This window comes from Agrobacterium sp. InxBP2 (assembly GCF_026191755.1).
GTDB lineage: Bacteria > Pseudomonadota > Alphaproteobacteria > Rhizobiales > Rhizobiaceae > Agrobacterium > Agrobacterium pusense.
Genome location: NZ_JAINDY010000029.1, coordinates 456520 through 513890, shown reverse-complemented (window position 1 = coordinate 513890; position 57371 = coordinate 456520). Strand labels below are relative to the sequence as shown.

Below are 57371 nucleotides of genomic sequence, written 5' to 3'. Positions count from 1 at the left end.
GGCAGCGAAGAGCAGCGCAGGGCGCTTTTCGCCCGTCTCGATCTTGGCGAGACATTCGGACTGGCAACGTCTGCCGCGAATCTGGACCAAGCGGTTACGGTGACGGAAGACGACTACGCCCTGCGGCTTCCCGACGACGTTGTTGGGTCGGTGAGGGGCGACGCGGACTGGATCGTCGTGCCAGCGGTCAATACGTCCGGGCAGCCCTTGCTTATCGTCTTGCGCAATCGCCCCAATACGTCGTGGGAGGGTCTGTTGCGTGCCGATCAGGTTGTGTTCCTGGCTCAGGGCGCCGGAAATCTGGCCACTTCCGTTTCAACTCTTTTGAGGGCCGCAGTGGCGTTGGGACAAAAGCAGGGTGAGCTTTCGTCCCTGCTGATCGACAGGCTGGCGTATAAGGGTGCGGCACGACCCGTCATAGGGGAAGTATTTCTCGCCATCGAACTCCTGAGGGCGCAGATAGCAAGCCTTGCGGCCAATATCGATGCGGCACAGGTTGGTGCAGAAAACGTCACCTTTCGCTCGGTTCGCAACAATGCCATCACGCTTGAAATCCTGATGGCGCGCCTCGGTCTTGTCGAAGGCGTCAGCGAAGACGGATTGATCGCTTCGCTGGAGGACGATCTGCGCAGGCAATGAGTAGATCGCGAATGACCGACCGTTCGAAATCTATTGACCGGCCGGAATGGCTTGGGCGTCCTGCCCGTCCTTCTCCACGAATTGCGCAAGCGTCATATTGTCCAGAATCGTTGCGATGGCGTCACGCACGTCCGTCATCGAAAGTCTGACCTGACAGGTCTCCGGATCATCGCAGTCGTCACAGGCTTCAAAGGCTGTGCGACTTGCGCAGCGGATGGGCGCCAGAGGACCGTCCAGCGTGCGGATAACCTGGCCGATCATGATTTCCGACGGCATTTTCGACAGTGAATAACCGCCATTGGGCCCCTTCTTGGAGCGCAGGATTCCGCTATTGCGCAGTTCCAGAAGAATGGTGTCGAGAAATTTTTTCGGGATGTTGTTACGGCTCGCAATCTCTGTCACGAAGGCGGTTTCGCCCTGGGGCAACCGCGCCAGATCGACAAGTGCCTTTAGTCCGTATTTGCCTTTTTTGGTCAACATCACATGATCCGAAAGAGAGACGGCACATTTTACAGCGCCTCGCCATATTATTCCTGAGTTACTAAGTAGTTTTTACCGAATTTCGGCGCAAGCCCGTTTCGCCTTCGTTTGGTGCTGAAAGCGGCCAATTGCCACGTTATTTTGAGGTGACCTCCGCGTTGCGGATGCCTCCCGCCTGCGCCGGCTTTCCGAGACACCACTGAAAACAATATTTTCTCTCATCGCGCCGCAACGTGGAACGATCATCCTTTATTAGTATATAAAATCCGTAGACAAAGTATGCATCAAAGACACGCGAGGTGATGATGTATACGCTCAGTTTGCTGGACAAGAGCCCTGTTCCAACGGGTGAGGACGCGGCGAGTGCATTCCGCGACACTATCAATCTCGCCAGACGTGCCGAAGAGCTGGGCTACCGCCGTTTCTGGGTGGCCGAGCATCACAATTCGCCGGAACTAGCCGGGTCCGCGCCGGAAGCGCTGGTTGCGTGGATATTGGCGAAGACCTCCCACATCCGCGTCGGCTCAGGCGGTGTCATGCTGCAGCACTACAGCCCTTACAAGGTTGCCGAGGTTTTCAACGTTCTGTCGTCGCTCGCGCCTGGCCGGGTCGATCTCGGCATCGGTAAGACACCGGGCGGGCTGCCGCTCGCGACGTCAGCCTTGCAGCAGGCCTATGATCCTGCCCGCAAACCGGATTTTGAAGCGGCCTTCGGCGAGCTTACCACATTCCTGTCCGGCGCCGCGCCGCACGAACACGCGCAGGCCGGATTGCGGGCAACTCCCGTACCGCCGGTCGCTGCGGAACGATTCCTGCTCGGCGCCAGCCCGGAAAGCGCAAGGCTTGCCGCTTCACGCGGATGGAATTTCGTTTTTGCCGGCCATCTCAATGGCGACGTGGAGGTTCTCCGCCGCAGCCTTTCGGCTTTCCGTGAAGAAAGCGGCGGAGTTGCCCCGGTCCTTGCCCTGTCAGCGTTTGCTGCCAGCGACCCCGCTCATGCCGCGCGGCAGGTCGAAGGTCAGCGCATTTACCGGGTGTTCCTCAGCGATGGCAGGGCCTTCAATCTGGGCCGGCGTGAACAGGCGGAGGAATTTGCCCGCCAGTCCGGCGATGCCGATTACCGCATCGAGGAGCGCAAGCCCAATGTCCTGCATGGCGGGCCGGAGGATATTCACAAGGCGCTTCGCGCGCTTTCCGAAGAGCACGGCATCGAGGAATTCATCATCGAGCCGCCGCATGTCGGGGCCGATCAGCGGCTTGCCTCGATCGAACTCTTGGCCACGCACCGCCTTTCCCGGGCGGCGTGATTTAGTCCTCAGGAGGAAATGACATGACGAGAAAGAAAATCCGTTTCGGCATCATGCTTCAGGGCCCCGGCGGGCATATGAACGCCTGGCGGCATCCCAAAAGCCCAGTTGACGCTAGCGTCAATTTCGAGTTTTTCAGGAAGAATGCGTTGAAGGCGGAGGCGGCCGGTATCGCCTTCGCTTTTGTGGCGGACGGGCTTTACATCAACGAAAAGTCGATCCCTCATTTCCTCAACCGGTTCGAGCCGCTGACGATCCTTTCAGCGCTGGCCGCGGTGACCTCGAAGATCGGTCTCGCCGGAACCGTTTCGACCTCCTATAGCGACCCCTTCACCATCGCCCGCCAGTTTGCTTCGCTCGATCTCCTGAGCGGTGGCCGCGCCGGATGGAATGCGGTGACGACACCTCTCGAAGGCACGGCGAAGAACTACAGCCGCAATCATCCTGAACATGCGCTGCGTTATGAGATTGCCGACGAATATCTCGAAGTCATCAAGGGTCTGTGGGACAGCTGGGACGATGATGCCTTTGTGCGCAACCGTGAGACGGGACAATTTTTCGACCGCACCAAACTTCACACCCTCGGCCATAAGGGCCGCTTTTTCCAGGTGGAAGGCCCCTTGAACATCCAGCGTTCGCCGCAGGGGCAGCCGGTAGTGTTTCAGGCCGGCTCATCCGATGCCGGCATCGGTCTTGCGGGCAAACACGCTGATGCGGTCTTCACCAATTCCGCTTCACTTGAGGAAAACCAGACCTTCCTGAAGCGAGTCAAGCAGAGTGCCGTCGCGCAGGGCAGGTCCGCTGCCGATGTGAAGATCTTCCCAGGCATCGGTCCGATTGTCGGCGAGACCCAGGAAGAAGCGGAGGCGAAATACGACGTCATCCGCAACCTCATCACAATCGAGGAGGCGCTCGCCTATCTCGGCCGCTTCTTCGATCATCATGATTTCAGCGTCTATCCGCTGGATGAGCCTTTCCCTGACCTGGGCGATATCGGCAAGAACAGTTTCCGTTCAACGACCGACCGCATCAAGCGTCGCGCCAAGGAAAAGAACCAGACGCTGCGCGAGGCTGCACTGGAGGCGGCGACCCCGCGTGAAGGCTTCATCGGCACACCGGACAAGGTGGCTGACGAAATCATCCGCTGGGTGGAGCACGACGCTGCGGACGGCTTCATTCTCGGTTTTCCCGTGATCGCCGAAGGGCTGGATGATTTTATCCGCCTTGTCATTCCTGTGCTGCAGCGGCGGGGTTATTTCGATCCGCATCTGGACGGGGCGACGCTGCGCGACCATCTCGGGCTGCCTTTCCGGGAAAGCGTCTACACCCGCGGCGAAAGCGGTTCGGACAAGGCCATCGCATAAGATCGCGGCCGGAGGGCGACCCGGCCGGCGCAGACTTTCAGGACGCGGCGCTTAAAAGGGTCGTGCAGGAGATAGAACCATGAACATCCACATTGACGGCGCGCGTCCGCAGGACGACGCCGAACGGGGAATCCTTGCCTTCATCGAGGAGAGCATTGCCATCCGGCACGATCTCCACCGGCATCCGGAGCTCTCGCTGAAGGAGAAACGCACGGCCGCTCTCATCGCCCGTTATCTTCTGTCCTTCGGATATGAGGTGACGGAGGGCGTCGGCGGCCATGGCGTTGTGGCGACCCTCAAGCGCGGCCATGGCGAAAAACGCCTCGGTATTCGCGCCGATATCGACGCGCTGCCCATTGCCGAGGAAACCGGCCTTGCCTATGCCAGCGACACGCCGGGTGTCATGCATGCCTGCGGTCACGACGGCCATACGACCATCCTGCTCGCAGCAGCCCGTTATCTTGCCGAGACCTCGAGTTTTTCCGGCACGTTGACACTGATCTTCCAGCCCGCCGAGGAAATCGGCGCCGGCGCGAGGGCGATGATAAAGGACCGGCTGTTCGAACGCTTTCCGGTCGACGCCGTCTTTGGCCTGCATAACTGGCCAGGTGTCGAGGCGGGCCAGTTCGGTTTCGTCGAAGGTCCTGCAATGGCCTCCGTCGACAAGGCGAAGGTGCGGATTGTCGGCAGGGGCGGACACGGGGCAGCGCCGCACGAAACGGTCGATCCGGTTCTCGCCTCGGCAAGCTTCGTCACCGCGCTGCAAAGCATCGTTTCACGCAATGTCGATCCGCGCGAGATGGCGGTGCTGACGGTTGGCTCCATTCATGGCGGGACGGCTTCGAATGTCATTCCCGAGAGCGTCGAACTGCAGATCACTGCACGCGCCTTCTCGCCCCTCGTGCGCGACAGGCTGGAGGAGCGGCTTCCGGCGCTGGCAAAGGCGCAGGCGGAAAGCTTTGGCGCAAAGGCCGAGGTTGCTTATTCACGGGGTTTTCCGCCCGTCATCAATCATGCCGTGCAGACGGCTTTCGCCCAAGATGTCGCCAGACGGCACTTCCCGCCAGGACAGATAGCCGAGAGCTTTCAGCCGAGAACGGCGAGCGAGGATTTCGCCTTCATGCTGCAGGAGCGGCCTGGTTCCTATCTCTTCGTCGGCAATGGCGACAGTGCGCCGCTGCACAGCCCTCACTATGATTTCAACGATACGATCATCGCGCCTGCGGCGCGCTTCTGGGTGCGTCTGGCGGAAGACTACCTCTCCTGACGCAAAATTTGGGACAAGGACATGAGCGACAGTTTTTTCTACACATCGGTCAAGGATCCGCTCGCGACGCCGCTTCTTGAGGAGTTGCTGTTCGAATATGACAGCCGCTACGGCACATTTTTCAATGCGGAAGGGGCCAAGGCGGAGCTCAGCAAATATCCGCCTGAGGCCTTCAGCCCGCCATCTGGCAACTTCCTGCTGCTCCTGCGTGACGGCAAGGCGATCGCCGGTGGGGCTTTCATGCGCTACGACGACGAGACGGCAGAATTCAAGCGCGTCTGGACACACTCCGCCCATCGCAGGCAGGGGCTCGCGAAACTTGTGCTGCGTGAACTGGAGCTGCAGGCGATCCGTCAGGGCTACGCCCGCGTTTATCTGACCACCGGCTTCCGTCAGCCAGAAGCGGTCGGTCTTTATCTGACCAACGGCTACCGCGCCCTGTTCGACACCGCGGCCGATCCCGAGACGATCAAGTCCCTGCCTTTTGAAAAATGGCTGTCTGAAGCTTCTGCGCCCATCAGGGATGGCGCATCGCTTTCGGCCGCGCGGCCGCAACTCTCTCCAGTTCATCCGTGAAAGGCCTTTTCCGATGACGATAGCTTCCGATTTTCCGAATGTCTCGGTGAGTGAACACAAGGGCGAGCCGGTCAGGGACGGTTACGCGCATTTCCGCGTCGTTCCTGCCCGCTATCCACTGCGTACGGCGGGCACCGTTCTTGCGGTTCTCATCATCGCGGCCGTCCTGCATTCCGTCTTCGGTAACCCACGCTGGGGCTGGAATGTATTTGCGGAATGGTTTTTCGCCGAACCGGTGCTTGTGGGGCTAGGCCGGACGCTGCTGCTGACGGCGCTTGGGGCTTTTCTGGGTTTCGTGCTCGGCACCGTTCTCGCCCTTGCCCGCGTTTCGGGGTCTCCCCTGCTTGTCGCGATCTCCTGGACCTATATCTGGATATTCCGTTCCATTCCGCTGATTGTGCTGCTGCTGATCCTCAATAATCTCGGTTATCTCTACGAGACCGTCACGATCGGCGTTCCCTATACCGGTATCAACTTCTTCAGCTGGAACACGACGCAGCTCATGACGCCCTTTGCGGCTGCGGTGCTCGGACTGACGCTACATGCTGCGGCTTTCTCATCGGAGATCGTGCGCGGCGGCATCCTATCGGTCGAACAAGGTCAGCTCGAGGCGGCGGCCTCGCTTGGCCTGCCGCGCCGCCGGCAGTTTTCGCGCATCGTGCTACCGCAGGCGATGAGAACCATTCTGCCCAATGGTTTCAACGAGATCATTCTCCTCGCGAAGGGAACGTCGCAGGTCTATATCCTCGCGCTGCCCGAGCTATTCTATACGATCCAGATCATCTATCGCCGCAATCTGGAAGTGATCCCGCTGCTGATGGTTGCCACCGTCTGGTATCTGGTGATCCTGACCGCGCTTTCCATCGTCCAGCATCACATTGAGCGGCACTTTTCGCGTGGCGCGCTGCGCAACCCTCCGCCCTCACTATTTGCAACGCTCTACCGCACAATCCGGCCGCGCCGGCCCTTGCCTGAAGCGGTGGAGGCACCAGCGCCTGCGGACGCTAGAGCCGAACGGCCGGCCGCCGTCAGGACCGGTAGTTTCCAGCTCGGAAATCGCGGTGGGTCGGTCAATATTCACGGTGTTTCGAAGTCTTTCGGCTCGCTGAAAGTCCTTGATGATGTCACCGTTTCCATTCCGGCGGGCAGTGTCACCACCATTCTGGGCCAGTCCGGGTCCGGCAAGTCCACCCTGCTGCGCTCCATCAATCACCTGGAACGCGTGGATGATGGCTTCATTGCCATCGACGGCGAACTGGTCGGATATCGCCAGCAAGGCGACACGCTCTACGAGCTGAAGGAGCGGGAGATCCTCAAGCGACGCGTTGAAGTGGGTATGGTTTTTCAGAGCTTCAACCTCTTCCCCCATCTTACCGCACTGGAAAATATAGCCGAAGCGCCGGTCGTGGTTCGCGGCATCAAGAAGGAGCAGGCCGAGGCGGAGGCGAGGGATCTTCTGGCTCGCGTCGGTCTTGCCGAAAAGTCCGGAGCCTATCCGCGTCAGCTTTCAGGCGGCCAGCAGCAGCGCGTGGCGATTGCGCGGGCGCTTGCCCTGCGGCCAAAGGTGCTGTTGTTCGATGAGCCGACCTCGGCGCTTGATCCCGAACTCGTCAACGAGGTGCTTGACGTCATCAAGGAACTGTCCCGGTCCGGCGTCACCCTCATCATCGTCACGCACGAGATCGGTTTTGCCCGCGAAGTTTCCGACAGGGTAATCTTCATGGAGCAGGGGCGGATTCTCGAAACGGGCACGCCTGACAAGGTGTTCAATAATCCCGAGCATCCGCGCACAGCCGAATTCCTCGCCAAAGTTCTCTAATCAACAAAAAGGAAACACTCACATGGCTTTTTCATCGAAATTATTATCCCTGCTCGCCGGTGGTCTTTTCACGGCCAGTGCCGCGCTCATCCCGGCAGCGCATGCGCAGGAGGTTGACCTGTCGCCGGAGCAGAAGGGTCGCGTTCGCGCAGAAAAGGTGGAGGAGGCGATCAAGCTTCTGCCTGCCGGCCACAAGTTCGTCGCCGATGGAAAGCTGACGGTTGCGACCGTACCTTTCCGGTTGCCGCTGGTGGATTATGCGAGCGACACGAAGACGCCGATCGGCGTGGAGCCGGATATTGCCCAGCTCGTCGCCGACAGCCTTGGACTTGAACTTCAGCTTGTCCCCATAGCCTGGGCTGACTGGCCGCTCGGTCTCACATCAGGCAAATATGACGCCGTGACGTCTAATATAACGGTGACGGAGGCCCGTAAGGAAAAGTTCGATTTCTCCAGCTATCGCAACGACCTGCTGGGCTTTTACGTGGGCAACAACAGCAAGGTCACGTCAATCGGCAAGCCCGAGGATGTCGCCGGGCTGAAGGTGATTGTCGGCGCGGCCACCAATCAGGAGCAGATACTCTTGAAGTGGATCAAGGACAACAAAGCCAAGGGCCTGGCCGACACCGAGGTACAATATTACGACGACCAGGCGGTGCTTGATGTCGCCCTGCAATCCGGCCGCGCGGATGCCTATCTTGGCCCCAATGCCACCTCTGCCTTCCAGGCGGCAAGCCAGAAGAAGACGAAGCTCGTCGGCACCTTCTCCGGCGGCTGGCCCGAAGCGGCGGAAATCGCCGTCGCTTCGAAAAAGGACGCCGGTATTGCCGAAGCCATCACTGCCGCACTGAATGCCCAGATCAAGAACGGCAACTACGGCAAGGTTCTCGCCCGCTGGAATCTGGGCTCGGAGGCCATCACCGAATCCCGCACAAACCCGCCCGGTCTGCCCAAGAGCTGAGAAGGCATATCGCTGACAGCCAAGTTGCCGAAAAAGCTGAGTTGAAGGTGGGACATCACTCAGCCGGTAGCGCGGGCCTCCTCCCGCCCGCGCTACCTCCGTCCCGCGATCAATATCGGGAAACACCAATGACTTTCACCTTTCGCCTGACCTCCGTCACGCTCGGCGCCTTTCTTTCCTTTGCCGGCTTCGCGTCTGCTTTCGCAGATGATGTCTTCGATCTGTCGCCGGATCAGCCTGGGCGTGTCAGGGTCGAGAAGGATGCCGGCGCCATTGCCGCCATCCCGAAGGATTTCCGGTTCGTCTCACCAGGCAAATTCACCGTGGCCGTGTCACCGGGCGGCCCGCCGCTGGCCACTTACGCAACCGACGCGAAGACTGTCGTAGGGGCCGATCCCGATTATGCGCTCGCCGTTGCCGACAGTCTCGGGCTTGAGCTGGAACTGGTGGCGGTCGCCTGGGCGGACTGGCCGCTGGGGCTCGCGTCGGGCAAATACGATGCGGTGATCTCGAATGTAGGTGTCACGGAGCAGCGCAAGGAAAAGTTCGACTTCTCCACCTACCGGCAGGGTCTCCACGGCTTCTTCGTCAAGTCCGACAGTGGCATAAGCGCTATCAGGGAGCCGAAGGATGCGGCGGGGCTGCGTATCATCGTCGGCGCCGGCACCAATCAGGAGCGTATCCTGCTGAAATGGAGCGACGAGAACGTTGCCGCCGGTTTGAAGCCGATCGAGCTGCAATATTACGACGATGAAGCAACGCGGCTTGTAGCCCTTTCGGCAGGGCGGGCGGATGTAATCGTTCAGCCGCATGCCCAGCTGGTTTTCATCGCAGCGCGAGACAAGACAATCAAGCGTGTCGGGACCCTTTCCGCCGGATGGCCGGAACGTTCCGACGTTGCAATCACCACCCGCAAGGGTTCGGGACTGGCCGATGCATTGACACTCGCCACCAACGATCTGATCAAGAGTGGTGCCTATGCAAAAATTCTCGACCGCTGGCAGCTTTCCGAAGAGGCGCTGCCGGAATCGCGGACCAATCCTCCGGGACTGCCGAAAAGCTGATCTGCAGATGAGATGCGGCGGACTGCAATACCCGCTGGGTCAGCCCCGCGGGTATTTGTCCGTCAGAAATCCGCGACCTTGCCCCAGGCCGAGCTGTTAAAACGGCTGGGATGATAAGGCGCGGGATCGACGATCGGGCTGGCGCCAGTGACGATATCGGCAATGAGGTGGCCCGCTCCCGGACCTATGCCGAAACCATGGCCGCTGAAGCCCGCGGCGAGGATGAAGCCGGGCAATTCGCTGGTTTCACCAATGGCAGGTACGCCATCCGGCGTGCTGTCGATAAAGCCGGCCCATGTGGTCGAAACCTGCGTTTTGCGTAGAGCAGGCAGGAGCTGCAAAGCTCTTTCATGGGTTTCGCGTATCGCTGCCGCATTCGGTTTCGGATCCAGAATGCGAACCCGTTCCATGGGGGTCGGCGCATCGAGGCGCCAGTTTTTCAGCGACTCGTGGCCACCGCGAACGCCTTCCAGGCCGCCCGGCCTGAGACTGCGCCAGCGTTTGAGGAACATTGGCACGAACTCACGCGCAAACCGCGCCTGCTGCGCCGTCGGGTCAATGCGTCCAAGCCCGCTGATGGCGAGCGTATAGCCCCCATTATTCCGCTTCGTTACCGAGACGGCGGCAGTGTGCAGCGCATCCGGCAGACCTTCCGCGCCGGGCGTAACGGCGAGAATAGAGGACCGAACCGAAGCCTGCGGAAAACGGATGCCCAGCTGGCGGCAGAATGAAGAGGCCCAGGCGCCGCCGGACATGATCGCCGTTTTCGTGCGGATGGTTCCTTTTTCGGTAACGACGGCGCTGACGTGACCATTTTCCGTCTCGAGGCCCCGCGCGGCGCAGTTCTGATGCACCGTGCCGCCCAGCTGCATGATGGCACGCGCTACGGCGGGGGCCGCCATGGAAGGATCGGCTGTTCCGTCGGTCGGTGAAAAAACGCCCCCCCTCCAGCGTTTTCCGGTCGCATGCCCACGCTCACTCGCCTCATCTGCGCTCAACATATGGGTCGTCACGCCGGCAGTAAGGGCAAAGTCGCGCCAGCGCGCCCATCCAGCAAGCTCGGCCTCGTTGTCGCTCAGGTAAAGCAGCCCGCAGCGGCGAAAGCCGGTGTTCTCGCCGCTTTCGCCCGCAAATCGTTCCCAAAGCGTAAGGCTCTGCGTCGAAATCGGCAATTCCCTTGCGTCGCGGTTCTGTTGCCGGCACCAGCCCCAGTTCCGGCTGGATTGCTCGGCGCCGATAAGACCTTTTTCGACAAGGGCGACTTTCAGGCCGCGCTGCGCGAGGTAATAAGCAGCGAATACGCCGACGATGCCGCCGCCGATGATGACGGCGTCAGCCGCTTTCGGCAGGTCCGGCGATGTCGTTATCTGTTGCAGCGGGGCGGGCATGGTCTGGCTCCTTATAGTCGTCCTAATTTACCTTGGCCGACGCGCAAACGTTGCCAGACTGGGCTCTCTGCCGGAATTTCCTGCTGTTCGCAGACCTCTCTGCAACTCTTTCTGCTGAATGAAAAAAACATCGTTGCGTCGACAGCGCGCGTTCATGTGGTAAGATTTCAATTGCCGCGCCAGAATTTTATGCCGCGTGTCTGAAAAAACAAAAGGGGTTCCGCACGTGATGAAACTTGACCGGATCGATATCAAGATTCTCTATGAACTTCAGAAAAACGGTCGCATCACCAATGTCGAGCTGGCGGAACTTGTCAATCTTTCGCCAAGCCCCTGCCTGATGCGGGTGAAGAAGCTCCAGTCGGAAGGTTATATCGAGGGGTATTCGGCGCAGATCAACATCAACAAACTCGGCCAGACGCTGACGGTCTTCACCGAGATCACACTCAAGAATCATCGCCAGATCGATTTCGCCCGCTTCCTCGGGGTCGTCGAAAAAATCGATCAGGTGGTGGAATGCCATCTCGTTTCCGGCGGTTACGACTACCTCCTGAAATTCGTCACGTCGGGCATTGTCGAATATCAGTCGATCATGGAAAGGCTGACCGATATGGACGTGGGCATCGACAAATATTTCAGCTTCGTGGTGCTGAAATCGCCGATTATCAAATCGCATATGCCGCTGACCAGCCTGTTTCCGCTTTGAAGTGAGAGGGAGTGCATCTGATGTCCGCAGAACCGATGGGTTTGACAGTGGGTTGCACTTACACTCCGTCACCCCGGACTTGATCCGGGGTCCAGCGCGATCAAGTCCTTGATCGCAAAAGACTCTTCTCACGGCGCAGACGCGTCGTGGCTGGATGCCGGATCAAGTTCGGATGACGGAGGACAGCGTCTCAATCCTCTTTGGTAATCACCCAGGTTTTTGCAACGCCTTACTGTTTTTCAGCGGCTCACCGCTTGGAAAACGCCCGCACCAGCTCTGCATCCTGCTGAAGATTGTCGAGCCATGTCGGGTCGAGTTTGGGTACCGAAGAGAAGAGCAGCTTTGAATAGGGATGCGTCGGCGATTTTATGGCTTCCGTCTCCAGATGCTCCACCTTCTTGCCGGCGTACATCACCACGATTTCGTCGCAGATGGTCTCCACCACCGAGAGATCGTGGCTGATGAAGATGTAAGAGAGGTTCAGCTCCCGCTGCAATTCGCCGAGAAGATCGATGATGGCGGCGGCAACCACGGTGTCCAGCGCCGAGGTGATTTCGTCGCAGATGATGAGTGATGGTTCGGCGGCCAGCGCCCGGGCGAAATTGACGCGCTGCTTCTGCCCGCCTGACAGGCCTGAGGGATGACGGTGGCGCACCGAGCGCGGCAGCTTCACCATGTCGAGAAGCTGATCGACCCGCGCATCCCGGGCCTTGCCCTTCATGCCGTGATAAAAGGTCAACGGCCGGCCGAGAATATCCTCGATCGGTTTCGAAGGGTTGAGCGCGGTATCGGCATATTGGAAAACGATCTGCATGCGGCGCAGCTGGTCGCTTGTCCGATGGCGGGCATCGGCATCCAGCTCCTTGCCTTCGAAAATGACATGGCCGCCTGCCGCCGGAAGAATGCCGGCAATGGCGCGTGCCAGTGTCGATTTTCCGCAGCCGGATTCGCCGATGATACCGAGATTGCGACCGGGATAGACCGAAAGGCTGACGGAATCCACGGCGCGCACGAGCGGCATCCTGTCGTCGCCCTTGGTGCCATATCCAGCGATCAGATTTTCAATATCCAGCAACGGTGCTGCCCGCTCCTGCGTTGGCGGAGCGACCGTGCGGACCTTGTCATGAAATGCCGTCAGCAATTCCTTTGTGTAAGGATGCTGCGCGTTTTCGAGAATATCCCTGGTGGTGCCGGTTTCCTGTACCTCGCCGCCTTTCAGCACCACGATCCGGTCGGCGATCTGGGCAACGACGGCGAGATCGTGTGACACATAGACACCTCCGATGCCGCCCTTACGCATTGCCGATTTGAAGGCGCGCAGGACCTCGATCTGGGTCGTGACGTCGAGTGCGGTGGTCGGTTCGTCGAAGATCACCAGCTTTGGATTGCCGATCAGCGCCATGGCCGCGGAGAGGCGCTGAAGCTGACCGCCGGAGACCTGATGCGGATAACGGTCACCGATGGTTTCCGGGTTGGGCAATGAGAGCGCCTTGAAGAGCTCAACCGCGCGTGCACGGGCTTCCTGCGGCGGCATCAGGTGATGGATGCGGGTGACTTCGATGACCTGATCTATGATCTTCTGTGCCGGGTTGAAGGCGGCAGCAGCGCTTTGCGGGACATAGGTGACTTGTGTGCCGCGAACCCTTTCGCGCTCTGTTTCGGAAAGCTGCACCATATCCTGACCCGCCACCTTGACGCTGCCGCCGGAAATGCGGCAACCGGGGCGGGCATAACCCATCAGCGTCAGTGCGATGGTGGTCTTGCCGGAGCCGCTTTCGCCGATCAGTGCGACGATTTCGCCATCGGCGATATCGATGTCGACGCCCTTGATGATATCGATGCGACGGCCTGAATCGGTGGTCGCCTCGACCTTCAATCCGCGGATTTCAACGAGATTGTTCATGCTTCGCTCCTGTCGCGAATTTTCTGCGGCAGATTGTCGATCAGCAGGTTCACGCTGATCGTCAGGCTTGCAATGGCCAGTGACGGAAAAATGACGGCGGGGGCCGCGAAAGGCAGGCCGCCAATGTTTTCGCGCACCAGCGCACCCCAGTCGGCATTGGGTGGCTGCAGGCCGAGGCCAAGGAAGGAAAGGCCAGAAAGAAGCAAGACGATAAACACGAACCGCACGCCGAGATCGGCAAGCACGGGCCGGATGATGTTCGGCAGAATTTCGGAGCCGATGAGATAAAAGAGGCTCTCGCCGCGAACACGCGCCACTGTGACGAAATCCATTGTGTTGACATTGACTGCAAGCGCGCGGGCAAAACGATAGGCGCCGGGCGTGTAGATGACCGAGAGCGTGACGATCAATACCGGAATGGACGAACCGACGGCGGCGACGACCACGAGGCCGAACAGCTTGCTTGGAATGGAATTCACCGCATCGAGAAACCGGCTGAGCGCGGCGTCGAACCAGCCGCCGATGACGGCGGCGCACATGCCGAGCACAACACCGCAGGTGCAGGCGATGGCGACCGCTGCCAGCGAAATGCCGACCGTGAAACGTGCGCCCATGAGAATACGGGAAAGCACGTCACGACCGAGATAGTCCGAACCGAGCCAGAGCTCCGATGTCATCGGCCCGAAATAATCGAAATCGACGATTTCACCGACCGGATGCGGAATGAGATATGGCGCGAAGATCGCAACCATGGCCCAGAGAAAGATGACGAGAAAGCCGAAAACGCCGACTGCGTTGATCTTGTAACCCAAACGCGAGGTCCCCGAAGTTGTTTTGACATGATCGGCCATCAGCGCAGCCTCGGATTGGACATGATGGCGATGATGTCTGCCGTCGTGATGAGGAGGAGATAACCGACGCAGAAGATCATTGCGCAGGTCTGGATCAGCGGCAGGTCGCGGGTGGCGACGCCATCGACCATCAGCTTGGCGATGCCGGGATAATTGAAGATCGTCTCGACGATGATAACACCGCCGACAAGATAGGAGAGCGAGAGCGCCACCGCGTTGACAATGGGGCCGAGCGCGTTTGGCAGCGCGTGGCGCAGCACGATGCGCATGCGCGGCGCACCTTTCAGCAGCGCCATTTCGACATAGGGCGTGTCGAGTGTCTCGATAACGGCGGCGCGGCTCATGCGGATCATTTGGGCGGAGACAACGAAGGTCAGGGTGATGACGGGCATGGCGTAAACACGCAGCACATCGAAAAGCGTGTGCACTTCGCTGACGAGCGATAGCGCCGGCAGCCATTTCAGGTAAACGGCAAAAAGTAGCACCGCGAGCGTCGCGATCATGAATTCCGGCACCGAAATGACGCCGATGGTCAGCACGGTGACGGCCCGGTCATAAAGCGTTCCGCGCAGCATGGCGGAACTGATGCCGAGCGTCAGCGCCAGCGGCACGGCGATGATGGTCGTGATGCCGGCCAGCTTCATGGAGTTGATGAAACGCGGGCCGATGAGATCGGCAATCGCCATGTTATTGGCATAGGACGTGCCGAGATCACCCTGCACCAGGCCGAAAAGCCAACGGATGAAACGCAGCAGGGCGGGATCGTCGAGATGCATGGCGGTACGCAGGCCGGCAACGGCTTCAGGCGTCGCCGCCTGGCCGAGGAGGATCGTCGCGGTGTCGCCGGGTAACAGGCTGGTGGCTGAAAAGACGATAAATGAGACGATAAGCAGCGTCGTCAGCATGACGACCAGCCGCCTGGCGACAAGGGATAATATCCGGCTGTTCATTCACATGCTCCTGCAACCTGCCTGATGGTGGAGGCTTCCCGCATCTTGGGGAAAGCTTGCCGGGCGCTGTTTCACGCCCGGCACCATGGTTTATCAGGCTTCGAGCCAGACGTATTCCGCGAAGGCGTAACCCATCATGCCGCCGAGTGGATTGGCTTCCAGCCCCTTCAGCCTGGAGGAGATTGCGTCCACATTGGTGAGATAGGCGGGAATGATGGTGCCTGCTTCGTCGGCGATCATCGTCTGCATCTCGAAGTAGATCTGCTTGCGCTTCTCCATGTCGAGCAGGCCGCGCGCCTCCAGCATCAACTTGTCGAATTTTTCCGACTTGTACTGGCTTTCGTTCCACGGCGCGTCCGATGCGTAAAGCAGCGAGAACAGGATGTCGGGCGTCGGACGCGGGTTGATGTTGCCGAAATGGATCGGGGCCTTCAGCCAGTAATTGCTCCAGTAGCCGTCGGCGGGAACGCGCTGCACGTCCAGCTTGACGCCGATTTCCGCAGCCGAAGCCTGGATGATCATCGCCATGTCGATGGCCGAGTTCGCCGCGTCGGAGGTAATGACCGGGATGGACTGGCCAATGACGCCGGCTTTTTCGAAGTGGAACTTCGCCTTCTCGGGATCGAAGGCTTTCGGCTTCAGATCCGGATTGTGATAGGGGCTCATGGGCGGCACCGGCTGGTCGTTCCCCACTTCCCCAAGTCCGCGCAGGGCCGCCTTGACGATCTGCTCGCGATTGACGATCGACTTCATGCCGGCAATGAAATCGGCCTTGTTACCGGGTGCCTGATCAAGACGGATGTTGAGATTGGTGTAGTTGCCGGACGTTCCCTTCGACAGGACAACGCCCTCCTGCTTGTCGAGCAGACGGAGCGCGCGCGGGTTGATGGCGGCGGCGAGCTGGATATCACCGGAGAGAAGCGCGTTGACACGGGCATTATCGTCCGAGATCGCGAAGAACTCGAAGCTGTCGACGTGCGGTCCGCCGGATTTCCAGTAATTGGTATTCTTCGCCATGATCGAGCGTACCCCCGGCTCGAATTTTTCCAGCTTGAAGGCACCGGTGCCATTGCCCTTGGAGAAATCGGTGGTGCCGTCGGCCACGATCATGAAGTGGTGCATGGCAAGGATCGTCGGCAGGTCGGCATTGGCGCTGGCCAGCGTAATCTCGACGGTGCTCTTGTCGACGGCCTTGAAGCCGGTCATCTGTGCCGCGATCTTGGCAACCTTGGAGCCGACGGCTGGATCGAGATGGCGCTTCAGCGAATAGACCACGTCGTCGGCGGTCAGCGCCTTGCCGTCGTGGAAGGTCACTCCTGAGCGGAGTTTCACGGTCCAGGTCTTGGCGTCCTTGGATTCGATCGATTCGGCCAGCTCCATCTGCGGCGTGCCGGAAATGTCGAGAAAGCTCAGGCGGTTGTAGAGCGCGCAGCAGCGGACATAATCCGTCGAGAGCGAGGCTTTGGCCGGATCCAGCGTATCGGCAGTGGAGGCCGACCAGCCCGCCGCCTTCAGCGTGCCGCCGGAAACCGGGGTAGCCGCCACGGCCTGCGAGGCGCGGCCGAGGATTGCCGAGCCGGCGGAAAGGGCCACGCCGCCCGCCAGCATCATGTGAAGCAGTTCGCGCCGTGTGGCGCCGCGGCGTATCGCCTGTTCAACGGCAGCATCATCGGAGCGGGTCCAGTTTGAAATCCTGTCACTCATGGTCTTCCCCTTTTGTATGATTTCTTGAAATGCGTCTGTAGAAATTACCTGTGGCTGCGCACCGGTGTGCGCCACGCCGACAGCAGGGGCGGCTCAGCCGCCCGTTTGTCTGGCGGCTTCGGCAAGGCCGGCCATGGACGTGAAGTGATAATCCGGTTCGGTAAAGTTTTCCGGCTCGATCGTGCCGCCATATCCCTTCTGGGCATGGCGACGTTCTATCCAGCAATTGGTCATGCCGAGTTTTCGGGAAATGCCGATATCGTGGTACTGGCTCTGCGCCACGTGCAGAATGTCGTCCTTCGACGCTCCTTCGCTTTCCACGAAGGAGAAGACCTTCTCGAAGAAGGCAGGGTCGGGCTTTTCAGTGCCGGTGTCATCGGCGGTGAAAGCGGCGTGGAAGGGGTTGCCGAGTTCCTTCGAGAAATAGTCGAAGGCCCAGCGTCGGGCGTTGGTCATGGCGATCAGGCGGTGGGTCTTTGAAAGTTCGGCCATCGCGGCGCGGCTGTCGGAAAAGCCTTTCCAGTCCTTCGCCGCGTCGCGCAGACGCTCACCATAGGCGCGCTCCACCGGCAGGCCGAGCTCAGGGGCAATGATGAGGTAGACGCGCACGAGATCATCGGGAAAAAGGTCGGTCGCGTCGGAGTAGCGGGCCGCACGGTAGAGCGCGAGCGCCTTTTCACCATCGACCTCAACACCGTTTTCCGCACCGATTGCGGCCAGCGTCGATGTCAGACCCCGTTCGAAATCGATGAGGGTTCCCACCACGTCGAAGCTCATATATTTGAAGTCGCTCAGCTTTTTGGGCAATGTCGGTCTCCGCTCTGCCGCCACGTCCTTTTTAGGGGAGGGTTGCGGCATTTTATTTCGTTCCCGGACGGAATCCTTGTCCCGTTCCCATTTTAGAAAACGCCTGTTTTCGTGGCGTTTTGTGCTTTTTCTTAGGGATAGTTTGGCAGTTCCGGCGCGCCGGATTCTCCGAAATGGATCGGCTCTTCGGCAGAATATTGCGAATATGCGCTGTGTGGCGACATTTCGCGAGGGTGCCGGGAAGAGCCGGTCGCCGCTTCAGGCCATGGCCGCCCGCACGGCCGGGTCCTCTAACGTCTGATCGAGGGTTTTAAGCGTTCGTTCGATTATCGCATCGATCTCGCCATCCGTACAGCAGAGCGGCGGCGCGTAGCCGAGGATGCCGCTCGCGAAGGCGCGCACGATGAGGCCGTTCTCCCAAGCGCGGTCAAAAACCCTGCGGGCCGGTATGGCCGCTGCCGGAAGCGGGGTTTTCTTCTCCTTGTCGGTCACAAGCTCGACGGCGGCAAGCATGCCGCGGCCGCGCACATCGCCGACCAGCGGATGGCTTCTCAGCCCTTCCAGCCCCGCCATGAGGCGCGCGCCGGCGCGGCGGCCATTCTCCAGCAGCCCGCCTTCGTAAAGCTTCAGCACTTCCAGACCCACGGCTGCGCTGACCGGATGAGCCGAATAGGTATAGCCATGGCCGACCGCCGCTTCGCCTGCGAAATCGGCAATCGTGTCGTAGACATGGTCGGCCATGAATACCGCGCCCATCGGCACGTAGCCGGACGTGAGGCCCTTCGCCGCGGTGATGAAGTCGGGCACGATATCTTCGTCGGCGCAGGCAAAAAGCGGGCCGGTACGCCCGAAGCCGGTGATGACTTCGTCGGCGACGAAAAGGATGCCGTATGACTTGCAGAGGTCCCGCATGGCCTTGATCCAGCCGGGCGGCGGCACGAGCACCCCGCCGGAACCCTGAATGGGCTCCGCATAAAAGGCGGCGACGCGCTCCGGACCGATCGTCTCGATCTTGTCCTTCAGAATTTGCAGGGAGGAGGCGATGATGGCGGCGGGATCGCTTCCGGCCGGGTTGCGATAGGCGTAGTGCGACGGGATTTTGTGCTGCCAGTCGTAAGGCACGCCGAAACCAGCATGGAACGCGGGCAGGGCGGTGAGGCCCGAACCGGCGGTGGTGGAGCCGTGATAACCCTGTTCGATGGAGATGAACTGGTCACGCTGCGGCTCACCCCTGGCGTGCCAGTAATAGCGGATGAAACGGATGGTGCTGTCCACGGCATCGGAGCCGCCAAGCGTGAAATAGACATGGTTCAGGTCGCCGGGCGCTCGGTCGGCGAGTTCCGACGCAAGCCGGATGGCCGGCTCACTGCCAATGTCGAAATAGGCTGTGGCATAGGGCAATTCCCGCATCTGTCTGGCCGCGGCCTCAACGATGCTGTCATGACCATAACCGGCATTCACGCACCACAGACCGGCAAAGCCATCGATGAGCTGGTGGCCGGTGATGTCGGTGACGGTGGCGCCGCTTGCCGATTTCAGCACCCGCACGCCCAGCTTCTCATGGCCGCGGAAGGAGGAGACGGGGTGCACCAGATGGGCGCGGTCCAGTTCGATCAGGGAATTGCTTAACATGGGTCTCTCTCCGGATTCAGCCGAGTGCCTGGCTGGTCAATGCAAATGTTTTGAATTTTCTGCCGGGGGGGATATCGGTCTTCGGTCGGCGCATGGCGATGCCGCCGCCGACATGGGCAAGACCATTTTCGACGAGCCATGGGGCGAAACCCGTATCGGCGGTGGTGTCCACCCGCAGGAACATGCCGGGGCGCTCGGCAATGACGAAAGCGATGAGGGCCTTTGCAGTTTCAGCATTTTCTGCCACGACCGGGCCTATGACCTCACCGCGCCCGAAGGCGCGCAGGGCTGCAAAGCCCTTGAGGACGCCCTCCTGCCGGACTTCGGCAAAACGCGCTCTCGCGACAAGCGCTGCAAAGAGCGGGGTGCGGTCCGCACCGAACGCCTGCGCATCAAGCACCGCAAGCTCCCCTGGAACGACGGTCTCGAGCCAGGCGACACCCGCCGGCTTTTCGCTAGGAACAGGAACACCCTGATGCTGGAGCACTTCCCCCGAGGCGACGAAGCCCATTTTTTCATAGAGGGGAAGGCCATCGGCCGTGGCGACCAGGCGGCATTCGCGCTTTTCGGTGGCGCCGATCGCCGCATCCATCAGACGGCGGCCAAGACCGCGGCCGCGCATGGCCTCATCCACGATCACCATATTGACGGTGGCGCAGCCATCTCCCAGCAACGTCGCCATTGCGGTTCCGACGACACGGCCGTTTTCGAGCGCGACGAAGCCATTGCTGATTGAAAGGACAAGCGCCCAGTCTTCCTTGCGATGCGGCCAACCGGCCTGGCGCGAGAGTTCGACGGCGGCGTCAAGATGGTCAGGTTGAAAGGACTGGATGTCGATGGGGCTGGCGTGCATGCCGAAACTCCGTTTGCTCTGCTGGTTCATTGATAGACTGAGGTTTGAAGAAGATTGTCCCGACAAATGGGAAGGTTCGATATGTTTCGCTGTTGCTTTTATCCGTTGCCGCATCTTATGCCGCCTGTCGTGCGCGCCTGGCGGCAAACCGGGCCGGGCGAGGGCATCCGGGTTTCTCCGCGCGCAACTCTCTGCCAAACTGGCAGCTACATACGCAACAATCTGCTTTCGCGACGGGCAATTGCGGTGCGCCGACGGGACAAAGGCTTTCTATGATCTCATTATTCCGGCCACACTCGATCCCCAATCAAGGATGACGACGACATGACCATCTTCCGCCCGAAATACATCACTTTCGATTGCTACGGTACGTTGATTAACTTTCAGATGGCCGAGGCCGCCCGCGATCTTTACGGCGACCGCCTGGATGAAGCGCAGATGCAGGAATTCATCAAGAATTTCTCCGCTTATCGTCTGGACGAGGTCATGCATGACTGGAAGCCTTACGCTGAAGTCGTTCACAACGCGCTGTCACGGACATGCAAGCGCAACGGCGTATCCTTCAAGGACGAGGATGCCATCATGACCTATGAGCGCGTTCCGACCTGGGGTCCGCACGCGGATGTCCCCGCTGGTCTGGCGAAGGTCGCCAACGAAATTCCGCTCGTCATCCTGTCCAACGCCATGAATTCGCAGATCATGTCGAATGTCGCAAAGCTCGGTGCGCCGTTCCATGCCGTCTATACGGCCGAGCAGGCGCAGGCCTACAAACCGCATTTCAAGGCTTTCGAATATTTGTTCGACATGCTCGGCTGTGGTCCGGAAGACATTCTGCACGTCTCGTCCTCATTCCGTTACGACCTGATGTCGGCCCATGATCTCGGCATCAAGAACAAGGTCTGGGTCAATCGCGGGCACGAACCGGCAAACCCTTATTATGGTTATGTCGAGATCGCCGATATTTCCGGTCTCGCGGGTGTTGTCGGACTGTAAGGAAAGGACCAGGCCATGAAGCTCGTCTCCTACTGGCACGATACTGCCCCCTCTTTCGCGGGGGCGGCGGAAGGTCCTGTAGAGGGTCACTATGATGTGGCCGTCATCGGCGGCGGCTTTACCGGTCTTGGTGCTGCGCGCCAGCTCGCAAAAGCGGGCGCGCGCGTCGTTGTTCTGGAAGGGCAGCGGGTCGGCTGGGGTGCTTCCGGTCGCAATGGCGGGCACCTCAATAACGGCCTTGCCCATTCCTATCTTTCCGCCAAGGCGGAGCTTGGCAAGGAACGGGCCGTTGCCCTTTACAAGGCGCTGGACGCGTCAATCGACACGCTGGAGAGCCTGATCGCCGAGGAAGGTATCGACTGTAATTTCCGCCGGGCGGGCAAACTGAAAATGGCCTCGAAGCCGCAGCATTTCGAGGGGCTGGCGAGGAATTTCGACGCTGTCCACGCCGAGGTCGATCCCGATACGGCGCTTCTGTCCGCCGCCGATCTTACGACGGAAATAGGTTCGCCCTTTCATGGCGCCATGCTCTCGAAGAAGAGCGCCATGATGCATATGGGCCGTTATGTGGCAGGGCTCGCCGAAGCTGCCAGCCGTCATGGCGCGGTGATCTTCGAAAATGCGTCGGTGACGAAACACATCCAGAACGGCGGGCTTCACGAACTTGAAACCGCGCGCGGCAAGGTGACCGCGGACAATGTTTTCGTTGCGACGGGCGCTTACACGCCCTCCGGTTTCGGTTATTTTCGCCGGCGCATCATCGCCGTCGGCAGTTTCATCATCGCCACGCGGCCGCTGACGGATGCAGAAGTGAAGGCGTCGGTTCCGGGCAACCGCACCTATGTCAATTCCATGAACATCGGCAACTACTTCCGGCTGGCTCCGGATAACCGGCTGATCTTTGGCGGCCGTGCGCGCTTCTCCGCCACGTCGGACCAGCGTTCTGACGCCAAGAGCGGAGCGATCCTGACGGAAAGCCTCCATCGCATTTTTCCCCAGCTTTCGCATGTGCCGATAGACTATTGCTGGGGCGGACTGGTGGACATGACCAAGGACCGCTATCCGCGGGCCGGCTATCACGATGGCGTCTGGTATGCCATGGGCTATTCCGGTCACGGGGCGCAGCTTTCCACACATCTCGGTATGGTGGTGGCGGACGCCATTCTGGGGCGGCCGGACAACAACCCGCTAAAGGGGCTTGAGTGGCCGGCGGTGCCAGGTCATTTCGGTAAGCCCTGGTTCCTGCCGCTCGTGGGTTTATATTACAAGATGCTGGACAAGATACAGTAGCCGGCCGCAATTTGTGGCCGCGCCAGCCAGGCGCGGCCTCTCCTCGGATGCCCCGGATGAACGGTTAACCCGCGCGCTTCAGTTGAAGATGGGATACGCCCGCTGCAACATTCACGCCGGTTCCCACTTCGGCGCTGATCGGCTGCAGGGCAAAGTTTTTGGCATTGCCGCCGATCAGCGCATTGGCGCCGACACCGACCCCAACCGACGCTCCTGCGGAAGCGCCGACATAATCACCGCTCAGCGCGCCGTCACCCACACGGCTTGCCGCCGTGTTCAGCACGATCCAGCTCATATAGGTCTTGCCGGTCACGCCGATGTCGAGACCGAGCTTGCCGATCTTGCCCGTGTAGCGCTCAGTCTTTCCTGAGCGCTGGCGGAATTCGCAGTTCACCGCCTTGCTGGATCCGACGACGAGGCCGACGCCGCCGGCGATTTCACACGACAGCGTGCCGACACGCTCCTTCTGCGCGGTTTCCGTAGCGCGCTTGCCGTTGTGCTTCGTCTCGGCGGAAGCGAGTGGGGCAATGGCCAGCGTTGCAATTGCAGTTGCGAGAACGAGTTTTTTCATTGTCTGTCACTCCTGTTATCATTCACGAGGCGGATGCGTGGGGAAGAGGCATCCAGATAGGGATAGGGCGGCTGCCGGATCGCCAGATCCGCAATGATCGGCCGCGATGCGAAACATTCCGCGATGATCACCGCACGTTCGAAGGCAGAGAGCGTTTCAACCTCGCCCGAGAGCACAATACGGCCCTCGACCGACGTCACGGAGATTGAGCTTTTCTCCTGTCCGTCCGCATAGGCGATTACGGCCTGCAGGGCGGCGCAGAGGCTGACCTCCTGCGGAAGGCAGCTTGCCGCCGGGTTTGCTTCGCACGCAAGCATCATGGTGAAACCTCCTGCCTTGAACATTGACGGTTCACTTGAATGCTTTTTTGACGGTATCCTTCGTCTGGCCCAGCTTTTCCTGCGCCTGGCCGGCCAGTTTTTCGGCCTTGCCTTCAGCCTGAAGCTTGTCATTGCCGGTGATCTTGCCGGCTGCTTCCTTGATCGTGCCCTTTGCCTGACGGGCGATACCTTCGATACGGTTATTGTCCATGACGAACTCCTTCCATCGTTTGAGCGTGCCGCGGTTGGTAACGGCATAATGGAAAGGTAGCGTTGGAATAGTGCTCCTTGCAGAGCATTAGCTACTAGTTCAACTGGTACAAATTGACCTATTTTGCGGGTGGCGAATGTTGTTTTTCCCGGCGGCCGGCAAAACCGCGCTCCCTAGCCCAGATGACCGCCGCCGTGCGGCGGTTGACGCCGATCTTGCCGTATAGCGACGCAATATGATTGCGGATGGTATGTCTGGACAGGTTCAACCGGTCGCTCATTTCCTTGTCGCTGCATCCGTCGCAGATCAGAGACAATATCTGCTCTTCACGCTCGGTGAGATCCTTGAGCGAAGCGGAGGATGACGCCCCGCGGGAATTCTGCCTGAGCCCTGCCAGCCGTTCCACCACGGTGCGACTGAACCATGATGTATCGGCCATGACGCTCTCGATCGCCTCGATCAGTTCGTTCTCGGAGCGGCGTCGCTCCGTCACATCCTGTATCGCCCAGATGACACAGAGCTGGTCATTGATCTCGGCGCGTTCTGCAGAAACGATACATTCGGCCGCGCCGCCATCGGCAAGGTTCATGCGCAGGTTCTCGTTGCGGATCGGGATATTGTCCTTCAGCCGCTTTTCGACATCGCGCCGTGCTGCCACATCGTCCCACAATTTCAGTTCGCTCGCCGTCTTGCCCACCACCTCGGCTTCCTTGCGTCCGCACAGCGTCAGAAATGCATCGTTGACTTCTGTCAGCACGAAATCTTCAAGCCTCGAAATCGCAGCCGGTGCGGGCGAGAGTCGGAAGGATTTGAAAAAGCGCTCCTCGCTCTGGCGAAGTGCATTTTGTGCTTTCCGGCGGCCGTCGAGATCGGCGAAGGTAAAAAGCATGCACGGCTCTTCGGCAACGGCGATGGTTTCTCCCGCCACGATCACCAGCCGGTCGCCGCCGGGAATGGGGATGAGCGCCTCACGCTGGCGTATGACACGTCCTTCATGCAGGCGTTTCAGCGCATCCTCGCCGGTATCGCATTCGGAAAACAGGCCGAGTTCCTCGACGCTGATGCCGATAATATCCTCCCGGCTGAAGCCGGTCATTTCCAGAAAGCCCTGGTTGACACGAATGAAGCGCTGGTCTTCAAGCCTGCAGATGAGACCAGGTGCGGGATTTGCGTTAAAAGCACTCTCGAAACGTGCCTCCGCTTCGTAGCGCGGCGTCTCGTCACGGATGATCAGCACCAGCACATCCGGTTTCGCGCCGGCATCTTCCAGGATAAGGCCACGCACGGTGTGCACCCAGCATTCGGTTTCATCGTCACTCGGCGATATTTCCACCGTGACGTCTTCAAAGGTCTCGCCGGCAAGAAGCCGCTCAAGCGGATACTGCCCTGCGTCTAGAAGGTGATTATTGCGATACCGAAGCGTGAAATTCCGCCGGTAGCTTTCGGTATCGTCGCCGAGTTCGGATACCGATTCTATGCGGTGCATCACAAGCGCCGCCCTGTTTGCCCAGGCGATTGTTCCGTCGTTTTCGAGAAGGATCAGCCCGTCGCTCAGCCCGGTTACGAGATTTTGCAATACGACCCGGTTGATCTTGGGAATGGTCACGCTGTCGTCCATGTCGCCCCTGGCATCTAGAAACTTTATGCCTTTATAACGCCAAGTTCCGCCAAGTGTTGCAAGGCCGGCATAGACGACACGATAACGCGCCGCTTGACCGCGATAAGCGCGCCGGAATCGGATGGTGCGGATTTGTTGGCTGTCCGTCATCCCGTCACCTCAAGGCTCATTTTCGCCCCCTGCAAACGCGGCGGTGATCACTTGCTTATGGGCGCGCGCATCGGACATACTGCCTCTTGAACCACAGATGCCAAGGGCGAGACGACGCCAGAGACTTGAAGCTAGGTCGCGCAGCCATCCGAGAAGATTGAGCCATGAATACCCGATTCCTCGAAACCTTTCTCTGGGCTGCCCGATTGAGCAGCTTTTCGGCAGCCGCGGAACGCTTGCACACGACCCAGGCATCTGTTTCAAACCGCATCGCCGCGCTGGAGCGGGAGCTTGGCGTCGTCCTGTTCACGCGTGATGTGCGCTGCGTCAACCTGACGCCCGCCGGTCGTCTGGCGCTGCAACATGCCGAAAAGATCGTCAATCTCACCGGCGAATTCCGGCAAATCGTCAGCAATCGGGAAGCGCTGAGGGGGACGGTGAGGATCGGTGCTGCCGATACGATCGTGTATGCCTGGCTGCCGCTTCTCATCCGCCGCATGAACGAGCAATATCCCGGCGTCAGTCTGGATCTGACAATCGATACCAGCCTGAAACTTTCACAGCGTATCCAGAACGGCGAGGTGGATGTCGGCTTCATCATGGGGCCGATCATGGCTGCTGACATCTATAACTCACCGCTTTGCACCTTCGAATCCTGCTGGGTGGGCGCGGTCGAACTGCCGCTGCCGGAAACCGGCGTGACGCTTGAAGATATCGCGCATTTTCCGTTGCTTACCTTCTCCACCGGCTCGCAGCCGCATCAGGCGTTGCGGGCGCTTCTGGATTCGCACGGCCTGTCCGACAGCCGGATTTATAATTCGAATTCGCTGTCGATCATGACACGCCTCGTGGCCACGGCCGTCGGCGTCGGTGCGCTGCCGCGTGTCTTGGTGGACGGCATCATCAAATCTGGCGAAGCGCGTATTCTCGACATCACGCCATCGGTGCCGCCCCTGACCTTTCACACGGTTTACCAGGAGCGAGGCGACAATGCGCTCGCCCGCGCGATCGCCGACATGGCGACGGAAATCGTCAGTGAAACCACGATTCAGTGGATGACCGCCGCAGCTTAATTTTTATGCTGCATTGCAAGATGATTAATCTATAAGCTTATCTTATGGGTTTCGATAGAGTTTTTCCGTTTGTCACGAAAACAGTTCCCGTTCTTAATTCTCCTCGCAACATGAGAGGAGAGCAACGTGAAAGTCTCACTTGTTCAAATGAATACCCAGAATGACAAGGCAGAGAACCTGAAGGTTGCTGCCGATTTGATTGAGAAGGCAGTCAAGGCGGACAATCCCGACCTTGTTGTTCTTCCTGAATACTTTGCATTTCTTGGAGATAATCCTCGGGAGATGCATGAAAGCGGCGAGGAATTTCCCGGCGGTGAAATCTATACGCTGCTTTCGGGGCTCGCGAAGAAGCATGCCATAACGCTCCATGCCGGCTCCATCGTTGAGAAGGAAGGCAACCGCTTCTATAATTCGACCCTCGTTTTCGGCCCTGATGGCAAGCAGATCGCCCGTTATCGCAAGATTCACCTGTTCGACGTCGATACGCCGAACGGCATCAGCTACCGCGAATCCGATTCCGTCGCCCGCGGCGAAGAGGTCGTAACCTATAAGGTTGGCGACAAGACGGTCGGTTGCGGCATCTGCTACGATATCCGCTTCCCGGAACTGTTCCGTGCGCTGCGGGACAAGGGCGCGGATGTCATCGTTCTGCCGGCTGCATTCACGCTGATGACGGGGAAGGACCATTGGGAAGTGCTGGCCCGCGCCCGCGCCGTCGAGACGCAGACCTATTTCCTCGCCGTGGGACAGATCGGCACCCATGCGGGTGGAAAGAAAGCCTGCTGGGGACATTCCATGGTCATCGATCCGTGGGGTCACATCGTCGCGCAATGCTCCGACACTGTCGGGACAGCCGGCGCCGCTCTCGACTTCGACTATTCGGCCAAGGTGCGCGCCAACGTGCCGGTGGCGAACCACCACGTTCTCTGATCGGAGAAAGACCCAATGTTTATCGTTAACCCCATGCCGGAACAGATCGGCCCCGACATCATCGAACTTCTTGAAAAGGTCGAAGTCGCGACGATCGGCCATGTGCTCCATTCCGGTTTCGTCGATCCTGAAATCCGGGCGGTCCTTCCGGGCAAGCGCGTGGCGGGCACCGCCGTCACGCTTCGCATCCCGAATGCGGATTCGACCATGCTGCACTACCTGACGCAACTCGTGCGTCCGGGCGATATCGTTCTCATCGACCGTTGCGGTGATACCCGCCACGCTTGCTGGGGCGGCGTCATCACCAACACCATGAAGATGGCCGGTGTCAAAGCCGGTGTCGTCGATGGTCCAGCGACCGATTTTTCGGAGTTCACCAAGGTGGACATGCCCATGTGGTGCCGCGGCCCGTCGCCGATCACCACGAAGATCCTCGGTCTGGAAGGCGCGATCAATATTCCAATCAGCGTTGGCGGCCAGGTGATCAATCCGGGTGATGCGATCCTGTGCGATGAGAGCGGTGTGGTCGCCCTTCATCCGAGCCAGGCTCGCGCCATGGCGGAGCGCGCCATCGGCATGCAGGAAGCCGAGATCGTGCTTCTGGAGCGCCTGCGCAACGGCGAGAAGCTGCCGGATATTTCGGGCGCCAATAAATTCGTCCAGGCCAAGCTCAGCGCCTGACACAGGCTTACGGGTGGCGGATCCGTTCGCCACTCCCAATAACAATAGAGGAGAACAGGACAATGAAGAAAACGATACTTCTGAGTGGGATTCTCATGCTCGGTGCGGCTGCCCTGCCGGCGCAGGCCCAGCAGACCGTGACGTTCCTCGGCTATAGCGGCCTTTTCCAGGAGCGTTACACGAAGGCCGTCATCGAGCCTTTCATGGCCGCCAACCCTGACATCAAGGTCGAATATTTCCCGCAGCAGGGTTCTGCCGCCATGCTCGGCTCGCTGCGCGCCCAGAAAGCTGCACCGCAATCCGATATCGCGCTGATGGATGTCTCTGTTGCCAAAACCGGCACGGATGAAGGCCTGTTCGACAAGATCGATGAAAGCGTGACGAAGAATGTCGCCGACCTTTATCCGAACGCGCGCTTCGAAGGTGTGGCCGGTGTTGGCGTGACTTTCGACAACCTGGTTCTCATCTACAATACCGATGCGGTCAAGACCGCCCCGGACAGCTGGAATGCCCTGAAAGACAGCGCCTTCAAGGGCAAGGTCGCCATGCTGAGCGCCCCTGACATCGTCGGTATCGGCACGACGATCATCATGGATCACATGAATGGCGGCAAAGACTTCATCAAGAATATCGACGCCGGCATCAGTGCGATGGCGGAAGTCGCGCCGAACGTCCAGACCTGGGAACCGAAACCGGAAGTCTATCCAAATGTCGTCAATGGCCAGGTATCGCTGGGCGTGGGCTGGAACGCCCGCAGCCAGGTGAATGCCGATGGTTCCAAGGGCAAGATGAAGGTCGTTCTTCCGAAGGAAGGTACAATCCTCCAGATCAATACGCTCAACCTCGTCAAAGGAGGCCCTTCGTCCGAGGCGGCCCGCAAGTTCGTCGATTATGCATTGAGCCCGGAAGCCCAGGCCGCCTTCACCGCCGCCATGTATTATGCGCCGACCAATGCCAAGGCCACGGTGACTGCCGATGTCAGCGATCGCACGGTCGTCAAGGCGATGGACAAGGTCATTCCGGTTGACTGGATCGGCCTCTCGAAGGTTCGTGACCAGATCACGCAGGACTGGCGTCGCAAGGTCATTCCGCTCAGCCGCTGAGGCTTTTCGCGCCTGGCGTGAGAAATGGCAAGACTTCCGCACCCCTTGTCGGCTGCGGAAGCAGCATACCAAACCTCTCGGCTCATCTTCCCCACCGACGCTCGGATCGGTGGCGAGGTGGGTCGGCGCGCAAGGGACAGGACATGTTCAAGACGCCAAGTGTCTGACATGCTCTGGAGAAAGGCAAAAAGCCAGAATGGGAACTTCAGACATCATGCAGCCAGGATTTCTCTCAATTCGTTCGCTGACCAAGCGCTATGAAACCATGGTCGCCGTGCATAATCTCAATCTCGAGATACCCAAAGGCGAACTGGTCGCCTTTCTCGGTCCGTCCGGCTGCGGCAAGTCGACGTCGCTGCGCATGATTGCCGGGCTTGCCCCGGTGACGTCGGGCTCGATCCTGATCGATGGTAAGGACGTAACCCGGCTTGCGCCCTACAAGCGCGATATTGGCCTTGTTTTTCAGAGCTATGCGCTGTTCCCGCATATGACGGTTCTCAAGAACGTCATGTTCGGTCTTGAAATGCGCAAGGTGCCGGCTGCGGAAGCGGAACGGCGTGCCCGCGAGGCAATCGCCATGGTGCGTCTGGAAGGGCGCGAGGACCGCCGACCGGCCCAGCTTTCCGGCGGCCAGCAGCAGCGCGTCGCACTGGCACGTGCTCTCGTCATCCAGCCCTCCATTCTCCTGTTCGACGAGCCTCTTTCCAATCTCGACGCCAAGCTGCGCGACGAGATGCGCTCTGAAATCCGCCGTATCCAGAAACAGCTCGGCATCACTTCAATCTTCGTCACCCATGATCAGGTGGAGGCGCTCAGCATGTGCGACAAGGTCGCCGTCCTCAATGGCGGGCGTCTGGAACAGCTCGGCACGCCGCACGACCTCTACGAGCGCCCGGCGACGGCATTCGTCGCCTCTTTCGTCGGCCGCACCAACCGCCTGGTCGGAAACGCGGTCGGCGATCACATCACGGTCGGTGATGCGGTATTGCGGGCGCCCGGTTCGCACAATGGCAAGATCGACCTTATGGTCCGGCCGCATCGCATGGCCATGACGGTGGCCGGTGACGTCGCGCCCGATTTCGAGGGAGCGCCGGTCAATCGTATCGCCGGTGAAGTCCGCGATGTCTATTATGCCGGTGACATCCTCCATTACGAGATCGCCGCGGGCGGCCAGACGCTGTCCGTAGAGCGTGCCACATCAGGCGGCGAAACGCCGGTGGCGGCGGGCAGCGCAGTCAGCCTCGTCTGGCGCGTGGAGGACACGCTGGTCTTCGGAGCAAACCAATGACAGCGGCGGTCATGATCACGGCTCCCGGCAGCCGTACATACTCCATGGTGTTTCTCGCAACGCTTCTTCTCGGGCCGATCATTGCGGTCAACGGCCTTGCCTTTGTGATGCCGGTCTTCAACCTGCTCCTGCTTTCCTTCCGCGAAAGCCTCGGCGGCGGCGGTCTTGGCGAAGCCCACACACTCGACAACTGGACATCAACGCTGACCGACGGTTTTTATATCGAACTGATCGGCCAGAGCATTCTGACCAGCCTCTTGATCACCGTCCTCACGCTTATCGCTTCCTATCCCATCGCGCTCTATCTTCACCGGGCGCAGGGTCGCTGGAAGACGCTGCTGCTGGTGCTGGTCATCTCACCGCTTTTGACCTCGGCCGTGGTGCGTACCTATGGCTGGATCGCGATCCTTGCCGATGACGGCCTCATCAACAATATCCTCTTCGCATTCGGTGCGGAAAGCGGTGTGCGGCTGCTGTTCAACAAGGTCGGCGTTGTCATCGGTCTCACCGAAATCCTGATGCCCTATATGATCCTGGCGCTGCTTGCCGGTTTCGGCAGGCTCGATCCGCGTGTCGAGGAGGCGGCCGAAACACTCGGCGCATCGCCCTGGAAGGTGTTCTGGCGCATCATCGTGCCGCTCACCATGCCCGGTGTCGCGCTCGGTTGCCTGCTCTCATTCGTCCTCGCCGTCAGTTCGTTCATCACCCCCAAGCTGCTTGGCGGCGGGCGTGTCTTTCTTCTCGCGACGGAAATTTACGATCAGGCCATCGTGACGCTCAACTGGCCGCTCGCTGCGACGTTGTCGATGATCATTCTCGTGATCTTCGGTGCGGCTCTGGTGCTTTATTCCCGGCTTCTGCGGGCCATTCTTTAGGGGAGATCGAAGATGGAAGAACGTCCCGTTCCGCTGGCGCTGAAAATCGTCGCCTTCATCATGTTCGTTTTTCTGCTGGCGCCCGTGGTGCTCGTGGTGCCGATCTCGTTTTCGGCCGATAGCTACATGGCTTTCCCGCCTTCGGGCTGGAGCCTGCGCTGGTATGTGGATCTCATGCATAATTCGAAGATGATGGGAGCGCTGGGCACCAGCACCCTTCTCGCCATCATCGTCACCGTGCTGTCCATGCTGATCGCGCTGCCGGCCTCCTATGCCATCGTTCGCATGCGGGTCATCGGCGCGGACGCGCTTCTCGCCTTCTTCACCGCGCCGCTGCTGCTGCCGACAATCGTTCTCGGCCTTGCGATCCTCATCGTCTTTGCCGGTGCCGGTCTGCTCGGCACCTTCACCGGTCTGGTGATCGCGCATCTCATCATCGTGCTGCCTTATGCGCTGCGTGTGCTTACCACCTCGCTTGCCGGCCTGCCGCTGATCTTCGAAGAGGCCGCCTCCACCCTGGGCGCATCGCCGCTCACGGTTTTCCGCCGCGTGACCATGCCGATGATTGCGCCGGGTGTCGTGGCGACGGCGGCGCTTTCCTTTTTGGTGTCGTTCGATGAAGCCGTGATTTCGCTGTTCCTCACGGGTCCACGCATCACCACGCTTCCGGTCGCCATGTATCAGCATGTGGAGACGCAGGCGGATCCGCTTGTTGCGGCCATTTCCGTTCTCTTGATCGTGCTCACACTTGCCGTCGTCTTCATCGTTGACCGCACGGCGGGCCTGACAAAGACTTTTGTGAAGTAAAGTCGCGGGGTCGCCGGCCGGTGCCGGCTGCCCCTGACTGGCAAAGGCGAAGATTTCATTCCCGTTTATCAACACCGCTGCTGCATCGGTGCGACTCGTCGCGCCTGTTGATCTCGCTTGGAACGACGAAGGCAAAGGTAAGCCCATGGCCGAGACCCCCTCCACGGAATTTGATGTCGCCGTCATTGGCGCCGGTGTCGTCGGTTGCGCGGTCGCCCGCCGTTTCGCACTGGCCGGTGCGAAGGTGGTGGTGATCGAAAAAGGCCCCGACATCCTCTCCGGCGCTTCCAAGGCCAATAGCGCCATCCTCCATACCGGTTTCGATGCGCCGGAAGGCAGCCTGGAGCTGGAACTGGTGAAGGCAGGCCGGGCGGAATATCTCTCCATTCATGGCCGGATGGGTCTCAGCATCGTCGAAACGGGCGCACTGGTCTGCGCCTGGAACCCGGGCGAAGCGGAAAAACTGCAGGCGATCGCCGAACAGGGGCGGCGCAACGGCATTGCCGGGCTTGAGTTACGCACGGCCGAGCAGGCCCGTGAAGCCATGCCGGGCCTGTCCGGCCGCCTTGTCGCCGCACTTGACGTTCCGGGCGAACATATCATCGATCCCTGGTCCGCGCCGCTCGGCTATCTCACGCAGGCGGTGGCGCTGGGTGCCCAGCTGCTGCGCAACGCGGAGGTCCTGTCCGGTGCATTCGACGGCGTGTGGCAGATAGAGACGACGGCGGGCACTATATTTGCCGCCAGCGTCGTCAATGCCGCCGGGCTGTTCGGAGATATCGTCGACGCACGTCTGGGATTTCCGCCCGACTTCACCATCAAGCCCCGCAAGGGGCAGTTCGTGGTGCTTGATAAGGCTGCCCGTCGGCATGTGCCGCACATTGTTCTGCCCGTTCCGACCGAAATCACCAAGGGCATCGTGGTGTGCCCGACCGCCTTCGGCAACGTTCTTGTCGGTCCGACGGCGGAAGAGCAGGAAGATCGCGAACGCGCGACGGTCGAGACGGCGACGCTGGAAGGACTGCTGGAACGCGGTGCGGAGATCGTTCCCGCGCTGGCCTCCGTTTCCGTGACGGCTGTTTATGCCGGTCTGCGCCCGGCCTCTGAAAAAAAGCACTACCGGATTTCCACCCGGCCAGACCGGCGGGCGATCACGCTCGGCGGCATTCGCTCCACGGGCCTCAGTGCCGCGCTCGGACTGGCGCAGCATGCGCTGAGGCTTCACGAAGGTTTCGGTACGCGTTTTAACCCGCCATCCTCAATCCCCGAAGTGACGATGCCCAATCTGACCGAAACCTGCGGGCGGGACTGGCAGCGTGCCGATCACGGCGAAATCGTCTGTCATTGCGAACTCGTCACCCGCAGGGAAATCGAGGCGACATTTTTGAGCCCGGTGCCACCCGGCGATTTCGGAGGCCTGCGGCGGCGTACCCGCGCCGGCATGGGGCGCTGTCAGGGCTTTTATTGCAACGCGCGGTTGGCCGCGATGACCGGCGACCGTCTGGCAACGCCGCTTTCCGTCCGGGAGGGAGCGGACCGATGAGCGCCGGGGAGCCGTTTCAGCGCGTGCATCAAAACCTTGAGAATGCAGATGTCATCGTAGTCGGCGGCGGTCCGGCGGGCGTGGCTGCGGCGCTGGAGCTGAAAGCGCGCGGTATCGCCCGCGTGATGATCCTCGATCGTGAACCCGCTCTCGGTGGCGCCACCCGGCATTGCGTGCATTCGCCCTTGGGCATGCGCGAATTCGGACGCGTCTATTTCGGCCCGGCTTATGCGCAACGCCTGCAGCGGCAGGCGCAGGAAGCGGGTATCGATATCCGCACCGGTCATTCCGTGGTCGAACTGCGGCAGGATGGCACGCTGCTGGTGACATCGGCACGCGGCGTCGAGACACTGAAGGCCAGGCGCATCGTGCTGGCCACGGGCGCGCGGGAAAAACCACGCTCCGCGCGGCTTCTGCCCGGTGACAGGCCGGTGGGCGTCCTCACCACCGGCACGCTGCAAGCCTATGTCGCCTTTCACGGCATCATGCCATTTCGCCGGCCGCTGATCGTCGGTTCGGAACTTGTTTCCTTTTCTGCGCTTTTGACCTGCCTTACGCATCATGCCCGGCCGGTGGCGATGATCGAGCCGGAACCTTATCCATTCGCGCGGTGGCCTTTTCGATGCTTTCCGCCGGTGGTTGGGGTGCCCTTTCATTGTGGCGCCGTACTCACTGATATCCGCGGGCGCGGCCGGGTCGAGGAGGCGGATATCCGTCTGGTGGATGGTCGTATCCTGACACTTCAATGCGATGGTGTTCTGCTCACCGGGCGGTTCACGCCGGAGGCGGCGCTTCTCGATGCATCCGCGGTGGAGGTGGCGGCAGGCAGTGCCGGGCCGTTGATCGACCAGGACGGGCGAATGGCCAATCCGATCTTCTTCGCCGGCGGAAATGTCTTGCGGGCCGTGGAAACGGGCGGCTGGGCGTTTCGCGAAGGCCGTCGGGTTGGCGCGGCGGTGGCAAACGATCTCGCCCGGGTACCCTGCAGCACGCCGGGCGTTCCCGTCACGTTCGCTGAACCGCTCAAGCTGGTAGTCCCCGCCATGCTGCGGCCTGGCGGGTTTAAACGACCGACTTTTCGCGACTTCCAGCTTCGTTTCACCAGACGTGTTCGAGGCCTGCTTTCGCTTCATCTCGATGGAAAGGAGGTGTGGAGTAAGACCGGCCAGTGGTTCCCTGAATGCCGTGTGCTTGTGCCCATTCCCGCTGCGGCGTTTGAAGCGGCTCAGATTTCCTTTCATTTTCAGGAGACCAGTTGATGCGCGTTGCGGCGATCGACCAGGGGACGACGTCAACCCGGTGCCTTGTGGTGACCGATGGCGGCAAGGCGGAGGTTGTGGCCAGTCGGCGTCACGCACAATTTTACCCCGCCGCCAATCATGTTGAGCATGATCCGGAAGAACTGCTTGTTAATATCCGCGCGGTGCTCGCCGCCGCCGGGCCGGTGGACGCCATCGCCATTGCCAATCAGGGCGAAAGTTGTCTGGCGTGGGATGCCGTCAGCGGTGAGGCGCTCTCGCCAGTCATCGTCTGGCAGGATGCCCGCACCGCCCAAACGCTGGCCGCCCTGCCGCCCTCGGCAACACATCTTTCGAAAGAGATTTGCGGGCTGCCTCTCGATCCGTATTTTTCGGCCAGCAAACTGGCCTGGCTGGTCAGGCACAATCCGGCAGTGGCAGAGGCGAAGGCAGCCGGGCGTTTGCGGCTGGGCACCACCGACGCGTTCTTTCTGGACCGGCTGACGGGCTGTTTCCGCACCGACCTTGCGACGGCGTCGCGCACGGGGCTGCTGGATCTTTCAACCGGAGACTGGAGTCCGGAGCTCTGCGCGCTGCATGGCGTGACGATGGATTGCCTGCCCATGGTCGGCCCTGTCGACGGCGGCTTCGGCTCGATCGAGGGAACGCCCATCCGCGTTTCCATCGTTGATCAGCAGGCCGCACTTTATGGCCACGGCTGCCGCACGGCAGGCGATTGTAAGATAACTTTCGGAACGGGGGCGTTTCTGTTGTCCGTTGCCGGTAACGGGCGCCCATCGACGGGAGAGCTTCTGCCAACAATTGCCTGGCAGATGCAGGGCGCGCGTGCCGTTTTCGCCATTGAAGGCGGCGTCTATGATGCCGGCGCGGCGGTCGAGTGGGCGAAAAAGATTGGGCTCTACGCTGAAAATGCCGAACTCGATTGTTTTGAGGGGCCATCGGCCATTCGCCGTGGTCTCGCGTTCGTACCCGCGTTTTCGGGCCTTGCCGCGCCTTATTGGGACAGACACGCCGCGCCGCTGTTCATCGGTATGAACCACGCCACCGAGCGGAGTGACATGGTGCGCGCGGTGCTGGAAGGCATTGCCCTGCTGACGGCGCGGCTGATCGAAGCTGCATCGGCGGTTGCTCCCATAGGCGACACGATCTCCATCGATGGCGGCCTGTCGAACAGCCGCTATTTTGTCCGTTTTCTGGCAGCAGCCAGCGGCCGGACCATTTGCGTGCCAGCCATGCGCGAGTTGACGGCGCTCGGTCTGGCCGAACTGTGCGGCATAGATGTCGCCGCCATGCGGCGCGAGACCGAGATATTCGCGCCCGATGGATCAGTCGGCGCCGAAGATCATGCCCGGTTCGCACGCGCCATAGACAATGCCCGCTGCTGGGGGCGGTAAGGCGCCTCGGCAACAGCTGTCACGCCTCCCTTGTCGTAGAGGGACCAGTGGGTGGAATTGAACAGGCGACAAAGGCGACGAAATTTGATAAATTACAAGTCGGCCGGTTGCTGTTTGACGCACGGGTGAAAGTCGCCGGGCGTTCCCATACTGCCAGCCGGATCATGGCGCAGGAGGAGAAGTGCTATGACGGCATTCCATGTCATGGCCGGTGCGAGTGGCGAATTTGCCCGCCCGGAAGTCCGCAAGATTGGTATTGCAGATATAGCCGACGCGTTAAGGCTGGGACTGGAGGACTTTAAAGAAAAGCCGTCCCATTATTTTTTTCTCTGTCTCATGTATCCGATCGCCGGTGTCTTCATGGTGATGTGGAGTGCCGGCGCTAATATGCTGCCGCTGATCTATCCCCTGATGTCCGGTTTTGCACTGATTGGCCCAGTCGCGGCGATCGGCCTCTATGAAATCAGTCGACGGCGCGAACAGGGGTTGGATAGTTCATGGCGGCACGCGCTGGAGGTTCGTAACTCTCCGGCACTGCCGTCGATCATCGCGGTCGCCGTCATGCTGCTTGCGCTTTTCGCCGTCTGGCTGATTGTTGCGCAGCGCATATACTCCGTGAATTTCGAGGCGACGGCACCGGTTTCGCTCTCCACCTTCCTCTCCGATGTATTCATGACCCCGCAAGGACACTCTCTCGTCATCTGGGGCAATCTGGCTGGCTGCGTTTTTGCCGTCATCGTGCTGGCGACAACGGTGGTGACGTTTCCTCTGCTGCTTGATCGGGATGTCGGCGCGGTCGCGGCGGTGGATGCAAGCATCCGTGCCACGCTTGCCAACCCGGTTCCGGTGGCGCTGTGGGGCTTGATTGTCGCTGCGCTGCTCGTTCTCGGGACGATCCCGGCATTCGTCGGTTTAGCGGTTGTCGTGCCCGTTCTCGGCCATTCTACATGGCACCTTTATCGGAAAATGATCGTCCCCGATTATTCCAGCCGTATGCCTTGAATTTATCGAGCAAACCTGTCGTGCCGTTCTTGCGGTGATGACGGGTAACCTTCGAAAGCGGCGGTTCGTAAGATCGGCGCAACCACATTCAGGATTGTGGAAGCAGCACGCCGACGGCAAATTCTTCCTCGGTTGCCGTGTGGCCAGCCTGTGTCTTGCGATATTCGCTGGGCGTAAAACCGCGCTCGGTTCGAAGCGTACGGGAAAGGTGGGGTGCGTCGCAAAAGCCGGTGGCAAGCGCGATCTGGGTGATGGGGTCGTGCGTGGTGCGCAGGAGCGAGAGCGCCCGGTCGAGACGGAGCTCCAGATAGACCTTGGATGGTGCCGCCTTCAGATCATTGAGGAAACGCCGCTCGAGGCTGCGGCGGCCAAGGCCGAGGTCGCTTGCCAGTTCCAGCACGGTCTTGGGAACCTCGATATTCTGCTGCATCCGCAGGATCGCTTTTTTGACAAGGGGATCGCTGGCCTTACGTGTGCTCTGCTGACCGGGCTGGGGTTTCTCACCGCTCAGCGCGCTGTCGATCATCATGATGTTAAGGCTCTTGATGGCGGCGGATTGGCCGACATGGCGCTCGACGAGGAAAGCCGCCAGATGCGCGGCACCATGGCCGCCCGAACAGGTCAGCCGGTCGCGGTCGATGACGAAGATCTGGTCGGAGATCATCTGAACCGTATCGAAACGGTCGAGAAAATCCTGGTGGTGGAACCAGCTTACGCAACAGCGATAGCCATCGAGCAGGCCCGCTTCGTGGAGGATGAAGACGCCGGTGCAGAGGCCGACAATCGGAACGCCTGCCGTTGCGCGGTCTTTCAGGAAGCGCAGTGCTTCCGGCGGCAGGGCGCTGTGATCGCTGATCAATCCGCCGACAACGACGATGTAGTCGTAGTGACCGGCATCGCTCAGCCGCGTATCCGGCTGCACTTTCACGCCGCAGCTCGACTGCACACTGCCGAGCGTTGCGGAGAGCACCGACCATTCGCAGAGGATGGGTCGGGAGCGGTCCGCCTCGTCCGCGGCAAGGCGCAGCACGTCGACGAAATTCGCAAAGGCTGACAGCGTGAAGCGGTCGGCAAGCAGGAAGGCGACGCTGAGGCGTTTTTTGGCGGCGTGCGATTTCATGACGCAAATATTCATGCAAACAGACGCGATTGTCCAGCCGGGCGATGGCAAATGATCCTAGCTTTTACGACAACAGATTTTCCAACCGTCGGGTCCGATCATGACGCGTTTTAATGCTTTCAGTCTTTTGAAGAATGCCCTGACGGGCAATAAAAACTGGGAAGAACAATGGCCCGACAGCCAGCCGAAGGCCGAATACGACGTGGTCATCGTCGGTGCCGGCGGCCATGGTCTTGGGGCGGCCTATTATCTGGCCAGCCAGCATGGCATCACCAATGTTGCGGTCATCGACAAGGGCTGGCTTGGCGGCGGCAATACCGGCCGTAACACCACGATCATCCGCTCCAACTATCTCTATGACGAAAGCGCCCGCCTTTACGATCACGCCGTTGATCTATGGGAAAATCTCAGCCAGGAACTGAACTACAACGTCATGTATTCGCGGCGCGGCGTGCTGATGCTGGCCCATAATGTTCACGACGTGCAGAGCTTCAAGCGTCATATCCACTCCAACCGTCTGAACGGCGTCGACAATCGCTGGCTCACGCCTGAGGAATGCAAGGAATATTGCCCGCCCTTGAGCCTTTCGCCTTATGCGCGTTACCCTGTCATGGGGGGCGCATTGCAGGAGCGTGCGGGCACGGCGCGCCACGATGCGGTCGCCTGGGGTTATGCGCGCGGTGCCGCCGCCCGCGGTGTCGATATCATCCAGAATTGCCCGGTCACCGCTATTCGCCGCAACGCCGACGGTTCCGTTGCCGGTGTCGAGACGGCGAGGGGCTTCATCAAGGCAAAGAAGGTCGCAGTCTCCGCCGCCGGCCACACCTCTGTCGTCATGGATACGGCCGGTGTCCGCCTGCCGCTCGAAAGCTATCCGCTGCAGGCGCTGGTATCGGAGCCGATCAAGCCGATTTTCCCCTGTGTTGTCATGTCGAACGCCGTGCACGCCTATATCAGCCAGTCGGACAAGGGCGAACTGGTGATCGGTTCGGGCACGGACCAGTATACGTCCTATTCGCAGCGCGGTGGCCTGCCGCTGATCGAGCATACGATCGCCGCCATCGTTGAAATCTTCCCGATCTTCAACCGCATGCGGATGTTGCGCAAATGGGGCGGCATTGTCGACGTCACGCCGGATCGCTCGGCCATCCTCGGCAAGACCCCTGTCGCTAATCTTTATGTGAATTGCGGCTGGGGCACTGGCGGGTTCAAGGCCACGCCGGGTGCTGCCCACACCTTCGCCTGGACCATCGCCAAAAACGAACCGCACCCGATCAATGCGCCGTTCACGCTGGAACGCTTCCGCTCCGGCCGCCTGATCGACGAGGCCGCCGCCGCCGCCGTGGCGCACTGAGGATAACGACCATGCTTTTGATCCGCTGCCCCTATTGCAACGAAACGCTGCCCGAAGCCGAATTCACCTATGCCGGGCAGGCCCATGTCGTCCGCGCTGCCGATCCCTCGTCGCAGAGTGATGAGCAATGGGAAGAATTCCTGTTCATCCGCGAAAACGTCAAAGGTCCGCATTTCGAACGCTGGCGGCACCTGCATGGTTGCGGCCGCTTCTTCAACGCCGTGCGCGACACGGTAAGCGACCGTTTCCTAACGACCTATCGTGCGGGTGAGCCGCGCCCTGAACTGTCCTCCCTGACACGCTTGACCGCAAGCTCCGAGGTGTCGAAATGAACTCCTATCGCGTTTCCGGCCGGGGCCGGGTGGATGCTTCCCGTTCGGTCAGCTTTACCTTCGACGGCAAGACCTATCGCGGCGTCAAGGGCGATACCGTCGCCTCCGCGCTTCTCGCCAATGGCGTGCATCTCATGGGCCGCTCGTTCAAATACCACCGCCCGCGCGGCCCGGTGGCGGCGGGTTCCGAGGAGCCGAATGCGCTGATCGGCACCCGCCGCGGCGCCGGCCGGTTCGAGCCCAATACCCGCGCCACGGTGCAGGAAATCTGGAACGGGCTGGAAACCACCTCGCAGAACAAATATCCGAGCCTGAAATTCGATATCGGCGCTGTCAATGACATGGCCTATATGCTGTTTTCGGCTGGTTTCTACTACAAGACCTTCATGTGGCCGAAGAGCTTCTGGAACAAGGTCTATGAGCCCTTCATCCGCGCAGCCGCGGGTCTTGGCGTCTCCCCCAAAGAAGAAGACCCTGACACCTATGCCTCGCGCAACCTGCATTGCGATGTGTTGATTGTCGGTGCCGGTCCCGCCGGTCTCGCTGCCGCGCGCGCGGCGGCGGTGGATGGTCTTAAGGTCGTGCTGGTCGATGAAAATGCCGAAGCCGGCGGAACGCTGCTATCTGAACCGCAGGCGAAGATCGATGGCAAGCCCGCATGGACCTGGCTTGCTGATGAATTGAAGGTCCTGAAGGATCAGGGCGTCAAGGTGATGACCCGCACCACGGCGATTGCCTATTACCACCAGAACATGATCGGCCTTTGCGAAAAGCTGACCGACCATCTCGAAACCGTGCCGAAGGATGTGCCGCGCGAACGCCTGTGGCGCGTTCGGGCGCGTCAGGTGGTGCTGGCGCAGGGCGCACTGGAAAAGCCGCTGGTTTTCCACGGCAATGACCGGCCGGGCGTGATGCTCGCGGGTTCCGCCCAGACCTATCTCAACCGCTATGGCGTCAAGGTCGGTAACCGGCCGGTGGTGGTGACGAGCCATGACAGCGCCTGGTATGCCGCTTTCGATCTTCACGGTGCTGGCGCACCTGTTCAGGCCATTGTCGATACCCGCGCCAAGGTGCGCGAGGAGCTGGTAAACGAGGCGCGTGCGCTCGGCATTCCGGTCAAGCTCTCACATACGGTCACGGCGACGTCGGGGCGGTTGCGCGTCAAATCGGTTCGCGTCAATCCGGTGAATGGTTCCACTGTCGGCGCAGGTCAGGAAATTGCCTGCGATGCCGTGTTGATGTCTGGCGGCTGGACGCCGTCGCTGCATCTCTTTTCCCACACGCAGGGCAAGATTGCCTGGGATGACGAGCGCACGACCTTCCTGCCAGCGCTCACCAATGAGGATTGCGTGATAGCGGGCGCCGGTCGCGGGCTCTGGGGCATCGAGGCCGCACTGAAGGACGGTGCGGAGCGGGGCCGTGAAGTCGTTGCAGCCCTTGGCAAGAACGCCAATGTTTCCAGCCATGCGGTCGACCATGACCGTATCGGCAGCGGTGTATCGCACACGGAACTACCAAGCGACCGCGATGCCGGCAAGGCCAAGGCCTTTGTCGATTACCAGAACGATGTGACCGCCAAGGACCTGCGGCTTGCCGTGCGCGAGGGCATGCGCTCCATCGAGCATGTCAAACGCTACACCACCAATGGCATGGCCACCGATCAGGGCAAGATGTCCAACATCAACGGCCTCAACATCGCTGCGGAAGCGCTGGGCAAACGCCAGCCGGAAGTTGGGCTCACCACCTTCCGTCCGCCCTATACGCCGACAACCTTTGGTGCCTTCGCCGGTTATCACCGCGGCGCGCATTTCGAAGTGACGCGCAAGACGCAGATCGACAGTTGGGCTGAGGCCCATGGCGCGGTTTACGAGCCGGTCGGGCAATGGCGTCGCGCCTGGTATTTTCCAAAGCCTGGCGAGGATATGGATGCCGCCGTTCGCCGCGAATGCCGGGCGGTGCGCCAGAGTGTGGGCATTTTCGACGCTTCGACGCTCGGCAAGATCGAGGTCGTCGGCCCTGGTGCGGTCGAGTTCATGAACCGCATGTATACCAATCCCTGGACAAAGCTTGCCGCCGGTCGCTGCCGTTATGGTCTGCTGCTTGGCGATGACGGCTTCATCCGTGATGATGGCGTTATCGGCCGCATGACCGAAGACCGTTTCCATGTCACCACCACGACTGGCGGTGCCGCCCGGGTGCTGAACATGATGGAGGATTACCTTCAGACGGAGTGGTCCGATCTCAATGTCTGGCTGACCTCGACCACGGAGCAATGGTCCACCATCGCTCTCAACGGTCCGAATGCGGCAAAGCTGCTCGCGCCGCTGGTGGAAGGTGTCGAGCTGACCGAAGAGGCCTTCCCGCATATGTCCTGCGTGGAATGCACCGTTGCCGGCATGCCGGCGCGGCTATTCCGCGTCAGCTTCACCGGCGAGATCGGCTTCGAGGTCAATGTGCCGGCACCGCTCGGTTGCAAGCTCTGGGAAATCCTGTGGGAGGCCGGTCAGCAATATGGGATCACGCCTTATGGCACCGAGACCATGCATGTGCTGCGCGCGGAAAAGGGCTACATCATCGTCGGTCAGGATACGGACGGTACGGTGACGCCCTATGACGCCGCGATGGGCTGGGCCGTTGGCAAGAACAAGCCTGATTTCGTCGGCAAGCGCGGCCTTGCCCGTCCCGACCTCGTCGCCAAGGGCCGTCGCCATCTCGTCGGCCTACTGACGGAAGACCGTTCGAAGCTGGAAGAGGGCGCGCAGATCGTCTTCGATCCGAAACAGCCGATCCCGATGAAGATGGTTGGCCACGTAACGTCATCCTACCATTCGGATGCCGTTGGCCAGCCGATCGCGCTGGCTCTGGTGGAAGGCGGCCATGAGCGGATGGGCGAGACCGTCTACATTCCCATGCTGGACCGCACCATTGCCGCAAAAATCACCGGGATGGTCTTTGTCGATCCCGAAAACACCCGCCTTAAAATCTGACCCGGAGCCGACAATGAACATGCGCGTTTCCTCCTCCGTTTCCGGCGTGCTTGCCGAAAGCAAAGCGGCACGGGTCAGCATCTCGGCCGCACAAGCCCGGTTTTCGCTGCGCGCGCGCGGCGATCTGGCGCCGCTCAATGCCGCCCTCGGCCTGAGCCTGCCTGAGCGGATCGGCGCCCGTGCCGCTTCCGATCACGTTGAAGCTCTACGCCTCGGTCCCGACGAGTGGACCATCGTGGCGCCGATGGACGAAATCGATCGGCCGATTGCCGCATGTGCGGGCGTTTATGCTGGCCATCCCCATAGCCTTGTCGACATTTCTGGCCGTGAAGTGACGATGTTGATCGAAGGTCCGCAAGCCGCCGAACTGCTGACGCTGGGCTGCGCCCGCGACATTGACACCATTGCCGTTGGCGAGGGACGCCGGACGATTTTCGACGGCGTGACCGTGGTGCTTTGGCGAGATGCTGAACACCGGTTCCGCATGGATGTCTGGAACAGTTTCGCGTCGCATCTCGGCCATCTGCTTGAAACCGGCTGCAGGGAGCTCGCCGCCGAAACCGCCTGAACGCGTTGCAGTTTCAGAACCGTCCAGGAGCTGATCCACCAAGGGGAGCAGGATTTGACCACCTATGTCATGAAAGTCTCGTGCCCGGCGCGCAGCGGCATCGTTGCGGCCGTATCCGGATATCTCGCGCGGTCCGGCTGCAATATCAATGACAGCTCGCAATTCACCGATCAGGAAACCGGCCGTTTTTTCATGCGGTTGAGCTTCGTTTCGGAGCAGGGGCTGGAGCGGGACGCTCTCGCCGAGGGTTTTGGTCCGGTCGCCGTCGACTTCGACATGCAATACGACATCCACGACCTTTCCCGCAAAACCAGAGTGGTGATCATGGTGTCGCGCTTCGGTCATTGCCTTAATGATCTGCTTTATCGCTCCCGCATCGGCGCATTGCCGGTGAAGATCGTCGCGGTGATATCCAATCATCTCGATTATCAGAAGCAGGTCGTGAACGACGACATTCCGTTTCATCATATCCGCGTCACGCCTGAGACAAAACCGGAAGCCGAAGCGGAAATCCTGCAGGTGGTGCAGGATACTGGCGCGGAACTCGTCGTTCTCGCCCGTTACATGCAGGTTCTGTCGGACCGGCTGTGCCAGGAAATGTCGGGCCGTATCATCAACATCCACCATTCCTTCCTGCCATCATTCAAGGGCGCAAATCCCTACAAGCAGGCCTATGAGCGCGGGGTACGGCTGATTGGAGCAACCGCCCACTACGTCACCGCCGATCTCGATGAAGGGCCGATCATCGAGCAGGACACGATCAGGGTAACCCATGCACAGAGCGCGATGGATTATGTGTCACTCGGCCGCGACGTGGAGAGCCAGGTGTTGGCGCGCGCGATACATGGCCATATCCACCACCGGGTTTTCCTGAATGGCAACAGGACCGTGGTTTTCCCCGCCTCGCCGGGAGAATATGTCTCGGAGCGGATGGGCTGAGCGCGGCGCTGCCGTAGCCCCGGCTCCGCCATCCCCTTGAACAGGCGCGAGGCGCGGGCTGCTGAACGGCAGCCGCCCTCGTCCGGTGCCGGGTCAACCGTCATACTCATCGTCGGTGACCTGTTCCAGCCAGTCCACCACCTTGCCGTCCTTGACCTCCTGAAGCGCGATATGGGTCATGGCCACATCAGGTGCGGCCCCGTGCCAGTGCCTCTCGCCCGGTGCGAACCAGACGATATCACCGGGGCGGATTTCCTCCACCGGGCCACCGTCACGCTGCGCCCGGCCGAGACCGGAAACCACGATCAGCGTCTGACCGAGGGGATGGGTGTGCCATGCCGTTCGCGCCCCGGGTTCAAAGGTAACCTGAGCGCCCTGCACCCGCTCTGCATCGAAGGGGTTGAAGAGCGGATCGATGCGGACCGTGCCCGTGAACCAGGCCGCGGGGCCTTTTGCCGATGCCCGTGTTCCTGCGCGCAATATTTCCATGGTCATTCTCCTGACTGATGTTCCAGGCCGGCGGGAAGCGCGGGGCCTGCCGTCGCCCACAGGGCGGGGTCATCGCTTTCCGCATTCTGTGAAGCCCTGCCTCCGGTCTCCGCCACGCCCTTCATTCTCGCGCGTTTTCGAGAGTTGCGCCGGCCGCTTCCGGGACCTTTTCAGACCGCTCGACAAAAATCAATCTCGGGATTGACTCACTTATGAAAACGGTTACATTCGCTGATGTAAACGGTTTCATAGTCGATATCCGTTGCTTGGAGGAGCAAGTTTTCATGTTTAGACATTTGTTGGCTGCTGCCGCGATGGTGCTGGCGGCGGGCACGTCCTTGCACGCGCAGGAACAGAGTTTCAAGATCGGTCTTTCCAATTCTTTCGTCGGCAGCGAATGGCGCACGCAGATGATCGAGGAAGCTCAGGCTGCCGCGAAGGCGTGGGGCGAAAAGGGCGTCAAGGTCGAGGTTGTCGTCCAGAGCGGCAATGTCGACGTGCAGGGGCAGATCGGTCATATCCGCAATTTCATGAACCAGGGCGTTGATGCGATCCTCATCAATCCCGGCAGCCCGACCGCCTTCGATCCAATCTTCGCGCAGGCCAAGGCGCGCAACATCCTCGTCATCGCAACCGACGCCGAAGTGTCCTCCAAGGATGCGATTTATGTCGGTATCGACCAGAAGGCATGGGCCGCGCAGTCGGCGCAATGGCTGGCGGATGCGCTGAAGGGCAAGGGAAGCGTCGTCGCCATCAACGGTATCGCGGGCAATCCGGCAAACGAAGCTCGCGTCGCCGGTTATCGCGAAGTATTCAAGAAATATCCTGACATCAAGGTGCTGAACGAAGCCAATGCGAGCTGGGATCAGGCGCAGGGGCAGCAGGCCATGCAGAACCTGCTTGCCACTTATCCCGACATCAGCGGTGTCTGGGTGCAGGACGGCATGGCCGACGGCGCGTGGCGCGCCATCGAAGCCGCCGGCAAGACGAAGGACATTGCTGCGACCGGTGAAATCCGCAAGGACTTCATGACCCGCTGGGAAAAGGAAAAATTCAACTCCGGCGCCTCGGTCAATCCGCCCGGCGTGATGGCCAGTGCGCTCAATGTCGCTGTCCTGAAGCTTCAGGGCAAGGAATTCAAGGACGGTATCTTTGGCGGCACCTATGGCAACGCCATCTATATTCCGATCCCCTTCGTCAGCAACGAAAACCTTGCTGACAATATCAAGGCTGCAGAAGGCAAGCCCGGTTACTGGTCCGTCACGGCGACCGTGACGCCGGAACAGGCCGGCGAGTTCTTCAAATAAGAACCGTCCCGGGCCGGCGGAAGCGCCGGCCCGAACCGGAATTTCGAGTGCGGACCGCGCGTTGGCTGGCCGCCTGTGACAAGTATTATTCGGGGACATGCGATGGCGAACGCTTTGGAAGCGGCCGGCATAACGAAGAATTTTGGCGCCGTACGTGCGCTTTCCGACGGCAGGCTGACTGTCGGTCGCGGTGAAATTCACGCGCTTCTGGGCGCCAATGGCTGCGGCAAGAGCACGCTCTGCAAAATCGTTGCGGGCGCGGTGGCGCCGACGAGCGGAACGATCAAATTCAAGGGCGAAGATGTGCGCTTCAAGAGCCCGCGTGACGCCGAAGACGCCGGTATTGCGCTGTTTTACCAGGAACTCAGCCTTGTTCCGCAGCTTTCGGTTGCCGATAACATCTTTCTCGGCCGGGAGCCGAAACGTGGCATTTTTGTTGACCGTAAGGTGCTGAAAGCCGAGGCGGCAGGGCTGATCGCCCTGTTTGACGGCGTGGCCGGCGAAGGACTGGAGCCGGATGCGATCGTTGGCACTCTGCCGCCCGATCAGCGCCAGCTCGTCGAAATCCTCAAGGTCTTTGCCCAGAATGCCAGCCTCATGATTATGGATGAGGCTACGGCAGCGCTCGATGGCCGCCAGTCCCAGCGTTTTTTTGAGATACTCCGGGCCAAGAAGGCCGATGGCGTCTCGACCATCATGATTTCCCACCGTCTCGACGAGGTTTTTGCCGTCTGCGACCGCATTACCGTGATGCGAAACGGCGCAACGATTTCCGAGCTCGATACGGCGGCAACCACGCGTGAAGCTGTGGTGCACGATATGGTCGGCGATGTCCGCGCAGCACCTGCCCGCCAGCAGGGACGCGCTGCCGCAACTCCCAGCCTCAAGGTGACGGATGTTACAGGCGAAGGCGTGCGCGGTGTCAGTATTGACGCCTATCCGGGTGAAATCGTCGGTCTGGCCGGCCTGCAGGGGCAGGGACAGTCGGCGCTTTTGAAGGGGCTGTTCGGCGCGACGCCCTTTGCGACGGGCCAGACATGGTTCGATGGCCGTGAAATTACCATCGGCAAGCCATCGCACGCGGTTCACAACGGTTTTGCCTATGTCTCGGGCGACCGCGGGCGTGACGCTTCCCTTCAGGGCCGGTCGATCTTCGAAAATCTCGTCGCGGCCCTGATGGTGCGCGAAAAGATGCGGCTGGTCCGGCCCGCCACGCTGAAGCCGCGGGTGCAAAAGGTCGCGGATGATATGAAGACGAAGTTTGCCGGCCTGGATATGGCGATCGGCACGCTTTCCGGCGGCAATCAGCAGAAGATCTTCATTTCCCGCTGGCTCGCCACAGCGCCGAAACTGCTTCTGCTGGATGATCCGACCAAGGGTATCGATCTCGGCGCCAAGGCCGATCTTTTTGCGCTGATGCGTCAGCAGGCCGATGCCGGCGCGACCATCCTTCTTTATTCCTCGGAAGATGCGGAAATCCTCGAATATGCCGACCGCATTCTTGTGTTCAACGGCGGACGCATCTCTGCGGAACTGACCGGAGCCGACATGACATCTGTAAACATGACCCGCGCCGCTTATGGAGATGCCGCATGAGCGTCTCCGGTTTCCTGCGCAGGCAGCCATGGGTCATCACCCTCGTCGTTCTGGCCGTTCTTGTCGCCGTGAATACGTTTCTGCAACCGTCCTTCGTTCAGCCCTCGGTGCTGCAATCGAACCTGACGACGTTCCTGCCGCTGATCCTGGTCGCCATCGGCCAGACCTATGTCATTCTGGCGGGCGATATAGATTTGTCGGTTGGCAGCATCGTGGCGCTCGCCAATGTCGTCACCGTCAGCGTCATTGCTGCTCTTGGCGGCACGACTGGCGCTGTCTTCGCCGGCATGGCAGCGGGTGTAACCGTTGGGCTACTCTGCGGCCTGGTCAACGGCCTCTTCATTTCGGGCCTGCGTTTCCAGCCGATCGTGACCACCTTCGCGACGGGTATCATCTTTGCCGGGATGGCGATCTGGGTTCTGCCGCAGGCTGGCCTGCCGGTGCCGGAGGCCTATTGGCAGACCTATTCCGGCAGCTTCGTCGGCCTGCCCTTCGTGCTTTGGGTGCTGATTGCCGGCATCGCCTTCACGCTTATCGTGTCGCGTATTCCTTTTCACACGCATCTGCTTGCGGTGGGTGGCAATCGCACCGGCGCCTTCCAGACGGGGCTACGCCTCTCCGGCATCCGTATCGGCGCTTACATGATCTCTGGTCTTTTCTCCGCGCTGGCGGCGCTCTGCCTGACGGGTGAGACGGCCTCGGGCGATCCGCTTCTCGGCGCAAGTCTGGCGCTATCTTCCATCTCTGCGGTGGTCTTGGGCGGTACGGCGCTTTCCGGCGGCTTCGGCAGTTCGACCGGGTCGATCGCGGGCGCGCTGGTGCTGGGCATGATCGGCAATGTGATCTTCTTTGCGGGCCTGCCCTTCGAGTACCAGACACTGGTGCAGGGTCTGATCGTGCTGACGGCTCTGGCCGGTGGCGTTCTGGTGACGAGGCGTTGATATGACCAAGCCCGGCTTGCAACTCAAAACCCTTCTCACCGATCCCCTGACCATCGCCATTGGCGCATCGGCTTTCCTGCTGCTTGTCGGCGAATTGTTGTCGCCCGGCTTCGCACAGGGATCGCAGATCGTGCGGCTGCTGACGATTGCCGCCATTCTCGGTATCGTCGCGGCGGGCCAGAATCTCGTTATCCTCGGCGGACGCGAAGGCATCGACCTTTCCGTCGGCGCGATGATCTCGCTCGGCGCGGTGCTTGCCGGCAATATGATGAACGGGCAGAATGCCGGTATTCCCCTTGCCATTCTGGTTGCGGGCGGCATTCCGTTCCTGATCGGCCTCATCAACGGTCTCGGCATCACCTTCGTGCGCATTCCGCCGCTGGTAATGACGCTCGGCATGACGGCGGTCATCCAGGGCGGGCTGGTGGTTTATTCGCAGGGCGTTCCGTCAGGTGCGGCGGCTCCGCTGCTCGCAGGTTTCATCAACCGCCCCCTCATCTTCGGCATTCCCGGTGTACTCTTCGTCTGGCTGGGCATCGCCGCGATCATGCTCTTCGTCCTGCGCCGCACGGCTTTCGGCTTCGCCATTTACGCCATCGGCTCCAACGAGCGGGCGGCGACGCTGGTAGGTCTTCCTGTTCCGCTGATCCGCACGCTGCTTTATGGCCTTTCCGGCCTGTTCGCTGGCCTGACCGGGGTTTGCGTCATCGGCTATACCGGCACGTCCTTCATCTCTGTCGGCGACCAGTATGTGCTTCCGTCGATCATCGCAGTGGTCATTGGCGGCACCTCGCTGGCCGGCGGGGCTGGCGGATATGTCGGAACCATGGCCGGCGCAGTTGCGCTCACCATTCTGCAAAGCGTACTGATAACGCTCAACCTCGATGTATGGGCACGGCAGATCATATTCGGTGTCACGTTGCTAGCGCTGATGCTGCTTTATGGCCGCCAAAAGCAGTTGCGTGTGTGACAGATGAGCAAAGACCACAGTTCGAATATCAGGGAAGTTGCAGCTCTCGCGGGTGTCTCCATCGCGACAGTATCGCGCGCACTGCAGCAACCCGACAAGGTTCGCCCGGAAACCCGCAAGAAGGTTTTCGATGCCGTTCGGCAAGCGAACTTCGTTCCCAATGCGCAGGCGGCCAGTTTTCGCCGCCAATCCAACAACACCGTCATCCTTCTCGTTCGCGATATCGGCAACCCCTTCTATCTCGAAATCTACAAGGGTGTTGAGGAAGCGGCGGGCGAAGCGGGCTTCAAGGTGCTTATGGGCGATGCCCGCAATGACGAGCACCGTGTGGCGACCCACATCGATATGGTACGGCAGAAACATGCCGACGGCCTCATCCTGATGACCGGGCAGTTCCCGTCCGAGCTTCTCGATCAGGGCGATGCGCTGCCGCCGATTGTCATCGCGTCGGAGACGGTGCCCGGCCTCGCATTGCCGACCGTCAAGGTGGACAACCGCGCCGCATCGATGAACGCCGTGCGTCACCTCATGGAAGCGGGACATGAAAGGATCGTGCATCTGGCCGGTCCCGTACCGGAAAGTCTGGCGCAGGAACGTTTCGACGGTTACCGCGCGGCACTCGCAGAGGCCGGCATAGCTTATGCCGACGAACTGGTGGTGACGGGTGATTACAGCATTGAGGCCGGCCGGCAGGCGATTGCGGGTCTTCTCGAAGGCGGCATTGTCTTTACCGCGATCTTCGCATCGAGCGACCAGATGGCGATTGGCGCGATCAGCGAGTTGCGGGGCAGGGGCCTGTCGGTCCCGGGTGACGTCTCCGTCATCGGCTTCGACGATATCATCTTCGCCAATGCCTTTGAGCCGCCGCTGACGACGGTGCGTCAGCCCCGGCAGGAAATGGGCCGAAGGGCCATGGCGCTGATGGTGGACAGGCTGAATGGCAAACGCACCGCCGAGACCATCGTGCTGGATACCGAACTGGTGGTGCGCGGCTCGGTCGCGCCATGCCGACCGCCGCACCGGTAGCGGCCAGACTGTGAATGCAAGGAGTGTAAGGACATGAAGACGATCAAAGGCCCGGCGATTTTCCTCGCGCAATTCGCCGGAAACGAGGCCCCTTTCGATACGCTCGACAATCTCGGCCAATGGGCGGCTTCGCTCGGCTACAAGGGCATCCAGGTGCCGACCGACCCCAAGCTCTTCGATCTGGAAAAGGCTGCGGAATCCAAGGACTATTGCGACGAGATCAAGGGCCGTCTGGCCGAGATCGGTGTCGATATCACCGAGCTTTCGACGCATATTCAGGGCCAGCTCGTTGCCGTTCATCCCGCCTATGACGAGATGTTCGACGGTTTCGCTCCGGCCGAACTGCGCGGAAAGCCGCAGGCGCGGCAGGAATGGGCGGTCAATCAGCTGATATGCGCAGCGAAGGCGTCGCGGCATCTCGGCCTCAAGAGCCATGCGACCTTCTCCGGCGCGCTCGCCTGGCCGTTCGTTTATCCGTGGCCGCAGCGCCCGGCGGGCCTTGTCGAAATGGCCTTTGTCGAGCTCGGCAAGCGCTGGACACCCATTCTCGATGCCTTCGAGGAAAATGGCGTGGATCTCTGCTACGAGCTGCATCCGGGTGAGGACCTGCATGATGGCGTCACCTTCGAGCGATTTCTCGAAGCCACCGGCGACCACGCGCGCGCCAACATCCTCTACGATCCCTCGCATTTCGTGCTGCAGGCGATGGATTATCTCGGCTTCATCGATATCTACCACGAGCGTATCCGCGCCTTCCACGTCAAGGATGCCGAGTTCAATCCAACCGGCCGTTCCGGCGTTTATGGCGGGTATCAAAGCTGGGTCGATCGGCCGGGCCGTTTCCGTTCGCTGGGCGACGGGCATGTCGATTTCGGCGCGGTTTTCTCGAAGCTCACCCAATATGATTTCGATGGCTGGGCGGTGCTGGAATGGGAATGTGCGCTGAAGCACCCGGAAGACGGCGCGCGCGAAGGCGTCGCCTTCATTGAAAACCACATTATCCGTGTGACCGAGCGGGCCTTCGACGATTTCGCCAAGAGCGGCGTCGATGATGCCGCCAATCGTCGCCTTCTCGGCCTCTGAAAGGGATAGCCATGTCTTCCACACCAAAAAAATTCGACAGCCGCCGTATCCGTCTCGGAATGGTCGGCGGCGGTCAGGGCGCCTTTATCGGTGCGGTGCACCGCATCGCGGCCCGGCTGGATGACCGTTACGAGCTCGTGGCCGGAGCGCTTTCCTCCGATCCCGCGCGTGCGGCCGCTTCGGCAACCCTGCTCGGCATCGCGCCGGAGCGTTCCTATGCCTCGTTCGAGGAGATGGCTGCGGCAGAGGCCGGTCGAGACGACGGTATCGAGGCAGTCGCCATCGTGACGCCCAATCACCTCCATTTTGCGCCCTCAAAGACCTTTCTCGAGGCCGGTATTCACGTCATCTGCGACAAGCCTGTGACCGCGACACTTGAGGAAGCAAAGGCGCTGGCCGAGATCGTCAGGGCGTCGGACAGCCTGTTTGTCCTGACGCATAATTACACCGGCTACGCCATGCTGCGGCAGATGCGGCAGATGGTGGCTGATGGAGCCATTGGCAAGCTGCGCCACGTTCAGGCCGAATATGCCCAGGACTGGCTGACCGAGGCGGTTGAGAAGACCGGTGCGAAGGGGGCGGAATGGCGCACCGATCCCAGCCGCTCCGGCGCGGGCGGGGCCATCGGCGATATCGGCACCCACGCCTTCAACGCCGCCGCCTTCGTTACCGGTGAAATCCCGAAGAGTCTTTATGCCGACCTGACCTCTTTCGTGCCGGGCCGGCAGCTGGATGACAGCGCCAATATTCTTTTGCGTTACGAAAGCGGCGCCAAGGGCATGCTTTGGGCAAGCCAGATCGCAGTCGGCAATGAAAACGCGCTGTCGCTGCGGGTCTACGGCGAAAAGGGCGGGCTTGAATGGCACCACCGCGTGCCGGATGAGCTGTGGTTCACCCCTTACGGCGAGCCGAAGCGGCTCATAACCCGCAACGGCGCAGGCGCAGGAGCCGCGGCCAACCGTGTCAGCCGCGTGCCATCGGGGCACCCGGAAGGATATCTCGAGGGTTTCGCGACGATCTACCGCGAAGCCGCAGATGCAATCATTGCCAAAAGGGAGGGAAAAGCAGCCGCCGGGGAGGTGATTTACCCCGGCATGGAGGACGGCCTTGCGGGTCTCGCATTCATCGATGCCGCCGTTCGCTCCAGCCAGACCTCGACCTGGATCAATATCGATATCTAGGTCGCAGCCTATCGGAGGAGACGACACAGGGTGCCGAAGGTGATGCCCGGCAAAGGACACGTGTCGTCATATTGATCAAACGGAAAGGGAGTTACGCGTTTGAAAACGTTCAAGTCAAAATTCGCAGGCATCGCAGTCGTCGCAGCATTGGCAGCCGGTTTCGCAAATCCGGTTTTTGCCGATGACAGCAAGACCCTGCCGATTGCCGCGCAGATGTATACGCTGCGCAATTCCGGAACGCTGGAGGAGCAGCTGACGATCCTCAACCGCGCGGGCGTTTCCGCGGTGGAAACGGTGGACATGCAGAAGGTCAGCGCCAGCGAATTGAACACGCTTCTCGAAAAGCACAAGATCAAGGTCATTTCCTCGCATGTGCCGATCGACAAGCTGCGCGGCAACCTCGACGAGGTCATCACCGAACAGAAGGCTGTCGGCAATCCTGTCGTGACCGTACCTTTCCTGAAGCCGGAAGACCGACCGAAGGACGCCGCTGGCTGGACCGCCTTCGGCAAGGAACTGGGTGGCTATGCGGACAAGCTGTCCGCTGCGGGCCTTTCCATGGCCTATCACAACCACGACTTTGAAATGGCCAAGTTCGACGGCAAGACGGCGCTGGAACTGTTGCTCGACGCCGCCGGCCCGAAACTGCAGGCCGAAGTCGACGTCGCCTGGGTGGCGCGCAGCGGCAATGATCCCGCAGAATTCCTCGGTACATTAAAGGGCAAGGTTTTTGCCATCCACGCCAAGGACAATGCACCGGCGGGCACGGCGGAAAACGAACGCGGCTTCGCCATACTCGGCACCGGCACGCTTGACTGGAAGACGATCCTGCCGGCGGCCAAACATGCCGGCGCAAAATGGTTCATCCTCGAGCACGACCTTCCGCTCGATGCCGAAGCGGTCGTAACCAAGGGCAACGCGTTCCTCAACGAACACCTGCCGACCATTCAGTAAACACTGCCAGTAAAACCAGAACCGCTCCCCGGCGGCCGGTTTCGGCGGGGAGCATGAGGTTCGACAGACGCATGTCCATTTTCCGCCGCGCCGCGACGGGAAGCGCTTTGCCCTGTCGTTTTTTCCAAGCTCACATCGGAGGAGTTATCATGGCAAACAATCATTATGATGCGATTGTTGTCGGCTCGGGCATCAGTGGAGGCTGGGCCGCAAAGGAACTCACGCAGAAGGGCCTGAAGGTTCTGATGCTGGAGCGTGGCCGCAATATCGAACACGTCACCGACTATCAGAATGCCGACAAGGAAGCCTGGGACTACCCCCATCGCAACCGCGCCACGCAGGAAATGAAGGCGAAATATCCCGTTCTCAGCCGCGATTATCTGCTGGAAGAGGCGACGCTTGGCATGTGGGCCGATGAGCAGGAAACGCCCTATGTCGAGGAAAAGCGGTTCGACTGGTTCCGCGGTTATCATGTCGGCGGCCGCTCGCTGCTGTGGGGACGCCAGACCTATCGCTGGTCGCAGACCGATTTCGAGGCCAATGCAAAAGAAGGCATCGCCGTTGACTGGCCGATCCGTTATGAGGACGTGTCCCCCTGGTATGACTACGTCGAGCGCTTCGCCGGCATTTCAGGCAGCCGCGAGGGATTGGACATCCTTCCTGACGGGGAATTCCTGCCGCCCATTCCTCTCAATTTCGTGGAGCAGGATGTCGCAAGCCGGCTGAAGAAGGCGTTCAAGGGCACGCGCCACCTCATCAATTCGCGCTGCGCCAACATCACCCAGGAACTTCCCGATCAGGAACGCACGCGCTGTCAGTTCCGCAACAAATGCAGGCTGGGCTGTCCTTTCGGCGGCTATTTCAGTACGCAGGCATCCACCCTGCCGGCAGCGGTCGCTACGGGAAATCTCACGCTTCGTCCCTTCTCCATCGTCAAGGAAATCCTGTATGATAGGGACAAGAAGAAGGCGCGCGGCGTCGAGATCATCGATGCCGAGACAAACCTGACCTATGAATATACCGCCGACATCATCTTCCTGAACGCATCGACGTTGAACTCGACCTGGGTGCTGATGAACTCGGCCACCGATGTCTGGGAAGGCGGGCTTGGCAGCAGCTCCGGCGAACTCGGCCATAATGTTATGGATCACCATTTCCGCATGGGCGCCACCGGCCAGGTGGAAGGTTTCGAGGACTTCTACTTCAAGGGTCGCCGTCCGGCGGGCTTCTACATTCCCCGGTTCCGCAATACCGGTGACGACAAGCGCAAATATCTGCGCGGTTTCGGTTATCAGGGCTCCGCCAGCCGGTCGCGCTGGGAGCGGGAGATCGCGGAACTGAATATCGGCGCCGATTACAAGGAAGCGCTGACCGAGCCGGGCGGCTGGACCATCGGCATGACCGCCTTCGGTGAAATGCTGCCCTATCATGAGAACCGCGTGAAGCTGGATCATGAGAAGAAGGACAAGTGGGGCCTGCCGGTCCTTTCCATGAATGTCGAGATGAAGCAGAACGAACTCGACATGCGCGAAGACATGGTCAATGACGCCGTCGAGATGTTCGAGGCGGTCGGCATCAAGAACGTCAAGCCCAGTCGTGGCAGCTATGCGCCGGGCATGGGCATTCACGAAATGGGAACGGCCCGCATGGGACGCGACCCGAAAACCTCTGTCCTTAACGGCAACAACCAGGTCTGGGATGCGCAGAACGTCTTCGTCACCGATGGCGCCTGCATGACTTCGGCCTCCTGCGTCAACCCGTCCTTGACCTATATGGCGCTGACGGCGCGTGCGGCCGATTTCGCCGTTTCCGAATTGAAGAAGGGGAACCTGTGATGAACAGACGCGAACTGCTGAAACTCATAGCCGTTGCGACCGGCCTGCCGCTGATCGGTGCGGATATCCTGACAGCCGCCGAAAACGCTGCCAGGCCCGCCGGGGGTGCCCATGTCTTTACCCCCGAGGAAATCCGCTTTCTGGACGAGGTGGCGGAAACCATCATTCCGCGGACCTCCACGCCGGGCGCGAAGGACGCGGAAGTCGGTGCATTCATGGCCGTCTATGCGGCCGATTGCTACACTGACGAACAGCGGACACTCTTCCTTTCGGCCATTTCCGACATCGAGAAACGCAGTCAGGCCGAACACGGGAAGGCCTTTGTGGATTTGACCGCCGAACAGCGCCAGGCGCTGCTTTCTGTGCTGGACAAACAGGCCAAAGCGGAACAGTCGCCGGCAAAACCGCATGCTTTCACGCTGGTCAAGCAGCTGACACTGCTTGGTTTCTTCACCTCGAAGATCGGCGCCACGGAAGTTCTCGTCTATGACGAGATTCCCGGTGGCTTCGAGGATCGCGTTCCCTACAAGAAGGGCACGCCTGCCTGGGGCACGACCTGAAGAAAATCGCCGGCCCGTCTGCTTCCGCGGACGGGTCGTACTCAAGCGGCAAGACAAGGATGACACGATGCGCAAAATAACAATCATCGCGGCGGCAATGTTTGCCGCAAGCGCCATTCCTGCTTTTTCGGAGGGCGATGTTGCCAAGGGCGAGGCCGTCTTCAAGCGGTGTTCCGCCTGTCACGCCATCGGTGAGGGCGCTAAAAACAGGGTCGGCCCGCAGCTTAACGGGATTATCGGCCGCGCGGCGGGCGGCGTGCCGGACTATACTTACTCGGCCGCGATGAAAAAAGCGGGCGAGGAAGGCCTCGTCTGGAAGCCGGAAGAATTGCGGGCATTCCTGAGCGCGCCCAAAAAGAAAATCCCTGGCAACAAGATGGCGCTGGCCGGCATCAGCAAGCCGGAAGATCTGGACAATCTCATTGCCTATATCGAAAGCGCGGCTTCGAAACCTGCAGAGTGATGGCGGCCAAGGCGGGGGAGGATAGGCTGATCCTCCTTCCGGCTGCTGCCGGGAGAGGACGGCCAATGTCATAGAACCCGCCCCGCTTCCTCGATGAATCTTCGCACCAGCGGCAGATGTCGTCTTTCGGCAAGGCAGATCGCATATTCATCGATGAGTTCGGTGGCATCGCAGAGCGGCACGAAGGAAAGGCGCGCGTCGTGACCGAATTCCAGATCGGCCACCACGCCGCATCCCACACCGTTGGCGATGGCTTCTCGCACGCCCTCGCGGGACGAGATTTCTAT

At 60.5% G+C, this 57371-nt stretch carries 54 protein-coding genes (2 of these 54 only partly in view); 38 read left to right on the top strand and 16 right to left on the bottom strand.

Features of this window, described 5'->3' with window-relative positions:
• On the top strand, window positions 1-639 hold the 3' portion of the coding sequence (locus K7A42_RS14905; RefSeq protein WP_004445457.1) for an acyl-CoA dehydrogenase family protein. Its footprint begins 306 nt before the window's first position; only the last 639 of its 945 coding nucleotides appear in the window; its start codon lies beyond the left edge, outside the window; it ends in the stop codon at window positions 637-639.
• A 30-nt stretch (window positions 640-669) separates the two neighbouring features.
• Here the strand turns inward: K7A42_RS14905 and K7A42_RS14900 are convergent, their stop codons facing one another.
• The gene (locus K7A42_RS14900; RefSeq protein WP_006698425.1) at window positions 670-1119 is read right to left on the bottom strand and encodes an RrF2 family transcriptional regulator; all 450 of its coding nucleotides are present in this window, start codon (window positions 1117-1119) and stop codon (window positions 670-672) included.
• A 302-nt stretch (window positions 1120-1421) separates the two neighbouring features.
• On the opposite strand from K7A42_RS14900, the gene K7A42_RS14895 reads away from it, so the two are divergent.
• From K7A42_RS14895 to K7A42_RS14860, 7 genes are all read left to right on the top strand, one after another.
• Entirely contained in the window at window positions 1422-2426 is a 1005-nt protein-coding gene (locus K7A42_RS14895) for an LLM class flavin-dependent oxidoreductase (RefSeq protein ID WP_035206909.1), read from the top strand.
• A 23-nt stretch (window positions 2427-2449) separates the two neighbouring features.
• A complete protein-coding gene (locus tag K7A42_RS14890; RefSeq protein ID WP_004445454.1) occupies window positions 2450-3790 on the top strand; it encodes an LLM class flavin-dependent oxidoreductase in 1341 nt (446 codons plus the stop codon).
• A gap of 79 nt (window positions 3791-3869) precedes the next feature.
• A complete protein-coding gene (locus tag K7A42_RS14885) occupies window positions 3870-5057 on the top strand; it encodes a M20 aminoacylase family protein (protein WP_282455473.1) in 1188 nt (395 codons plus the stop codon).
• A gap of 21 nt (window positions 5058-5078) precedes the next feature.
• Window positions 5079-5633 (top strand): GNAT family N-acetyltransferase, encoded by a 555-nt coding sequence (locus K7A42_RS14880; protein WP_112553706.1) that lies wholly within the window; start codon window positions 5079-5081, stop codon window positions 5631-5633.
• Window positions 5634-5646: 13 nt separating this feature from the next.
• Window positions 5647-7452, top strand: a complete 1806-nt coding sequence (locus tag K7A42_RS26040) for an amino acid ABC transporter permease/ATP-binding protein (RefSeq protein WP_077985899.1) — start codon at window positions 5647-5649, stop codon at window positions 7450-7452.
• 22 nt (window positions 7453-7474) lie between these two features.
• Window positions 7475-8413, top strand: coding sequence for an ABC transporter substrate-binding protein (locus K7A42_RS14865; protein ID WP_100911195.1), 939 nt, complete (start codon window positions 7475-7477; stop codon window positions 8411-8413).
• Window positions 8414-8541: 128 nt separating this feature from the next.
• Complete coding sequence (locus tag K7A42_RS14860; RefSeq protein WP_004445449.1) at window positions 8542-9477, top strand: ABC transporter substrate-binding protein; 936 nt, start codon at window positions 8542-8544, stop codon at window positions 9475-9477.
• Window positions 9478-9539: 62 nt separating this feature from the next.
• Here K7A42_RS14860 and K7A42_RS14855 read toward each other — a convergent pair whose 3' ends face one another.
• Window positions 9540-10865: an NAD(P)/FAD-dependent oxidoreductase gene (locus K7A42_RS14855; RefSeq protein WP_004445448.1), complete on the bottom strand. Its 1326-nt coding sequence runs from the start codon at window positions 10863-10865 to the stop codon at window positions 9540-9542.
• A 229-nt stretch (window positions 10866-11094) separates the two neighbouring features.
• Here K7A42_RS14855 and K7A42_RS14850 point away from each other — a divergent pair, with 229 nt between their 5' ends.
• Entirely contained in the window at window positions 11095-11571 is a 477-nt protein-coding gene (locus tag K7A42_RS14850; RefSeq protein ID WP_004445447.1) for an Lrp/AsnC family transcriptional regulator, read from the top strand.
• A gap of 247 nt (window positions 11572-11818) precedes the next feature.
• Here K7A42_RS14850 and K7A42_RS14845 read toward each other — a convergent pair whose 3' ends face one another.
• From K7A42_RS14845 to K7A42_RS14815, 7 genes are all read right to left on the bottom strand, one after another.
• The gene (locus K7A42_RS14845) at window positions 11819-13474 is read right to left on the bottom strand and encodes an ABC transporter ATP-binding protein (RefSeq protein WP_035206918.1); all 1656 of its coding nucleotides are present in this window, start codon (window positions 13472-13474) and stop codon (window positions 11819-11821) included.
• Window positions 13471-14325, bottom strand: a complete 855-nt coding sequence (locus K7A42_RS14840) for an ABC transporter permease (protein WP_004445444.1) — start codon at window positions 14323-14325, stop codon at window positions 13471-13473. The genes K7A42_RS14845 and K7A42_RS14840 overlap by 4 nt, the downstream gene beginning before the upstream one ends.
• Window positions 14325-15275 carry an ABC transporter permease gene (locus K7A42_RS14835; protein WP_004445443.1) on the bottom strand — a complete coding sequence of 317 codons (951 nt, stop codon included), beginning with the start codon at window positions 15273-15275 and terminating at the stop codon, window positions 14325-14327. Before K7A42_RS14835 ends, K7A42_RS14840 begins: the two co-directional genes overlap by 1 nt.
• 93 nt (window positions 15276-15368) lie before the next feature.
• A complete protein-coding gene (locus tag K7A42_RS14830) occupies window positions 15369-16979 on the bottom strand; it encodes an ABC transporter substrate-binding protein (RefSeq protein WP_004445442.1) in 1611 nt (536 codons plus the stop codon).
• A 93-nt stretch (window positions 16980-17072) separates the two neighbouring features.
• A complete protein-coding gene (locus tag K7A42_RS14825; RefSeq protein WP_072493127.1) occupies window positions 17073-17786 on the bottom strand; it encodes an HAD-IA family hydrolase in 714 nt (237 codons plus the stop codon).
• A gap of 258 nt (window positions 17787-18044) precedes the next feature.
• Window positions 18045-19418, bottom strand: a complete 1374-nt coding sequence (locus K7A42_RS14820) for an aspartate aminotransferase family protein (protein ID WP_064263452.1) — start codon at window positions 19416-19418, stop codon at window positions 18045-18047.
• A gap of 16 nt (window positions 19419-19434) precedes the next feature.
• The gene (locus K7A42_RS14815; RefSeq protein WP_282455471.1) at window positions 19435-20271 is read right to left on the bottom strand and encodes a GNAT family N-acetyltransferase; all 837 of its coding nucleotides are present in this window, start codon (window positions 20269-20271) and stop codon (window positions 19435-19437) included.
• 324 nt (window positions 20272-20595) lie between these two features.
• Here K7A42_RS14815 and K7A42_RS14810 point away from each other — a divergent pair, with 324 nt between their 5' ends.
• Together K7A42_RS14810 and K7A42_RS14805 are read left to right on the top strand one after the other, a co-directional pair.
• A complete protein-coding gene (locus K7A42_RS14810) occupies window positions 20596-21264 on the top strand; it encodes a haloacid dehalogenase type II (protein ID WP_006698413.1) in 669 nt (222 codons plus the stop codon).
• Window positions 21265-21279: 15 nt separating this feature from the next.
• Window positions 21280-22554, top strand: coding sequence for an NAD(P)/FAD-dependent oxidoreductase (locus tag K7A42_RS14805; protein WP_282455470.1), 1275 nt, complete (start codon window positions 21280-21282; stop codon window positions 22552-22554).
• A gap of 64 nt (window positions 22555-22618) precedes the next feature.
• Here the strand turns inward: K7A42_RS14805 and K7A42_RS14800 are convergent, their stop codons facing one another.
• From K7A42_RS14800 to K7A42_RS14785, 4 genes are all read right to left on the bottom strand, one after another.
• The gene (locus tag K7A42_RS14800) at window positions 22619-23125 is read right to left on the bottom strand and encodes a DUF992 domain-containing protein (protein WP_037091350.1); all 507 of its coding nucleotides are present in this window, start codon (window positions 23123-23125) and stop codon (window positions 22619-22621) included.
• The gene (locus tag K7A42_RS14795; protein ID WP_006698410.1) at window positions 23122-23469 is read right to left on the bottom strand and encodes a BON domain-containing protein; all 348 of its coding nucleotides are present in this window, start codon (window positions 23467-23469) and stop codon (window positions 23122-23124) included. Before K7A42_RS14795 ends, K7A42_RS14800 begins: the two co-directional genes overlap by 4 nt.
• A 7-nt stretch (window positions 23470-23476) precedes the next feature.
• Window positions 23477-23656 carry a CsbD family protein gene (locus K7A42_RS14790; protein ID WP_004445431.1) on the bottom strand — a complete coding sequence of 60 codons (180 nt, stop codon included), beginning with the start codon at window positions 23654-23656 and terminating at the stop codon, window positions 23477-23479.
• Between the two features lie 118 nt (window positions 23657-23774).
• Window positions 23775-25274 carry a helix-turn-helix transcriptional regulator gene (locus tag K7A42_RS14785; RefSeq protein ID WP_282455503.1) on the bottom strand — a complete coding sequence of 500 codons (1500 nt, stop codon included), beginning with the start codon at window positions 25272-25274 and terminating at the stop codon, window positions 23775-23777.
• A 314-nt stretch (window positions 25275-25588) separates the two neighbouring features.
• Between K7A42_RS14785 and K7A42_RS14780 the strand changes: the two genes are divergently transcribed.
• The 11 genes from K7A42_RS14780 (at window position 25589) to K7A42_RS14730 (ending at window position 37379) form a co-directional block, all read left to right on the top strand.
• Window positions 25589-26497 (top strand): LysR family transcriptional regulator, encoded by a 909-nt coding sequence (locus K7A42_RS14780; protein WP_004445429.1) that lies wholly within the window; start codon window positions 25589-25591, stop codon window positions 26495-26497.
• Between the two features lie 147 nt (window positions 26498-26644).
• A complete protein-coding gene (locus K7A42_RS14775) occupies window positions 26645-27427 on the top strand; it encodes a carbon-nitrogen hydrolase family protein (protein WP_006698408.1) in 783 nt (260 codons plus the stop codon).
• 15 nt (window positions 27428-27442) lie between these two features.
• Window positions 27443-28108: an RraA family protein gene (locus K7A42_RS14770; protein ID WP_006698407.1), complete on the top strand. Its 666-nt coding sequence runs from the start codon at window positions 27443-27445 to the stop codon at window positions 28106-28108.
• Window positions 28109-28170: 62 nt separating this feature from the next.
• Window positions 28171-29211 (top strand): ABC transporter substrate-binding protein, encoded by a 1041-nt coding sequence (locus K7A42_RS14765; RefSeq protein ID WP_282455469.1) that lies wholly within the window; start codon window positions 28171-28173, stop codon window positions 29209-29211.
• A 196-nt stretch (window positions 29212-29407) separates the two neighbouring features.
• Window positions 29408-30499 carry an ABC transporter ATP-binding protein gene (locus K7A42_RS14760; RefSeq protein ID WP_282455468.1) on the top strand — a complete coding sequence of 364 codons (1092 nt, stop codon included), beginning with the start codon at window positions 29408-29410 and terminating at the stop codon, window positions 30497-30499.
• Window positions 30496-31374 carry an ABC transporter permease gene (locus tag K7A42_RS14755; protein ID WP_034496983.1) on the top strand — a complete coding sequence of 293 codons (879 nt, stop codon included), beginning with the start codon at window positions 30496-30498 and terminating at the stop codon, window positions 31372-31374. Before K7A42_RS14760 ends, K7A42_RS14755 begins: the two co-directional genes overlap by 4 nt.
• Before the next feature lie 12 nt (window positions 31375-31386).
• The gene (locus tag K7A42_RS14750; protein WP_004445418.1) at window positions 31387-32181 is read left to right on the top strand and encodes an ABC transporter permease; all 795 of its coding nucleotides are present in this window, start codon (window positions 31387-31389) and stop codon (window positions 32179-32181) included.
• Window positions 32182-32326: 145 nt separating this feature from the next.
• On the top strand, window positions 32327-33724 hold the full coding sequence (locus K7A42_RS14745; protein ID WP_282455467.1) for an NAD(P)/FAD-dependent oxidoreductase: 1398 nt from the start codon (window positions 32327-32329) through the stop codon (window positions 33722-33724).
• Window positions 33721-34983 carry an NAD(P)/FAD-dependent oxidoreductase gene (locus K7A42_RS14740; protein WP_282455466.1) on the top strand — a complete coding sequence of 421 codons (1263 nt, stop codon included), beginning with the start codon at window positions 33721-33723 and terminating at the stop codon, window positions 34981-34983. The genes K7A42_RS14745 and K7A42_RS14740 overlap by 4 nt, the downstream gene beginning before the upstream one ends.
• On the top strand, window positions 34983-36377 hold the full coding sequence (locus K7A42_RS14735) for an FGGY family carbohydrate kinase (RefSeq protein ID WP_282455465.1): 1395 nt from the start codon (window positions 34983-34985) through the stop codon (window positions 36375-36377). The genes K7A42_RS14740 and K7A42_RS14735 overlap by 1 nt, the downstream gene beginning before the upstream one ends.
• 186 nt (window positions 36378-36563) lie before the next feature.
• Window positions 36564-37379, top strand: a complete 816-nt coding sequence (locus tag K7A42_RS14730; protein ID WP_282455464.1) for a DUF2189 domain-containing protein — start codon at window positions 36564-36566, stop codon at window positions 37377-37379.
• Between the two features lie 88 nt (window positions 37380-37467).
• On the opposite strand, the gene K7A42_RS14725 is transcribed toward K7A42_RS14730, so the two are convergent.
• Complete coding sequence (locus K7A42_RS14725) at window positions 37468-38514, bottom strand: GlxA family transcriptional regulator (RefSeq protein WP_162719130.1); 1047 nt, start codon at window positions 38512-38514, stop codon at window positions 37468-37470.
• A gap of 85 nt (window positions 38515-38599) precedes the next feature.
• On the opposite strand from K7A42_RS14725, the gene K7A42_RS14720 reads away from it, so the two are divergent.
• The 5 genes from K7A42_RS14720 to purU are packed head-to-tail and all read left to right on the top strand — an operon-like array spanning window position 38600 to window position 44679.
• Entirely contained in the window at window positions 38600-39853 is a 1254-nt protein-coding gene (locus K7A42_RS14720; RefSeq protein ID WP_282455463.1) for a sarcosine oxidase subunit beta family protein, read from the top strand.
• An 11-nt stretch (window positions 39854-39864) separates the two neighbouring features.
• On the top strand, window positions 39865-40185 hold the full coding sequence (locus K7A42_RS14715) for a sarcosine oxidase subunit delta (protein WP_004445406.1): 321 nt from the start codon (window positions 39865-39867) through the stop codon (window positions 40183-40185).
• Window positions 40182-43172, top strand: a complete 2991-nt coding sequence (locus K7A42_RS14710) for a sarcosine oxidase subunit alpha (protein WP_282455462.1) — start codon at window positions 40182-40184, stop codon at window positions 43170-43172. Before K7A42_RS14715 ends, K7A42_RS14710 begins: the two co-directional genes overlap by 4 nt.
• A 13-nt stretch (window positions 43173-43185) precedes the next feature.
• Window positions 43186-43740 (top strand): sarcosine oxidase subunit gamma family protein, encoded by a 555-nt coding sequence (soxG, locus tag K7A42_RS14705; RefSeq protein WP_282455461.1) that lies wholly within the window; start codon window positions 43186-43188, stop codon window positions 43738-43740.
• 54 nt (window positions 43741-43794) lie between these two features.
• Window positions 43795-44679 carry a formyltetrahydrofolate deformylase gene (gene purU / locus K7A42_RS14700; protein ID WP_034496963.1) on the top strand — a complete coding sequence of 295 codons (885 nt, stop codon included), beginning with the start codon at window positions 43795-43797 and terminating at the stop codon, window positions 44677-44679.
• Between the two features lie 93 nt (window positions 44680-44772).
• On the opposite strand, the gene K7A42_RS14695 is transcribed toward purU, so the two are convergent.
• Complete coding sequence (locus K7A42_RS14695) at window positions 44773-45168, bottom strand: cupin domain-containing protein (RefSeq protein ID WP_004445400.1); 396 nt, start codon at window positions 45166-45168, stop codon at window positions 44773-44775.
• Window positions 45169-45452: 284 nt separating this feature from the next.
• On the opposite strand from K7A42_RS14695, the gene K7A42_RS14690 reads away from it, so the two are divergent.
• The 11 genes from K7A42_RS14690 to K7A42_RS14640 all read left to right on the top strand — a co-directional run bounded on the left by K7A42_RS14690 (window position 45453) and on the right by K7A42_RS14640 (window position 57084).
• Complete coding sequence (locus K7A42_RS14690; protein WP_006698395.1) at window positions 45453-46475, top strand: substrate-binding domain-containing protein; 1023 nt, start codon at window positions 45453-45455, stop codon at window positions 46473-46475.
• 102 nt (window positions 46476-46577) lie between these two features.
• A complete protein-coding gene (locus K7A42_RS14685; RefSeq protein ID WP_137069434.1) occupies window positions 46578-48071 on the top strand; it encodes a sugar ABC transporter ATP-binding protein in 1494 nt (497 codons plus the stop codon).
• Window positions 48068-49012, top strand: coding sequence for an ABC transporter permease (locus tag K7A42_RS14680; protein WP_006698394.1), 945 nt, complete (start codon window positions 48068-48070; stop codon window positions 49010-49012). The genes K7A42_RS14685 and K7A42_RS14680 overlap by 4 nt, the downstream gene beginning before the upstream one ends.
• 1 nt (window position 49013) lies before the next feature.
• Entirely contained in the window at window positions 49014-49982 is a 969-nt protein-coding gene (locus K7A42_RS14675) for an ABC transporter permease (RefSeq protein ID WP_282455460.1), read from the top strand.
• 3 nt (window positions 49983-49985) lie between these two features.
• Complete coding sequence (locus K7A42_RS14670) at window positions 49986-51008, top strand: LacI family DNA-binding transcriptional regulator (RefSeq protein ID WP_004445395.1); 1023 nt, start codon at window positions 49986-49988, stop codon at window positions 51006-51008.
• A 33-nt stretch (window positions 51009-51041) separates the two neighbouring features.
• On the top strand, window positions 51042-52091 hold the full coding sequence (locus K7A42_RS14665; protein WP_282455459.1) for a sugar phosphate isomerase/epimerase family protein: 1050 nt from the start codon (window positions 51042-51044) through the stop codon (window positions 52089-52091).
• An 11-nt stretch (window positions 52092-52102) separates the two neighbouring features.
• Window positions 52103-53272: a Gfo/Idh/MocA family protein gene (locus K7A42_RS14660; protein ID WP_282455458.1), complete on the top strand. Its 1170-nt coding sequence runs from the start codon at window positions 52103-52105 to the stop codon at window positions 53270-53272.
• A 99-nt stretch (window positions 53273-53371) separates the two neighbouring features.
• Entirely contained in the window at window positions 53372-54226 is an 855-nt protein-coding gene (locus K7A42_RS14655; protein ID WP_282455457.1) for a sugar phosphate isomerase/epimerase family protein, read from the top strand.
• A 149-nt stretch (window positions 54227-54375) separates the two neighbouring features.
• Entirely contained in the window at window positions 54376-56061 is a 1686-nt protein-coding gene (locus K7A42_RS14650) for a GMC oxidoreductase (RefSeq protein WP_022562839.1), read from the top strand.
• Entirely contained in the window at window positions 56061-56621 is a 561-nt protein-coding gene (locus K7A42_RS14645) for a gluconate 2-dehydrogenase subunit 3 family protein (RefSeq protein ID WP_072493108.1), read from the top strand. The genes K7A42_RS14650 and K7A42_RS14645 overlap by 1 nt, the downstream gene beginning before the upstream one ends.
• 67 nt (window positions 56622-56688) lie before the next feature.
• Window positions 56689-57084, top strand: a complete 396-nt coding sequence (locus K7A42_RS14640) for a c-type cytochrome (protein ID WP_282455456.1) — start codon at window positions 56689-56691, stop codon at window positions 57082-57084.
• Between the two features lie 68 nt (window positions 57085-57152).
• On the opposite strand, the gene K7A42_RS14635 is transcribed toward K7A42_RS14640, so the two are convergent.
• Window positions 57153-57371 carry the end of a LysR substrate-binding domain-containing protein gene (locus K7A42_RS14635; protein ID WP_004445381.1) on the bottom strand. Its footprint extends 645 nt past the window's final position, so the window shows 219 of its 864 coding nt (coding positions 646-864); its start codon lies beyond the right edge, outside the window — the gene reads right to left on this strand; the stop codon is at window positions 57153-57155.

Coding starts and splice junctions, on each gene's coding strand:
- K7A42_RS14900 (WP_006698425.1), bottom strand. CDS start 1,119: ATGTTGACCAAAAAAGGCAAATACGGACTAAAGGCACTTGTCGATCTG.
- K7A42_RS14895 (WP_035206909.1), top strand. CDS start 1,422: ATGATGTATACGCTCAGTTTGCTGGACAAGAGCCCTGTTCCAACGGGT.
- K7A42_RS14890 (WP_004445454.1), top strand. CDS start 2,450: ATGACGAGAAAGAAAATCCGTTTCGGCATCATGCTTCAGGGCCCCGGC.
- K7A42_RS14885 (WP_282455473.1), top strand. CDS start 3,870: ATGAACATCCACATTGACGGCGCGCGTCCGCAGGACGACGCCGAACGG.
- K7A42_RS14880 (WP_112553706.1), top strand. CDS start 5,079: ATGAGCGACAGTTTTTTCTACACATCGGTCAAGGATCCGCTCGCGACG.
- K7A42_RS26040 (WP_077985899.1), top strand. CDS start 5,647: ATGACGATAGCTTCCGATTTTCCGAATGTCTCGGTGAGTGAACACAAG.
- K7A42_RS14865 (WP_100911195.1), top strand. CDS start 7,475: ATGGCTTTTTCATCGAAATTATTATCCCTGCTCGCCGGTGGTCTTTTC.
- K7A42_RS14860 (WP_004445449.1), top strand. CDS start 8,542: ATGACTTTCACCTTTCGCCTGACCTCCGTCACGCTCGGCGCCTTTCTT.
- K7A42_RS14855 (WP_004445448.1), bottom strand. CDS start 10,865: ATGCCCGCCCCGCTGCAACAGATAACGACATCGCCGGACCTGCCGAAA.
- K7A42_RS14850 (WP_004445447.1), top strand. CDS start 11,095: ATGAAACTTGACCGGATCGATATCAAGATTCTCTATGAACTTCAGAAA.
- K7A42_RS14845 (WP_035206918.1), bottom strand. CDS start 13,474: ATGAACAATCTCGTTGAAATCCGCGGATTGAAGGTCGAGGCGACCACC.
- K7A42_RS14840 (WP_004445444.1), bottom strand. CDS start 14,325: ATGGCCGATCATGTCAAAACAACTTCGGGGACCTCGCGTTTGGGTTAC.
- K7A42_RS14835 (WP_004445443.1), bottom strand. CDS start 15,275: ATGAACAGCCGGATATTATCCCTTGTCGCCAGGCGGCTGGTCGTCATG.
- K7A42_RS14830 (WP_004445442.1), bottom strand. CDS start 16,979: ATGAGTGACAGGATTTCAAACTGGACCCGCTCCGATGATGCTGCCGTT.
- K7A42_RS14820 (WP_064263452.1), bottom strand. CDS start 19,418: ATGTTAAGCAATTCCCTGATCGAACTGGACCGCGCCCATCTGGTGCAC.
- K7A42_RS14815 (WP_282455471.1), bottom strand. CDS start 20,271: ATGCACGCCAGCCCCATCGACATCCAGTCCTTTCAACCTGACCATCTT.
- K7A42_RS14810 (WP_006698413.1), top strand. CDS start 20,596: ATGACCATCTTCCGCCCGAAATACATCACTTTCGATTGCTACGGTACG.
- K7A42_RS14805 (WP_282455470.1), top strand. CDS start 21,280: ATGAAGCTCGTCTCCTACTGGCACGATACTGCCCCCTCTTTCGCGGGG.
- K7A42_RS14800 (WP_037091350.1), bottom strand. CDS start 23,125: ATGAAAAAACTCGTTCTCGCAACTGCAATTGCAACGCTGGCCATTGCC.
- K7A42_RS14795 (WP_006698410.1), bottom strand. CDS start 23,469: ATGTTCAAGGCAGGAGGTTTCACCATGATGCTTGCGTGCGAAGCAAAC.
- K7A42_RS14790 (WP_004445431.1), bottom strand. CDS start 23,656: ATGGACAATAACCGTATCGAAGGTATCGCCCGTCAGGCAAAGGGCACG.
- K7A42_RS14785 (WP_282455503.1), bottom strand. CDS start 25,274: ATGGACGACAGCGTGACCATTCCCAAGATCAACCGGGTCGTATTGCAA.
- K7A42_RS14780 (WP_004445429.1), top strand. CDS start 25,589: ATGAATACCCGATTCCTCGAAACCTTTCTCTGGGCTGCCCGATTGAGC.
- K7A42_RS14775 (WP_006698408.1), top strand. CDS start 26,645: ATGAATACCCAGAATGACAAGGCAGAGAACCTGAAGGTTGCTGCCGAT.
- K7A42_RS14770 (WP_006698407.1), top strand. CDS start 27,443: ATGTTTATCGTTAACCCCATGCCGGAACAGATCGGCCCCGACATCATC.
- K7A42_RS14765 (WP_282455469.1), top strand. CDS start 28,171: ATGAAGAAAACGATACTTCTGAGTGGGATTCTCATGCTCGGTGCGGCT.
- K7A42_RS14760 (WP_282455468.1), top strand. CDS start 29,408: ATGGGAACTTCAGACATCATGCAGCCAGGATTTCTCTCAATTCGTTCG.
- K7A42_RS14755 (WP_034496983.1), top strand. CDS start 30,496: ATGACAGCGGCGGTCATGATCACGGCTCCCGGCAGCCGTACATACTCC.
- K7A42_RS14750 (WP_004445418.1), top strand. CDS start 31,387: ATGGAAGAACGTCCCGTTCCGCTGGCGCTGAAAATCGTCGCCTTCATC.
- K7A42_RS14745 (WP_282455467.1), top strand. CDS start 32,327: ATGGCCGAGACCCCCTCCACGGAATTTGATGTCGCCGTCATTGGCGCC.
- K7A42_RS14740 (WP_282455466.1), top strand. CDS start 33,721: ATGAGCGCCGGGGAGCCGTTTCAGCGCGTGCATCAAAACCTTGAGAAT.
- K7A42_RS14735 (WP_282455465.1), top strand. CDS start 34,983: ATGCGCGTTGCGGCGATCGACCAGGGGACGACGTCAACCCGGTGCCTT.
- K7A42_RS14730 (WP_282455464.1), top strand. CDS start 36,564: ATGACGGCATTCCATGTCATGGCCGGTGCGAGTGGCGAATTTGCCCGC.
- K7A42_RS14725 (WP_162719130.1), bottom strand. CDS start 38,514: ATGAATATTTGCGTCATGAAATCGCACGCCGCCAAAAAACGCCTCAGC.
- K7A42_RS14720 (WP_282455463.1), top strand. CDS start 38,600: ATGACGCGTTTTAATGCTTTCAGTCTTTTGAAGAATGCCCTGACGGGC.
- K7A42_RS14715 (WP_004445406.1), top strand. CDS start 39,865: ATGCTTTTGATCCGCTGCCCCTATTGCAACGAAACGCTGCCCGAAGCC.
- K7A42_RS14710 (WP_282455462.1), top strand. CDS start 40,182: ATGAACTCCTATCGCGTTTCCGGCCGGGGCCGGGTGGATGCTTCCCGT.
- soxG (WP_282455461.1), top strand. CDS start 43,186: ATGAACATGCGCGTTTCCTCCTCCGTTTCCGGCGTGCTTGCCGAAAGC.
- K7A42_RS14695 (WP_004445400.1), bottom strand. CDS start 45,168: ATGGAAATATTGCGCGCAGGAACACGGGCATCGGCAAAAGGCCCCGCG.
- K7A42_RS14690 (WP_006698395.1), top strand. CDS start 45,453: ATGTTTAGACATTTGTTGGCTGCTGCCGCGATGGTGCTGGCGGCGGGC.
- K7A42_RS14685 (WP_137069434.1), top strand. CDS start 46,578: ATGGCGAACGCTTTGGAAGCGGCCGGCATAACGAAGAATTTTGGCGCC.
- K7A42_RS14680 (WP_006698394.1), top strand. CDS start 48,068: ATGAGCGTCTCCGGTTTCCTGCGCAGGCAGCCATGGGTCATCACCCTC.
- K7A42_RS14675 (WP_282455460.1), top strand. CDS start 49,014: ATGACCAAGCCCGGCTTGCAACTCAAAACCCTTCTCACCGATCCCCTG.
- K7A42_RS14670 (WP_004445395.1), top strand. CDS start 49,986: ATGAGCAAAGACCACAGTTCGAATATCAGGGAAGTTGCAGCTCTCGCG.
- K7A42_RS14665 (WP_282455459.1), top strand. CDS start 51,042: ATGAAGACGATCAAAGGCCCGGCGATTTTCCTCGCGCAATTCGCCGGA.
- K7A42_RS14660 (WP_282455458.1), top strand. CDS start 52,103: ATGTCTTCCACACCAAAAAAATTCGACAGCCGCCGTATCCGTCTCGGA.
- K7A42_RS14650 (WP_022562839.1), top strand. CDS start 54,376: ATGGCAAACAATCATTATGATGCGATTGTTGTCGGCTCGGGCATCAGT.
- K7A42_RS14645 (WP_072493108.1), top strand. CDS start 56,061: ATGAACAGACGCGAACTGCTGAAACTCATAGCCGTTGCGACCGGCCTG.
- K7A42_RS14640 (WP_282455456.1), top strand. CDS start 56,689: ATGCGCAAAATAACAATCATCGCGGCGGCAATGTTTGCCGCAAGCGCC.